The organism is Marinomonas sp. A3A, from assembly GCF_018336955.1.
Classification (GTDB): Bacteria; Pseudomonadota; Gammaproteobacteria; order Pseudomonadales; family Marinomonadaceae; genus Marinomonas; species Marinomonas lutimaris.
The window spans coordinates 3,303,580-3,361,250 of sequence record NZ_CP025532.1 but is presented as its reverse complement, the minus strand read 5'-3'; the positions used below and the strand labels follow the sequence as shown (position 1 = coordinate 3,361,250).

The window sequence follows — 57,671 nt, the reverse complement described above, 5'->3', positions numbered from 1 at the left end:
GCCTTTCCCATATTTAAGAGCCCTATGTTTAAGAGTTCAACGTTTAGAAGCTCAATGCTTGGATGCAAAAAAAGCTCACTGAAAGGTGGATTTCAGCGAGCCTTGTTATTGTGTTAGCGAGACAGTAAAAACTCAAGTAGTGCTTTTTGTGCGTGTAAGCGGTTTTCTGCTTCATCCCAAACAACGCAGTCTGGATGGTCGATTACTTCAGCAGAAACTTCTTCACCGCGGTGAGCGGGTAGGCAGTGCATGAATAGGGCATCTGGATTCGCTTTGGACATCAACTCTGTATTTACTTGGAAGCCATCAAAGTCTTTTAGGCGCTGTTCTTGCTCGTCTTCTTGGCCCATTGAGGCAAACACGTCAGTAACGATTAGATCGGCACCTTTGGCAGCGTCATGTGCATCGTGAAGTACTGTCACTCGATCGCTGTGTTCTGCAACCAAATCAGCGTTGGGTTCATAACCGACAGGACAAGCAACGACTAATTGGAAGTCGAGCATAGCTGCCGCGTTAATGTAAGAATTACACATGTTATTGCCATCACCAACCCATACGACTTTTTTGCCCTCGATAGAGCCGCGGTGTTCCTGATACGTTTGCATATCAGCAAGTAGTTGGCATGGGTGATAGTCATCAGTCAAAGCGTTAATAACAGGAACGGATGAGTATTTAGCAAAGGTTTCAACGGTTTTATGATCGAAGGTTCGGATCATTACGGCATCTACCATGCTTGAAATAACGCGTGCGCTGTCTTCGACTGGTTCGCCACGTCCCAATTGAGTGTCACGAGATGACAGAAACAGTGCGTGACCGCCAAATTGAGCCATACCTGCTTCAAAAGAAACTCGAGTTCGAGTCGATGACTTTTCAAATATCATCGCTAAAACTCTGTTTTTCAGCGGTTGAAATAGAGTGCCTTCGTGATGGATTTTCTTAAGCTCTGAAGCTCGTAGTAGTAACTGTTTTAACTCGTCAGAAGATAGATCCTTCAGAGTAAGAAAATGTCTAGGCGACACGCTAGGACTCCTTGTATGTCTTGAAAAAAGGGAATCGACCAATTTAATACACTCAGGTAGGCGAGTAAAGGGCAATTAACAAGAGAAAGTACAAAGGAAAGCATCTTTTTGGGGTTGTAAATACACCACGAGACCCAATAAACTGATGCAAGTTTAATGAATTTAATAGACTTAAGTTTGGTAAGGGCATTAATGATTTATTTGTTCTTACGAATAGACAGTTGCAGAGCGAGGTTTTTAGTATGAGTAATACAATCGAAACAATTAAAGAGCAGATTAGCAGTAACGATATTCTGCTATACATGAAAGGCAATCCTCGTGCTCCGCAGTGCGGGTTTTCATCTCAGGCAGTTCAAGCACTAATGTCCTGCGGCGAGCGTTTTGCTTTTGTTAATATCTTGGACAATCCAGATATTCGCGCTGAGCTACCAAAATTTGCTAACTGGCCAACATTCCCACAGCTTTGGGTGAAAGGTGAGTTAGTTGGTGGTTGCGATATTATCGTTGAAATGGCTGCAAACGGTGAGCTACAGACTTTGATCAAAGAAGCAGTCGGTTCATCTTCTGAAGAGTAAGTTTTTGTGTCGCTTATGATGATAAGTGACACTATTGAGTTAAACATTAGCCTTTAAATATTAAGCAATAAAAGGAGACGTTAAAGATGTCTATTTTAGTTGGTAAAAAAGCCCCAGATTTTACAGTTCCAGCCGTATTAGCGGATGGTCAAATCGTTGATTCTTTCAACCTTGCTGAAACTATCAAAGGCAAATACGCAATTGTGTTCTTCTACCCATTAGATTTCACATTTGTATGTCCTTCAGAAATCATCGCTATGTCTCACCGCATGGATAAATTCCGTGAAATGGGCGTAGAAGTCATTGGTGTTTCTATCGATTCTCATTTTACTCACAATGCTTGGCGTAATACTCCAGTTGAGCAAGGTGGTATCGGTGCAGTTGAATATACACTAGCCGCTGATATGGATCATGCGATTGCAAAAGCATACGGCATAGAGTCTGAAGGTGGCGATTCTTACTACCCTGCTGGTGTTGCGATGCGCGCGTCTTTTGTTATTGACCAAAAAGGTATCGTTCGTTCACAAGTAGTAAACGATGAGCCAATTGGCCGTAACATGGATGAGTTGGTTCGTGTTGTTGATGCGCTTCAATTCTTCGAAGAGAATGGTCAAGTTTGTCCAGCTGGCTGGAACAAAGGCGATAAAGGTATGAATACTTCACCTGAAGGCGTTGCATCTTACCTTGCAGAAAACTCTAAATCTCTATAAGACGTTTGTTTTATAGTAAAAGCAACACCCACTATTGAAAAATAGTGGGTGTTTTTTTTGACTTAAATTTCTGTATTTAAATTATGGTGTACAGGCTTTTGCGTTATAGCTCGTAAAGCTCAAGAGGTAAATCGTCTGGATCTGCGAAAAAGGCAAAACGCTTACCGGTTAGCTCATCCAATCGGATGTCTTCCGTGATCACGCCGTGCTGATTTAGATGTCTAATACAGGATTCTAAATCCTCTACTGCAAAGGCTAAGTGCCTTAAACCTTGCGCTTCAGGCCGAGAAGGACGTGCTGGTGGTGATGGAAATGAGAAAAGCTCAATTTGTTGTTGGTCATTAATGGCAAGGTCTAATTTATAAGACTGACGTTCTTCTCTATAAGTCTCTTCTAGTATGCGAAAGCCAAGAATCTCACTATAGAATCGTTTGGACACTAAATAGTCAGAGCAAATGATAGCGACGTGATGAACATGAGAAACGTTGAACATAGTTTTGTGTCTTCTGATAGTTCGTATTATTTTGATAGTTCGTATTATTTTGCTTGTGCTTTTAGCTCGTTTGCCACATCAATGACTTGTCTTCTGAACCAAATATGACTGGCATCGTGATGCAGTAGCGGACTCCAAATCATTTTTAGTTCAATTTGTGGGATATCGAATGGTGGATCAAGAATCACCAAGTCGGGATTCTTTTTATTGACCATGGCAACCTTTTTAGGAAGCGTGGCAATCAGGTCTTGCTCAAGAGCCAAGTGCATGGCGGTATGGTAGCTTCGAGTAAACACACGGATGCTGCGTTTATGGTCTAGGGCTTGTAGCGCTTCATCAACCCAGCCTAATTTCTGTACGTCATTTGGGTCCATGCCGACACCCACTCCGAAGCCTGTTTTACTTACCCAAATATGCTGGGCTTGTAGGTAAGCATCAATGTCAAAATGGTCTTTGATCGGGTTTTTTGAACTCATCATGCAAACGAAAGTATCAAACCAAACACTTTTTTGATGGAAGGACTGGGGTAATTCTTCGAAACGGTTAATAGCCATATCGATTTTACCTGCTTCAACGTCGTGAAAGGTGACGTCGCTCGGCGTCATGATGTCGAGTGTAATGCCCGGTGCAAATTCTCGTAGCCGGTTGAGTAATCGAGGAATAACGGTTGAAGCGGCATAGTCACTTGCCATGATACGAAATACGCGCGTACTGATACTTTCGTTAAAGTCGGCTTCTGGTTGCAGGGCTTCTTCGAGCTCAAGCAATACTTTGCGTACGATAGGTTGCAAGCGTAAGGCCTTCTCTGTTGGCTTCATGCCTTCACTAGTACGAACGAGCAGAGGATCGCTCAGCAAGTCTCTTAGTCGCTTTAAGCCATTGCTCATTGCCGGCTGTGTGATGTTTAGCTGATTGGCAGAGCGCGTGACGTTGCATTCTCTTAGCAAGACATCGAGGTAAATAAGAAGATTAAGGTCAATTTTATTAATATTCATACTTTTTATGTTTTTCGCATGGTTTATATTTTATATGAATTTATTGTATTGGCCTTTGCGCAAACTTCAACCGTAAATACTAAATATTCGAGCAATACGTTTAGTATTTAGAAAAATTTATACTCTAAATCTTTGATAAAACGGGTACGGCACAACATAGGTCGATAAAGCGTTGAGCGTTTTGGGTAAGCGCCGTATTTTTTGGAGTGACAATCAATAAATTCCGATTAAGTTCCAATGGCGTTTGATAAAGTCGTATTAGCCCAGAGTTAAGTTCTTGAGATATCGCCATCCTAGATAAGCAGCCAAGTCCCATCTGATGGATTACGGCTTGCTTAACTGCTTCCATGTGCGCAAGTGAAAGAACCACATTAAGCTGAGGGATCTGAGCGGCTGTCGCTTGTTCTAATATATTGCGAGTACCGGAGCCTGATTCGCGCATTACCCAGCTAGCTTCTTTTAAGTCTTCCCAAGATAAATTCTCAGGACGTTCTTCTTCAGCGGAACCAAATACTACGAGTTCGTCTTTTAGCCAGACTTGAGTCATTAATTCGGCGTGTTGGCAGTAGCCTTCGATAAAACCTACTTCGGCTTTACCAGTTAACAACTGTTGGATCACACTTTGTGTATTGCCGATGTCCAAGTTGAAACGAATATTGGGATGCTGACGTTTAAACAAAGACATTTGTTTCGGGAGCAGATAGTTACCCACACTCACGCTGGCGGCCAAATGCAAAGAGCCACTAAGCTCATCTTCACTTCCCATGCTTTCAATTTGTTCTATTTGACTAAGAACTGCGCGAGCCTGCGGAAGAAGGTGTCTAGCTTGAGGTGTTATTTGTAAGCGTTTGCCATGGCGACGAAAAAGAGGGCGGCCCAAAAGGGCTTCTAGCTCTCTTAATGCTTGGCTTGCAGCTGGTTGGCTAATAGAGACCATTTCTGCAGCCGCAGTCACAGATCCTGTATGAACAACCGCTTCAAATATTTGTAATTGTCTAAGTGTGATTCGCATTTGGCTATTGTAGCCTTGTTTCTGTTTTGATGAGTAGTGCTATTCGCTTCTCTGTGATAAATGATCAAATAGATAAGTAAAAATTCATAAGAGATTGTGAAATTATGGTATAGAATATGCTTTAGTTTGAGCTGAGAAACTCAGTACTGAATGTGGTCTGTGTTATCCGCTTCCACAAGAAGCGATTTTTACAAACCTTTGCTATTAACCAAAAGTTAATACGGCTCTTGTTAAGGACGTTTCATGAAAACCACTCATCGTTGGCTCTCTATCATTGAGGGCTGTCTGCTTGTTGCCTTAGGCTTGCATATTCTAAATTCTGCTGGATTGCTAATTAGTGGCACGGCGGGCGCTGGAATGATTTTGCTGCGTGTTACTGATCTATCTTTTGGTCAGCTATTTTTCTTACTCAATATTCCGTTTTATATCTTAGCTTGGTACACACTAGGTCGAGATTTTACCTTACGCACTTTTGCGAGTGTAAGTTTGCTGTCTCTGCTCTCTGAGCTAATGAAACAGTACGTTGTTCTTTCTATTCATCCTCTTCTATCTGGGGCTTTAGGCGGTCTATTGGTTGGCTTTGGATTGATTATTTTGTTCCGGCATAATGCTTCTCTAGGCGGGCTAAATATCCTATCTGTATTTTTAGAGCGCCGATTTGATATTCATGCGAGTAAAACAACATTGGTTGCCGATATTACTGTATTGATGGCTGCTGTGGTGTTTCTTGACTGGAGTCATTTGGGTTACTCATTACTTGCTTTCTTATTATTAAGTTCCGTAGTAGGTCGTTATCACCGTCCACCTAAGTGGGCGCAAATAGCTCTGCTGGATGCGAAAGCTTAAAATAAAAATCTTTTCCCTTCATTTATTTTTCGTGGGCACGCAGTAAAAGTGGACTATATGATCCACACTGGTGCGTGTTCCGTATCTTACTTTAGGTTTTTCGCTTTATTAGAAAAAGCTTATCTGTGTTTTATCTATACATTAGGTTGAGAGTTTTTAATTAAAGGTTTGAGGTTACAATTCTCTACAAGCCATCGTTTTGCTTCGTCTTATAATATGACTTTATTTTCACTTAAGATTTACATCAAATTTGTGCATTAGATTTTTTTATGGATAACTTAGATGGATATTCAGTAAGAAACAGAGGTAATATTTAGGCGTATTACTTAAGAATTGTTCGATCGTGGCGTTTTAATTACTTTATTCAAGTGATTGGTAAATCATAGAAAAGGCATAGCTAGGTATGAAGCAGTCTCCAACGGTGTTAATTGTCGATGATGTTCCAGAGAATTTACGCATTTTAAAGGAAGTAATGGATGCACTGGATTGCCAAATTTCTGTGGCGAACTCCGGTGAACGAGCTTTGGAGCTATTAGAAAGAACTCAGCCATGCTTAATTTTGTTAGATGTCATGATGGGAGGGATTGACGGATTTGAAACTTGTCGCCGAATTCGCTCTCATCCGTATCATAAAGATGTGCCTATTATTTTTGTTACTGCGTTAGCCGATGATATCAGTCGTGGATTTGACGCTGGCGGTAATGATTACATCAGCAAGCCTATTCGTATTGAAGAGGTTCGTTCTAGAGTCCAGCACCAATTAGAGAAATACCAACTTGTTAATGAGCTAAGAGAACTCACATCATCATTAGAAGAGAAGGTTCGTGAGCGCACGGCTGATCTGAATTTAGTAAATCGAAATCTTCGAAAAGAAGTGAACGAAAGACGTTATATGCAAGATCGACTAAAGTATCTTGCCCAGCACGACTTCGTAACCCAACTTTATAACCGCGATGCATTAGACGAACACATATCTCATCTCATTTCTGGAGTCCAAGCTAAAACCGCTGAGCATATACCGTATTTTATTTTAATCGACGTGAACGAATTTCGTTTGATAAACGATTCTTGCGGCTGCATCGCTGGCGATGAATTGTTGCATCAGTTGGCCATTATGATGAGTGAACTTGCTGATCCTCAACGAGATTTCTGTGCGCGTTTAAGTGGTGATAAATTTGCTATTGTTATTAGTAAAGGCGGTGACGAAGCGGTCGAATCTTTTTTCCGTTTACTACAACAAGGCTTCAAGGACTTTGCATTTGTCTGGGATGAGCGTCAGTTTCGAATGACGGTGACGCAAGTAGCGATTCCTATCACACTTGATATGGTGTCTTTTGAACAAGTTGTCATGCTAGCTGATGAGATTTGTTACTCAAGTAAAAAGTCGGGGATTCATTCTCGAATTATCAAAAACGCCAAAGACCTTGCTTATGATGAGCATAGAGGTAATTTAAATTGGGGGCTGAGAATTATCGATGGCCTCGATAAAGATTTATTCGAAGTTCATTTTCAGCAAGTTTGTTCATTGATCCATGATGAGCCAAAAAAGAAAATAGAAATTTTAGTTCGACTGAGAGACGAAGAAACGGGAAGTTTGATTTACCCTAATGACTTTATTCGCGCGGCTGAGCGTTTTGGTATTGTCTCCAAAATTGATCGCTGGGTGATTAGTAATACCATGCAGCAGTTGTCAGAACGTTATGATTTGTGGGACGAAATTGATCAAGTAGCTTTGAATGTATCTGCGCTGTCGGTAAGACAATCGAACTTTGCTGAGTTTATTGTTGGGCAGTTAAAGTACTATCAATTAGATGGCAGTAAATTCTGCTTTGAAATCACCGAAACGGAAGCGCTCAACAACTTTTCAGATACTCGGCGGTTCATGGCTTTGCTTCATGAGCATGGTTGCACCATTGCGTTAGATGACTTTGGCACTGGTTTTTCATCGTTTGCGTATCTGATGGATTTACCTTTTGATTTGATTAAGATTGATGGCATGTTTATTAAAGACATGCATGTAAACGAAATACACTACGGTATGGTTGATTCTATTGTGAAGTTAGCAAAAATGCTTAATAAACCTGTCGTTGCTGAGTTTGTAGAAAACCAAAGTATTGTGGATAAGCTTAAAACGCTGGGTGTCGAATGGGGACAGGGTTACTTTTTTCATAAGCCGGAAAAACTTTAGCGCGACGGCTGAGCTTGCATGATTTTATGCTGGTCTTTTAAAGTCAATAAAGTCACTTCTGGTGCTCTTAGGGATTAATCATGGATATAGAGTTTCCCATTTTACTTAAAGTATTTGTTGGTTTATTTTGCCTTACGGCTTTTGTCTTGGTTGCTTTGCAGCTCGCTTTTCTTTTTCGCTTTAAGTTGTTACAACGTCGCTATTCAAGAGCGATTTTGGCAACCAACGCTGGTGTTTGGGAGTGGTTTCCTGAAGCCGGGCGTATGTATGCTTCTTCTGAATTTTTTATGCAGCTCGGCTTTGAAGAACAAAAAACACCTAAGAGCCTTAGTGATTTACTAGCGTTTTTGTCACCAGAAGATCAAATTACTTTTAATAGATGGACAACCGAGTTACTTGAGCCTGAAACGGATCATGCCCACAAAGTTATACGCCTACAGATTAAAAATCACCTAAATAAACCTTTCTGGATAGAAATGCGCGGTAGCGTTACCCGTAGAGATAATAATCAGCGAGTTTTGAGTGCAGCAGGCATTTTCGAAGAAATAGGATACTGGGTCGAGACTGAAAATGCCCTGATTGTTGCTCGTGAAGAATCAAGACGGCGTGAACTTACCTTGTCCTCGTTACTCAATAATATTCCTGACATTGTCTGGTCTAAAGATGAGCAGGGGAACTATCTCGACTGTAATCAAGCGTTCTTAGATTTTAACCAACTTACTGCGCAAGAAATAAAAGGAAAAAGTGACTTAGAGTTAAATTTGGATGGAAAGGGGGCTTATTATCAAAATGCAGGTGAAGTTCCTTTGCAAACTGGCATAACATCCCATGAGCAAGGCTGGGGTTACCCAAAAGATGGCAGCGAGCCCTGTTTGTTTGAAGTTCATAGAGTTCCTGTCATTGAGCCTTCAATTAACTTTCGTGGCACCTTAGGCATTGCACGCGATATTACCGAACGTCACCGACTTTTTAGTCAACTAAAACTCTTTAAAAGCTTTGCCGATAATTCTGCGCAAGGCTTTGCAATGGCAACTTTAGAGGGAGATATTACTTACTTTAATAAAAAAATACGCATGCTTCTTGGTGTGGATGAAGAGGCCAGTGATGCGCCTTTGAGTGGATTTAACTATCTTGAATTTTACCCCGAAGCTAGCCAGAAATTTCTCAAAGAAACCGTAACTCCTTACGTTAGAGAGCATGGTGTTTGGGAGGGAGAATTGCAGGCTAAAAGCTTGGATGGGCGTATATTTTCCACTTATGAAACCTATTTTCTATTGCGCGATGAAAATGGGCATGCAACTTCTGTTGGTGACATCATGAGTGATATTACGGAGCAAAAACATGTTTCTATGCAGTTAGAGCAAGCAAAAGAAGCGGCTGAGCAAGCCAACCAGGCAAAAAGTCATTTCTTAGCCAATATGAGTCATGAAATTCGCACGCCGTTAAATGCCATCATTGGTTACGCGCAATTGATCAGTGAAGATAATCAATTAACCGGAGTCTCCAGAACAAGATTTCTATCCATTGCCAGTGCTGGGAATCGCTTATTAGGCTTGATTAACGATATTTTAGATATTGCTCGCATAGAATCTGGACGGCTGGTTCTACACGAGCAAAAAGTGAATCTTTGCCGTGAAGTGAGTCAGATAGGCAAGCTTTTCCAAGGTCAAGCTCAGGAGAAGGGGCTAGATCTTATTGTTGAGTGTGATATTGATGAGCGGCAGTTTGTCTGGATAGATCCCGTCAAATTTCAACAAATCATTACCAACCTTTTAGGTAATGCAGTGAAGTTTACCCTTCAAGGTTATGTGAAAACGGTCGTTCAGATTGTAGAAGAGCGTATTCATATCAGCATCGAAGATACTGGGCCAGGAATTGAGGCTGAACTGATGGAGCATCTGTTTACGCCATTTATGCAAGGTAAAGCGGGTGAAGCATCAGGCGGGACAGGGCTAGGTTTGGCGTTATCAACGACTCTCGTTAAATTGATGCAAGGCTCATTATCGGTAAAAAGCAGTGAAGGTGTTGGCACTCAAATTATTGTCGATTTACCATTGTCTAAAGTAGAAGGTGATGAAATGCTTGCTGGTGACGAGCAAGATTCACTTCTAAATATGAGATTAAATAATCCCATCAGAGTACTGGTGGCAGAAGATGATGAATGGTCGCGAGATATTCTCGTGTCTTTGTTAGAAAAAGCGGGTTGTCAGGTCATCGAAGCTGAAGACGGTGAACAAGCCATAAAAGCGTTTGCCTTGAATCCGCCAGATTTGGTGATGACAGACATTCGTATGCCCAATAAAACGGGTATCGATTTATTAAAATTCATTCAAAAAGAAGATAAAGAGCAAATTATTCCAGTCATTGCGGTAACGGCATCGACATTGGTGCATGAACAGCAAGCCCTCTTGGACGATGGTTTTTGGCAAGTCATCGCCAAGCCTTATCAAATAGAAGATATTTACAAAGCCTTAGTGGCACATCTTGATGTGAGGTTTGTGCCGATTATTGAAACTACGGCAAGACAAAACGATTCGCATGAATTGTCTGATGACGAAATTCAGCCTGCTGAACCAACAGAGCCATCACGACAGTTAACCATCGAAGATTGGCAGCCATTATTGCTAGCCGCCCAAAGTGGTGATGTGCAAACCACCGAAGAGATATTTCAGTTATTACGCAAGTTATTGCCGTCTAATCAGCAAAAAAACCTTCAGGCGGCGATCAATCAGTTTGATTTAGGCTTAGTAGAAGCATTGGTTGATAAGTATCAGACAGAGAAATAATAACCTACAGCGTTTATTCAAAGTCATGCGTTTCATTCACGGCATGCTGAAGGCTTTAGGTTTGACATGAATAGGTCACATAGATAAGGTCAAACAAGACAAATCATAGGGAAAACGCCTACAATAGACGACTTATGATTTTCTTTTTGACCTTAACGAACCGCAACAGGTAGCTCAATGACCCGTTTAGCCTCTAGTGACTTTCCTTTTACCGCAGTGGCGGGGCAAGAGCCGTTGAAACTGGCGTTGATTTTGTGTGCGATTAACCCACAAATTGGCGGTGTTTTGATAAGCGGTCCGCGTGGATCGGCAAAGTCTACCTTGGCTCGCGGTTTGTCTGGTGTCATGCCAGCGTTACAGGGTGAAGAACCGGTTCCTTTTGCCACTCTACCTCTTGGTACCAGCGAAGATCGGTTGCTTGGTGCGTTGGATTTAGAGCAAGTTTTGCAAGACAAACAAGTCGCTTTTAAGCCCGGCTTATTGAGTAAAGCCCATGGCGGCGTCTTGTATGTCGATGAAGTGAACTTGCTTGCCGACCATTTAGTTGACCAACTTTTGGACGTGTCCGCCAGCGGTGTAAACCGTGTTGAGCGTGATGGCATCAGCCATGAACATGCGGCTCGCTTTTTATTGGTTGGCACCATGAATCCAGACGAAGGTGAATTGCGTCCTCAGCTGAAAGATCGCTTTGGGTTAATGGTTGAATTAGTGAATCAATACAGCCTTGAAGAGCGCGTACAGATTGTTCGTCTGCGAGATGAATACGATCAAGACTCTCAAGCATTTTGCGATGCTTTTAAATACAAACAACGCAACTTAAAAAACAGCATTCGTTTAGCAAGACAAGCTTTAGCACAAGTGCGCTGTTCTGATGAATTACGTTTAGAAGTCGCGACTCGCTGTCAGTTAGCAAATATTGATGGCGTGCGTGGCGACATTGTTTGGATTCGAGCCGCGATGACTCATGCTGCTTGGCGTGGTGCAAAAGTCGTTGCTCTGGACGATATCCAAGCGGTGGAAGATTTGGTGTTGGTACATAGACGCCAAGCTAAAGCTCAGAACCAGTCACAGCCTCCAAGCCCACCGCCTTCTCGTCGTCCTGATAGTTCGCGTTCACAAAACAAAGGTAATCAGCTACAAGAACAAGAAAGCTTTCAAGACAATCTGACAAATGAGCAAAATAGCTCAGGTGAGTGGGGAAGTATGGAGCCACAAGCGCTTGCTAGTAGCGCGCCGATTCGTGTCGCCATTCATGATGAGTCGAACAAAAGAAGCTCAGCTAATGCTCGCATTGATGAGGTGACGCCGGGAAAGCGCAAAGGCAAGCAGCTGGGCGGTTATCGTCCTGATGCTGCGCAATCTGTTGATCTTAAATCAGCGGATGGCATTGATTGGTTTCGTAGTATTGTCAGTCAGCCGCAAGAATGGCCACCGAAAAATCTTACACATAAGCCTGCAAAAACTGGCCAATCTGTTTTGCACTTGGTGTTGTTGGATACCTCGGCGTCAACCTTGAGCCAAGGTGTTTTTGCTCAAGCTAAAGGTGTCATTTTAGACATTGCCAATCGTGTGTATTTAGCCAGAGAACAGATTGCTATTTTAGGTTTTGGGCAAGACGGTGTGTCGTCGATTTTGCCAAAAGTCCGTGCTCCCAAGGAAATCTCAGACTTACTAGATGATTTAGGTGCGGGTGGCGGTACCCCGTTTCGCATTGCCATAGAAAACGCCAGTCAGTATTTGGCGCAACAGCATAAAGCAACTGCGGGATTACATAGCCAAACTTACATATTGACCGATGGGCGCACTCAAGCCGATGTATCGGATCTGGTTTTACAGGGCAACACTGTATTGATCGATACTGAAAATGCGCCAGTTAAGCGTGGCCGAGGTCAGGATATTGCCCAGCATTTGGGCGCACAATACGTTTTATTGAGCTCTCTTTTAGAGAACTTTTAGACACTTTTAGAGACCGCTTTATGACCACTTCCGTTGTTCATTGTCCTGCGTTATTTTTGACGGCGCCTGCGTCGAATCAAGGAAAAACCACCATTACTGCCGCCTTGGCGCGTTATTTTACCAATCAAGGCAAAGTGGTTCGTGTGTTTAAAACCGGCCCCGATTACCTTGATCCGCAAATTTTAGCACAAGCGTCTAAGCAGCCTGTAGAGCAGTTGGATATTTGGATGGCAGGCGAAGATTATTGCCAGGACAAACTTTATCAAGCCGCGAAAGTGGCGGATTTAATCTTGGTGGAAGGTGCCATGGGCATGTTTGATGGGGAACCATCCAGTGCGGATTTAGCGGCGCGTTTTGGTATTCCCATGGCCATTGTGATGGACGTGAAAGGCATGGCGCAAACAGCCGCCGCAGTAGCTACTGGCTTGGCGAATTTTCGTGATGATGTGCAAGTAGCCGGTTTGATTGCCAACCGCTGTGGTAGCGAACGTCATGCGGAATTGATCCGCGATGCGCTGCCTGCAAGCTTGCCTTTGCTTGCAACCTTAAAGCGCGATGAAGAGATTACCTTGCCTGAGCGTCACTTAGGTTTGGTGCAAGCGGATGAGGTAAAAGACGAGCTAGAAGTGCGCTTTGAAGCCGCCGTTGAATGGCTAAAAGAAACGCAAGATACCGGATTGCTGGAATTACCTAGTGCAGTGCCTTTTTCTCCTGCCAGCCAAGTTGATGCGGAACACACCATTGAACAAAGTTTATTGGGAAAAACCATTGCTATTGCCAAGGATGCCGCATTTAGTTTTATCTATGATGCGAATCTTATCGCCCTTAAAAACTTAGGGGCGAATCTGGTGTTTTTCTCGCCCCTGAAGGATCAAACCTTGCCCGAGGCCGATGCGCTTTGGTTGCCGGGCGGTTATCCTGAATTACACACGAAAGCCTTGTCAGAAAATTCATCCATGCGTCAGGCGATCAAAGATTTTTACCAGACTGGCAAAGGCATTTTGGCAGAATGTGGCGGCATGCTTTATAGCTTGGACGATCTAACTGACTTAGAGGATAAATGTTATCCCATGGTGGGCATTTTATCGGGGCAAGGCGCGATGCGTGGTAAACGCGGTTGCCAAGGTATGCAAACCGCCGTGATTCCACAAGGTGAAATTCGTGGTCACGCTCATCATAGATCTCGCAGTGCCAATACGCCAGAACCTGTCGGCTATGGTCGTCGTCAGCGACATCCAGCCCCAGGGGAAGCGATTTATCAGCAAAAAGGGCTAACCGCCAGTTATCTGCATTTGTTCTTTCCTTCGAATCTTGGTGTCACCGCCAAGATTTTTTTAGGAAAAGGTAACTAAAAGAATGTGGCCCGAAAGTGCTGAATCGCCCGCGCCACTGCGTACTGGTTTAACCACCGGAACTTGTGCGACGGCCTGTTGTGTCGCCGCGGCACAAGCACTTTTTGCCCAAAAACAAGATTCAAGCGTAAGCGTCACCTTACCAAAAGGCAAGGTGGTCGATTTACCTATTATCGAGTATCAAACCATTGATGCAGGTATGAAGACATCGACTATCAAAGACGCCGGTGATGACCCAGACGCGACCCACGGTGCGACTTTATTTGTTGAGCTAAGATTGTCCCCAGAACAAGGTGTGCGTTTCCATGCCGCGCAAGGAGTGGGAATCGTGACTCGAACAGGGTTGCTGCTTGATGTGGGCGAACCAGCGATTAACCCTGTACCGCGCAAAATGATGACCGAGCATTTAGAGGGCTTTGCGCAAACGTATCATTACCAAGGGGGATTTGATGTCTCTGTTGGCGTGATTAATGGCGAGCAGATTGCACAAAAAACCATGAACCCACGTTTGGGAATTTTGGGCGGACTCTCGATTCTCGGCACAACGGGCATTGTGCGTCCTTTTTCTTGTGCGGCTTACATTGCGTCTATTCATCAAGGTATCGATGTGGCTCGGGCGAATGGCTTGACCCACATTGCTGCAACCACAGGCAACGCCAGCGAAGACGCCATAAAAAGCCATTATCTGCTTGATGATATGGCCTTGATCGAAATGGGCGACTTTGTTGGTGCTGTGTTGAAACACATTAAAAAAGTCGAGCAAGCCGACTCTGCCAAGCTAAACAGTTCGACACAATTACAGAAACTCAGTATTTGTGGCGGCTTTGGTAAGATCAGCAAGCTTGCTCAGCATCATATGGATTTGAACAGTCGAGCGTCTAGTATCGACCTTGGCGCTTTGGCAAAGCTGGCGGCCAGTTTAGGAGCCGATAATGCTTTGCAGGAGCGCATGATAAACGCCAACACCAGCGTGGAAGCTTTGTCGTTTGCCATGTCTGACGGTTTGCCACTGGCCGATGCCATCTGTCAACAAGCATTAGACTTTGCACGACAGTACATTCCCGCTCACATAGCGTTAGAAGTCTGGGCGATTGATCGCAAAGGGCAATTTGTTGGCAAAGCCTTGGATGCTGATAACTCAAAACGAGACAAGTCATGAAGATTTTATTATTGGGCGGTACCGCCGATGCTCGGCACCTGTCTGACGCGTTACACAAAGAGGGTTTAAGCGTCATCTACAGTTTGGCTGGCTTGGTTCGAGTACCAAAAGTCGATTGTCAGTTAGTGGTCGGCGGCTTTACCCAATTTGGTGGATTAGCTCAGTATTTAAAAGGCAATAATATCGGCGCGATTTTGGATGTTACCCATCCTTATGCGCAAACCATGAGCAGCAAAGCGGTCATGGCCGCCAAAGAAGTCGGTATTCCCTGCTGGCGTTTTCATCGTCCTGCTTGGCAACAAGAAGCGGGCGATAACTGGGAAGATTACCAAGACGACGCCGATTTACTAGCTAAGCTCGATGGATTCCGCGTGCCGCTATTAAGTGCTGGGCAGATGAGCGAAGCGTTATTAAAAGGTATTTTACAACTGCCAAGCATTGAGCGCATCGTATGGCGAACAGCAGTGGCGCCCAAGTTTGCTCTCTCTGACAAGGTCCATTGGATAAAAGCCATTGGGCCGTTTGCTTTAGACGACGAGCGTCAATTGTTAGTGGATCACGGCATTGATGTGATCGTTAGTAAAAACAGCGGCGGCATGGCGACGTATTCAAAGCTTGTTGCCGCCAGAGAATTATCTGTTCCCGTTTTATTGCATGCTCGGCCATTGTTGCCAGCGGCCGAACGTGAATTTCATGACACAGAAGATTGTTTGCAAGCTTGTATAGCGGCTTGGGGCAAGAACTCTATCCATAGTAAGAATCAACCAAAAGACAGCCAACAGTGACTTTTTCGAACGACTCTCAATACGAAAAAAAATACGAAAACAACCCTCAAGCCATTGAGCAAGACAGCTTTCGCCAAATTCGCGAGTTAACCGATTTATCTGGCTTAAGCCAAGATCAGCAGCAAGTGGTAATGCGCGTGGTGCACAGCCTTGGCTTGCCAGATGTGGCGGAGCAAGTACGATTCAGTGCCAATGCCACCCAAGCAGGGCGCGAGGCATTAGCCAACAATGGCGCGATTTTGTGCGATGTGGAAATGGTCAAGCAAGGGGTGACCAAGCGCATGATAACCCAGGAACCCTTGTGCTTTTTGAACGACCCTCGTACCGCAGAGTTGGCCAAAAGCAAAGGCGAAACTCGTTCTATGGCGGCGCTGAGTTTATGGCAAGAAGCACTGGCTGGCAGTGTGGTATTAATTGGTAATGCGCCAACCGCCTTGTTTCGTTTATTGGAAATGATAGAACAAGGTGCCCCTAAACCCGCTTTGACTATTGGTATGCCGGTGGGCTTTGTCGGCGCGGCGGAATCGAAGGAGGCACTGTGGGAAGCCCATGAGAAATTGGGCATTGAATGCATCACCTTGCTAGGGCGAATGGGTGGCAGCGCCGTGACATCGGCCAGTTGTAATGCATTGTTGCGCTGCAATATTGGCGAGTATTATTAATGCATTCCATGAGCCTTGGTATTCAGTTCTTAAAATAAAAAATACTTGCGCCTGTTTCGCAAGCTCAACGCGTCAGCGTGAATCAAATACCAAGGTTCTTGTTATCCGTTTTTTATTTTTGTTAATCCACCTAGCTTAATTTAATGGCATTGAATGGAAGTAGGTTTATGAAACACACACAAATGCCAATCCATGTAATCGGTTTGGGCGTTAATCAAGTGGCATATTTGGAGGAGGCGGCGCAGGCGGTTTTGGCGAGCTTGTCGGCGCATGATGTGGTCTTAGGTGCTCCGCGTCAGCATGACACCATCACACACTATGCCCATCTGGCTCGTCGTGAAGATCTGCCCAAACTCAGCATGTTGAAAGAGGCCTTTGCCAATTGGCAATCCGAAGGGGCGAAGCAGGTGGTGGTGTTAGCTTCTGGCGATCCGCTGTATTACGGCATTGGCGCTTGGTTGATGCGTACTTTTTCGCTTGAAAATCTACGCTTTTATCCGAATGTTTCCAGTATTCAAGCGGCCTGTCATCGTCTTGGTTTGTCCCTGCAAGAGGTGCAAGCGGTGAGTTTGCACGGTCGTCCATTGGCTTCGTTACGTCGTTATTTGCAGTCGAATAAGACCTTAGTTTTGCTGACGGATCAATATAGTCAACCCCAACACATTGCGCAAGAATGCGTGCAAGCTGGCCTTGATCAAAGTGAGATCACAGTGTGTGAGGCCTTGGGTTATGAACAAGAAAAAGTCCGTAATTTTGTTGCCAAGTCTTTATTAGATACAGAAATAGATTGGGATCCGCTTAATGTGGTTGTGCTGAAAACCAGCCAGCAAGCCTCTTTTTATCCTAGCTCAGTTGGTATCCCGGATACGGCTTTTGTTACGGACAAGGGAGATGGCAAAGGCATGATTACCAAGCGAGAAGTGCGTTTGGCGATTTTGTCTTACATGGACATTCAGCAAGGTGACACGGTTTGGGATATTGGCGCTGGCTGTGGTGGTGTGAGTGTGGAAATGGCCTATTGGCATCCACGCAGCCAGATTATTGCCATTGAACATCATCCAGATAGATTAGCCTGTTTAACCGCCAACCAAGAAGGTTTTGGCGTCATGCAGAATTTATCTATTGTGGCTGGTCGTGCACCAGAGGTGCTGGTGGATTTGCTTGCCGACAGCAAGAAATATAATGGCAAACCCAATAAAGTCTTTATTGGTGGCAGTGATGGTGAATTGGTGGCGTTAATGTCGCAAATGTGGGATTTGTTGCCTGATGATGGTTGTTTGATGGTCTGTGCTGTTACTGAAGAGACAAAATATCAGGTTATGCAATTTGCCCAACAGCGAGATGAAGCGCAAGACGCAGACGAACAAAGCTTACAAGTGTCGATTGGCAAAGGTGAGCGATTGGCAGGGCAGCGTTTATTTCGTCCTAGTCTGCCTGTGACGCTTTATCATTTTAGAAAATATACGGCCTCAACATCGGCTATCAATACAAATCATAAGGAAAACGCACAATGAGTGCCTCGGAAACCTCACAAAAAACAGGCCGATTCATTGGTGTTGGCGTTGGGCCAGGGGATCCAGAATTGATCACCTTAAAAGCCTTACGTTTGATTCAGCGCGCCAGCGTGGTGAGTTACCTTGCCAACGACGAAGGTGGTTCCCAAGCGAAAACCATCGCCAGTGAAGCGTTCGCTGGTGTGACCCATGCGCAAAATGAAATTGCCATTGTCATGCCGATGTCCACAGATCGTTCATTGGCAAATGAAGCTTACGACAATGGCGCAAAAGCCATTGCTGACGAATTATCACAAGGCAAAGACGTGGTTTTCTTGTGCGAAGGTGACCCGTTGTTTTTTGGTTCTTTCGCTTATTTATTGGAGCGTCTAGAAGGCGATTTCCAATGCCAAGTTGTCCCTGGTGTGTCGTCAATTAATGCCGCATCGTCTGCCTTGAATCATCCGTTAACCGTGTTGAAAGAGTCCTTCGCTGTGGTTAGCGGTCGTCATACGGCACAGCAAATTGATACGGCGTTAGAACAGCACGACAGTGTGGTTATCATGAAGGCTGGGCGCGCGCGTCCGCGTATTCTCATGGCACTGCGTAAAACCAATCGTATGCAAGACGCGAAATACCTTGAATACATAGGTCGTGAGAACGAACGCATCGTGCGGGATGTGTCGACCTTGGAAGACAAAGCTGGGCCGTATTTTTCCTTGTTTGTGGTGACCAAAAGTGAGCGAGGTACTCGGTGATTCGTTTTATTGCGTTAACCGCAGCGGGGGAGCGATTGGCCAACAAACTTTTGTCTCAAGGTCTGCAGAATCATTGGCCAGAGGCCGTGGTGGACTACAAACCAAAACCTTTTGCCGAGTTCGTACAGACGGCCTTTCAAAACGGCGATTGGTTGGTATTCATTTGTGCCACAGGGATCGTGATGCGAACTCTTGCTCCTGTGATTCAAGACAAATACCAAGATCCACCAGTTTTGGTATTGGATGAAGAAGGGAAATTTGTCATTCCTTTATTGTCTGGCCATGAAGGTGGTGCGAATGAATGGGGCGCGCAAGTGGCCAAATCTCTTGATGCGCAACTGGTTATGACCACAGCCAAACCTTACCTTAATCCTGTTTACATCTTGGGAATGGGCTGCGAACGCAACTGCCCATTGGAATTCCTTGAAAGTCTGATGCTGGATGCCCTTAATCAAAAAGGCTTAACGCCAAGCGACATCCACTCCTTAAACAGCATCGACATCAAAGCCGATGAGACCAACCTTATCGCCCTCGCAAAAAAGTATGGCTGGGATTTCAACACCTACAGTGCCCAACAACTCGCCCCAATGGAACCTCTTCTAAGTACCAAATCTGACTACACCTTCAAAACCGTCGGTGTTTATGGCGTTGCCGAATCCGCCGCACTGTTAGCCGTTCAAATGGAAACAGGTACAGAGCCAGAGCTTATCTTGAATAAAATCAAAAACGCCAAAGCGACCTGCGCTTTGGCGAGAGGGTTTTGTACTGCGGATAATTAAAGTGTATTTATTTAACCTATGGTCTTTCTGCAAAAGACTGTCATTTATGTGAGTCAGAATGAAAAATCAATGATTCTGTCCCCTCAATCCCTTTGAACCCCTTAGTAAATATCATTAATCTATCTGTTTATCACCATATGACGTTCGTATGGGCATAGAGTTTACTGAGTTGGCATGGCGGAAGATACGTTCATTCATTTCATGGCGTAGTGTATTCTCAGTTGTTATAGGCCACTCTGGCTCGGAACCATCGGGTTTTCCTACGGTGGCTACTTCTTCCTTATCGATGCCTGACTTTGCCACTCCTGAAGCGGTTAGCCCTTGAGCGGCGCGAGCTGCGTGGATCAGCTCATGACCTAGTACTATGGCGTCACTTTGGCTTGGCATTCTGATCCCCATATTCTCCTGTAGTAGATGTTGAGCGAAATCAGTATGGTGACTAATTGTACTCCCTGAACCTTTACCAGGTTGGGCTTTTCCTTCTTTCGATATTTGTAATTCGGCAGCGGCTATATTATCAAAAGTGGCCCACTCTCTAATGCCGGGCTGTCGACCTGAATCTTGTATACTGACATGGTGTTTAGAAGGGCTACCATTCAGAGTGTAGTCTAATGTTTTTAATAACCTTTGTCCTGCTGGCACTTCTGCCAGCTCGGTTAGGTGTTGTCTGACGCCGATAGCAAAATCGGTAAACTCTGCGCCATTTTTATGATTGGTATATTCACCGTCGCGAATGATGCTTAGATTGTTTACTAAAGGGCTCCTTTGTTCGGTGACCTTATTTAACTGAGATTTTTGCAGCTGCAATTCTGCAGGAGTGATCGTATTAGAGTTTGTAGCATGTGCATCGCTGGCACCTACTTTCGTTAGTGTGTCTTGAGATGCATTAGGCAGTTGGGCCGGAAAGGTGCGAGCAGGAGTGACAGATTGTGGAGAGGGGGGAATATCAATGGCAATATGATCCCTTGGTATATCAATAGCAATATGATTTTGTGCAGCGATGCTGTTTGTCATGATGGTGTTTACTCCGACATGAGTGAGTGGGTTGAGTGAGTGGTTGGAATAGCGTTATAGGGTAATAAGCGATTCCCATGCCGTGTTTTTTCAAAGCTTTCAAGTAGAGTTTGGCAATTATGGATAAAATCATTCAGGGCGCTACGGAATTGCATTTCGTGCATATTGTTATTGTAATGTCGTTCATCTAAAACAAAGGTGTATACAAGTTGTTCTGATGTATTATCGTATCCCAGTACGCCTTGTATTGAGGGATCTTTGTAGAGATTAAGAGTCAATGCGCTCAATGCCAATTGGTGACAGGAAGGACTGTCGAGGACCATTAACGGGCAATAAAGATGCACTGTGTTTGCGTTAAAGGAAGACATAAGCAGTATTTGAAGCTGCGAGTTCACGGTTAGGTAGCAAGTACCATCAGCATTAAGTGTTAAGTCTCTATGGTAATGTTGTAACCAGTGCTGGAGTTTTTTGGATAAGTTATTAGTCATATTTAAGTCCAATTTAAGTATCACTCTATAGAGTGGCTTATGTGCTTAATTGGTTCCTATCAATCTAACCTACTCGTTTTCAATATTATTAAAAACTCAGTTGAAAACCTTGGCTGAATTTTTGCTTGTAGTATTGTTTCTTGATCTATCTTTAAGTTTTTAGTAGCTGGGTCTAAACTTCAACGCAATATATCAACCACCATTAAGTGAGGCACAAAGATATGAAAAGCGCTTTATTCCATTTATTGAGATGTACTATGCCTCAGTTGGCATTAATGGCTGCTGTTGCGACGCCTGTTGCAGGTTTTGCTGAGGAAGAAGTGAAATTCTATAACTGGTCTGATTATATTGGTGAGCAGACGATAGATAACTTTGAAGCGAAAACTGGTATTAAAGTTAAGGCTGATGTTTTTGATAGTAATGAAGTGCTAGAGGCGAAATTGTTATCCGGGAACTCTGGGTATGATGTGGTGGTTCCGACCGCGAACTTTATGGGGCGTCAGATTCAAGCTGGTGTCTTTCAGAAGTTAGATAAATCCAAACTTCCTAATTTGAAAAATATTGATCCTGAGTTGCTAGCTTATTTGCAAAATGCCGATCTAGGTAACCAATATGGTGTGCCTTATTTATGGGGCACAACTGGGATTGGCTATAACAAGGCAAAAGTAGAAGAAGTGCTAGGCATCGATGCGCCAGTTGATAGCTGGGACTTGGTTTTTAAGCCTGAGAATATGAAGAAATTACAGCAATGCGGTGTGATGTTTTTGGACTCGGCTGATGAGCTTTATCCACTGGTGTTGAATTATCTTGGTAAAGATCCAAATAGCCGTGATACAAAAGATTATGCGTTAGATAGTGCTGGCGTAAAACTATTGGACTCTGTCCGTCCTTATGTTCGCCAGTTTCATTCTTCTGCTTATGTGAGTGGATTAGCGAATGGTGATGTTTGTGTGGCGATTGGCTGGTCAGGTGATATTTTACAAGCTAAAGATCGTGCCGAAGAAGCGGGTAATGGCGTTGAGATTGCTTACAGCATTCCAAAAGAAGGTACGCAGATTTGGTTTGATATGTTAGTTATTCCTAAAGGCGCGAAGAATGTTGATTCAGCTCTGACATTTATGAATTATTTGATGGAGCCTGAAGTGATTGCGGACATTACTAATTATGTTGCTTACGCTAATCCCAATATGGAAGCAACAGCGCTGCAAGACCAAGAAATATCGAATAATCCTGGTATTTATCCATCAGCAGAGGTGAGAAAGCGTCTTTATACTCAGAAATTACGCGGCCCTAAAATAGACCGCTTAATGACGCGCTTGTGGACAGAAGTGAAAACAGGGCGTTAAGTTATATACTTTCTAAGATGAGAAACTTGGCCGAATCATGAGAGTGATTCGGCCAAGTTTTTTATTGCTTAGACCATAAAGAAGGGTTATTAAATTCTTGGTCTAGGGCATCGCTAAACCAGCGTCCATTTAACACATGTTTAATCATTTGTGTTTTGGCTTGCTCTGGTAGTCGATGGTCATTCTTTATCGCTTCAAGAAGGTTTGATTCATCGTATGACTTTGATGACATTTGTATGAGGGCTTTGTACTTGTTGGCATTTAGGATAAGTAATGATTGACCTTGTTGTTCATGTTCAGGCGACCAGGTTAACCAGTTGACTAGGTCTGGATCATTTGGGTTACCTGTACGAATAAAACGTTTTAAATAAGCTTGAAAGTGTTTGGCTAGATCCCGCGTTCCAGCTTTCTGAAATGTCTCCCCTAAAAGTGCTTGTTGCCAATTTTGATCTAGGAGTGGCATAAAGACACCATGGAATGATCCGATCAATTCCATTTGTGAGTTTTGTGCGACAAAAGGATTGGTTCCGAAGGCAATTTCAGCACCATAAATAGGTGACTGATAATGTTCAAACATCTGTTCTGCTGATTTTTGAACATTAAATAGGCTGTAAAGTTTGCTACCGTAGTTTGAGGTAAATTGGTATTGGTTCAGTAGTATTGGATCCTTGCTTAATGTTCCAGAATGCCATGCTTTAACAAAGTAGGGATCACTTAATGCAAAGAAAGAGAATTCGGTTTGCCCAGATAGCATGATGACTGGGACGCTGTTGTATTGGGTGGTTGCAAAGCCCTCTTTAGGTATGACTACGCCATCCCTATATAAATGTGGGAAGTGGCTCATTCGTATACCAGCGCCTTTCATGAGTGGTGCAAGGCGTTCGGTGGATTGCTTTTGTAGGTAGTTCAGAACATTGTCACCACCTTTTTCTAACCATTTCTTCGCATCCATCAGATTTGGTTTAATCTTGTCCTCTACAATAAGTGGAGCAAACGCTTGGCGGAAAACTTCTTGGCTTGGTACGACGGGGGCTGTTGTCATGCCGCCACTGAAGACAATAGCTTGCTGGAATAGGTCTTTAAATAGGGGAGAGATTAACATTGCCATGACATCTCGCCCGCCGGCGGAAAAGCCAGCTACCGTGATTTGATCGGCGCGCCCTCCAAAATATTTGATGTTCTTTTGTATCCATTGCAGTGCGACGTGTTGATCTAACAGTCCAAAATTACCAGAAGCTTGGATTGGGTCTTTGGTTTTGATGGCTTTGAGTGGATTAAACCCTAATACACCGAGGCGATAGTTCACTTGTACTATGATGGCATCTAATGATTTGGCCAGTGCTCTAGGGTCAAACTCGTGAGCTTCGCCAGTTTGGTTATTGCCGCCATGAATGTAAATCAGAATGGGTAGGTTATTTTTATTATGGTCTGGTCGATAAATGTCTAGGTTTAGGCAATCTTCTTGGCCTTGAAATTTACCCTTTTGCCATTGGGGGCAAATCGCGCCTTTTTGTGTGGCTTGCAAAGTGCTTTGTATAGGATCTGCTGGTTGAGGCGATTGCCAGCGCAACGAGCCAATCGGAGCTTTTGCATAAGGGATGCCTAAAAAATAATCGACGCCTTGGCTATTATTGCCTTCTATCTTAGCTGTGTCCGATAAAGCCACTATAGGATTGGAATAAGCCGTTACAGTAAAAATAATAGCTAGTCCGCTGATTAGCCACTGTTGAATTGAATGTCTGATTCGCATACTCATCTCTCCATTTATTTTTAGAATTTTGTTTGATGATGTCCATTGCTTGTTTACTTACTGCGACAGTAAGTCCGCTTCTCTTCTAGTGCTACACCTCTTTGGCTAGCAGTATTTAAATATTTATTCTCCAATACTTTTTATTTCGAAGCAAAATGACACCTCGACGAGGTAGGCGATAGTTTCGAGGAAGGTTGTCATTTTGCTTTGACCATAGAAGAGTTCGACGACTATTGCTCATAGTTTTTCTTAGCTTTGGTGACTTTCTCTAAGTAATTACGAGATTCGGTTCTAGGGTGGTTGTATCTAAGTTTCTTATACACATTGCTGGTGGATGTTTGGTTTATTTTGTTCATTGCGCGTGTTCGGTCGGTATCAAATGTTTTTAATACATTACCAGTGCCACCGTTGTAAGCGGAAATCATTGAGTATTCTTGGCTTAGTTTATTGGTAACTTTCACTAAATAGCGCGTCTGTAAAATATGTAAGTAAGCGCTGCCGATATCGATGTTATTTTCTGGAGAGAAAAGTACTTCTTTGCTTGGTTCGCCTGATTTCTTTTTCACTAGGTTATAAACATCTCGACCAGCAGTGGCTGGTACCACTTGCATCAAACCATAAGCGTTCGCTGGGCTGACGGCGTAAGGGTTAAAAGAGCTTTCGGTTTCAATAATGCCGTAGATGAGTGCTGGTGATAAGTTGTAGCGCTTGGCGGCGGCGATCACATATTGGCTGTATTTTTCTTGGCGTAGGTGTTCGTGCTGGGCAACAAGGTTGAATTCAACCGCGTAAACTGTGCTGCCGTTAGAACTGGATTTTTTCAGTTTATTTGAGACAAGATAATTAGCGTAACGTTCTGCTCGCCAACGATATTGTACTAGTTTGCCATCGTGATCCATGACTTGCGGATACAAAAAAGGTACGCCTTCGGTATCTGGTGCGTCGCTAGAGAAAATATCGGTTTTGGTTGGATCTGCTGTGGTGAGGAGTGTGGTTGTAACCGCTTGTTTTAGGGTATCAAGTGGCGAGCTGGTGGTGAGTGTTTCGACGCGTACCGTGCCTTTGTCAAAATCGACAATGGTTCTTGCTTGGTAGTCGTTAGTATATTTTACATACTTTTTCTTCTCGGGCAGTTCGCTATTATTTTTGCCCCATTTTTTATTCACTTTTTGATCAAGCTCTGCATATAAGGCTTTAATCGCTTTAATATCTGCCCTTACTTGGTTTCTAGTAACTTTCGCTTGTTTGGCGATGGCTTTTACATCTTCGATACTATCGGCTTCTTTTATCTGTTTTGATAACTGCTTTACCGAATCTGCTGAGTCAAAAGATAACGGAATGGATTCGCAGCCACTTAATGTTAGTAATACAAGGCCAATTGATACAAAGGTGGATTGGCGAACGATATTATTAAACATTCAGTTGTCACTCATATAAATAAAAGATATTGAAGAACGGCAGTTTGCCGTTAAAGCATTTTAAGCTAAATAGTTAGAATTAAAATTATATCAGAATCGTCTCCTTTGGTGGAAAACCAGTAAATACTATTTTCATTACATAATACAAATAAAAAAGCGAACCCGAAGGTTCGCTTTTTATCGCTTAAGTTAAATCCATTTAACTTATTAGGTGACCCGATTATTTGGCTGCGTTGGCTTTACGAGCTTGATGCAGTTTTTTGTAGCTTTCGATCAAGCGCAAATGTGGTTCGATACCTTCAAGCTGCATACTGGTTTTAGTGAGACCATAAAAACGCACATCGCCGGTGACAGAACCAACGACGTTTTCAATAACGTCTTTGCCAAACATACGGCTGAAGTTATGGATAAAGTCGTCCAGCTCTAATTCTTCGTCTAGGGTCACTTCCAGTACACAGTTCATGGCTTGATAGAACAAACTGCGTTTGGCGGTATTGTCGTTAAACTGTAGGAATTCACCGACTAGTTCTAACGCCTCTTCGTGAGCACCAAGGGCCAAATAGATTAGGATTTTCAGTTCCATGATGGTCAGCTGACCCCAGACAGTATTTTCATCAAATACGATACCAATCAAGGTAGGAATGTCTGTGTAGTTATCGAGCTGGCTGTCTTCTAAACGATTTACTAGGTTGGTTAGTTGCTTATCGCTTAAAGAATGTAGGTTCAAGATATCTTCACGATAATCCAGCGCCTTGTTGGTGTTGTCCCACACCAAGTCTTCCACTGGATACACTTCGGAATAATCTGGTACCAAAATACGACAAGCTGATGCGCCTAAATCTGTCAGCTCGGCCACATACACTTCTTTGCCTAGTTCTTCTAAAATACCAAACATGGCGTTGGCTTCTTCTTCATTGGAGCCTGAAAAGTCCCACTCGCAGAAGTCGTAGTCGTTTTTATCGCTGAAGAAGCGCCAAGAAATGACACCGGTTGAGTCAATAAAGTGTTCAACAAAGTTTTCTGGCTCTGTGACGGCCATGCTGTTGAACGTCGGCTTTGGTACATCGTTTAAGCCTTCGAAGCTACGGCCTTGCATTAGCTCGGTCAAGCTGCGTTCTAACGCCACTTCAAGACTTGGATGCGCACCAAAAGAAGCAAATACACCGCCGGTTTTCGGATTCATTAATGTGACGTTCATTACGGGGAATTGACCGCCAAGAGAGGCGTCTTTTACTACGATAGGAAAGCCTTGTTCTTCCAATGCCTTGATGCCAGCAAGGATGCTTGGGTATTTTTCCAAGACTTCCATTGGTACATCTGGCAAGACAATTTCGTTTTCGATGATTTGGCGTTTAACTGCGCGTTCTAGAATTTCCGACAAACATTGCACTTGCGCTTCTTGCTGGTTATTGCCTGCGCTCATGCCGTTACTTAGGAACAAGTTTTCGATCAGGTTCGACGGGAAGTAAACCGTTTCACCATCGGATTTTCGGGTATAAGGAATCGTACAAATGCCGCGTGCTTTATTGCCTGAGTTAGTATCAATCAAGTGCGAGCCAAACAACTCACCGTCTGGGTTATAAATCTCTAGGCAGTAATCATCTAAGATGCCTTCTGGCAGAGAATCGTCCTCGGTTAACGCAAACCATTTTTCATTTGGGTAATGGACAAATTCGCTGTTGGCGATTTCAGTACCAAAGAATTGGTCGTTGTAAAAAAAGTTGTTGTTCAAGCGTTCGATAAACTCACCAAGAGCGGAACACAGCGCGCTTTCTTTGGATGCGCCTTTACCGTTGGTGAAACACATAGGCGACGCTGCGTCACGAATATGCAGTGACCAAACGTTCGGTACTATGTTGCGCCATGAAGAGATCTCAATTTTCATTCCAAGATCCGCTAGCATGGCCGTCATGTTGGCAATGGTTTGCTCTAGTGGTAAGTCTTTACCAAGAATCACGGTACTCGTCGCGCTATCAGGTTGGCCCATCAACATGGCGTTAGCGTCTGCGTCTAGGTTTTCAACGGTTTCAATTTTGAATTCAGGCCCTGTTTGCACCACTTTCTTAACAGTACAGCGGTCAATAGAACGCAAAATGCCTTCGCGGTCTTTGTCAGAAATATCGTCTGGTAATTCGACTTGAATTTGGAAAATCTGGTTGTAGCGATCTTCTGGATCGACAATGTTGTTCTGCGACAAACGGATGTTGTCTGTGGAGATATCGCGAGCCTTGCAGTAGACCTTGACAAAATACGCCGCACACAAAGCAGAAGACGCCAAAAAGTAATCAAATGGACTTGGTGCAGAACCATCGCCTTTGTAGCGGATCGGCTGATCGGTGATAACGGTAAAATCGTCAAACTTGGCTTCAAGTCTCAGATTGTCGAGAAAATTAACTTTGATTTCCATTGAATAGGGTTTCCACTTTTGTATGCGAGTTGCTCTACCAAAACCTTTCATCGGCTGGGGTGAGTCATTAGCCGGAATTATCGGTGATAGAGGGGGGCTGAGTAAAATCAAATCGGTGTTTCTGAAAAACTAAATGCCATAGCGCTGTTTTTTCTCTTTGATTCTTTAGACCTATATCAGTGTTGTTTGAAATTTAAACAGCTATCACGGTGGAAAGGTCTATGATGCTAGAAGAGTGAATACACTGATGGAAGTGATGCAGTATGGAATTTAAAGATTATTATAAGATTCTGGGTGTCGCTGAAAATGCCGATGCTTCCGCAATAAAAGCGAGCTACCGAAAGCTCGCTAGAAAATATCATCCTGATGTCAGCAAAGAAACCAACGCTGAGCAGCAATTCAAAGAGGTAGGCGAAGCCTATACAGTTTTAAAAGACCCAGAAAAGCGCGCTGAGTACGATGTATTGCGTAAGCAAGGCTCTCGTCGAGCAGATGGCGGCTTTCAGCCACCGCCTGATTGGCAATCTGCTCATGCGGGTCAAAGGTCACATAGTCAAAGTAGTAACGCTGATTATAGTGATTTTTTTGATTCTATTTTTGGGGCGAGTGGCGGCGGATTTCGTCACGCGGATGATTTTCAGCGTTCGGCCAATCAGCGAGGCCGCGATATACATCATAAAATCGCTTTGTTTTTGGAAGAAGCACATCTTGGCTGTCAACGACAGTTATCTTTGCGAGTGTCCGAGCCAGATCAAAATGGTTTTATAAGGCCGCGGGATAAAACCCTAAATGTGAAGATTCCTGCTGGTGTTATACAGGGACAACATATTCGTTTGGCCGGACAAGGCGAAGCGGGTGTTGGTGGTGGAAAAGCTGGGGATTTGTTACTTGAGATTGAATTCGCACCGCATCCTTACTTTGCGGTTGATGGAAAGAATATTTTACTAACTTTACCCATTACCTGTTGGGAAGCAGCTTTGGGAACCAGTGTAGAAGCACCAACGCTTAGCGGTAAAGTGAAGTTAAAAATTCCGAAAGGCGCGAGTAGTGGTAATAAACTTCGCATAAAAGGTAAGGGCTTGGTTGGTAAAGCAAGTGAAGTCTCTGGTGATCAGATCGTAACTTTACAAATTAGCTTGCCAAAAGTGCACAGCAGTGAAGCCGAAGCGCTTTATCAGCAATTAGCTGAGTGTGAGTCTGAATTTAACCCACGCCACGTTTTTGAGAGGTAGAAGGTGTCTAAGTCAGAGATAGTAATAATCGAATCTCAACATGAACATATGTTATTCACTCTTGAAGAGATTTGCGAGCGATGTGGTACGCACGTTGACATCATAATCGAAATGATCGAATACGGTATTGTGGAACCGGTCGAACCAATTGAGCAACCAACGGAATCTGTTTGGTACTTTGATAGTCATGCGTTAGTTCGACTGCAGCGAGCACAACGCTTGATGAATGGTTTGGAGTTGAATTTATCTGGTGTGGCATTGAGCCTTGAGCTGATGGATGAAATAGATCTATTGCAAAAGCATATTGACGTATTAAAGAATCAGCTGCCTTCCGATTGATAAGTAGAACCAGATCAAAAATAACGCTATTTTTGATCTGGTTCTACGCTATTGGACTATTTTCTAACGCAAGCTCATCACTTTTTTAGGATATTAAGGGCTATGTTCGATAATAATTAGAAAGGACTAATCAAGTTTGTATCGAGTTTTATTCCGTTCATTTTTTCTTTGAAAAATAGTGCTTTAAAGCTTTCTGTCGCGAATAATGTTTGTGTCCCAAAAAGCTTAGATTTAAAGACCTGTTTGTCTTTTAGATCATTTTTTTCAAAGGCTAACGATTTGAATCCTATAGGATAGCCATCCTCATAAGAACGAATACATTGAGTTTCCTCTTCATCCACAAAAGTAAGGCAATTGTATATATACAGCTGATTGCCATCTGCTAGCAATGGTAGAAACTCTCCAAATGGTTTGAGACTATTTACAAACACATCGTGCGCTACTTGAGTGAAAATAAGATAACTTCCCCAATAGGATATAGCTGGTAAAGTCTTATTCTTCCATTCCTCTGCTATATTGCATTCGACATTACCCCAGCGTGATGCTAGTGGCTCATTCGTTCTTGGCTGGCTTCGTACTAATGTTAAATCTTCATCTCCAAGAATTTCAGCAAATGCAAACATATCAAGATCAATTACCTCAAAACTGTCTTCAGGATACTTTATTCTATAAACGGTCATAGGTATTACTTCTCTAATTTTATGTATTTAAAATATTTGATGGATGAGTACCATTTTTAAGATCTCGTTTTACCTTACTTAGTCGCTTCGTAAATACGCTTTCTGGTAAATTATCGTTTGAGAAAAAGTCAGCAATCCATTGTTCATATTTGTGTGTGTGTAGCGGTCTATGAGATGGGGAATCTGGAGTAGCCCAATCACTAGGTTTATTTTTTGCGAAGTTACGTAGCCAAATACCATTAGTAGGATCGTTAATTCCAATACCGTAAGCATGCAGATTCAATCGACACTGTACCATCAGCATTTTTAGGTGTCGGCCTTTTCCTGGAATAATATGATGAGGCTCGTGAATTGTCGTTGGTTTAGGCTCTCCGACCGCTAAGAGATTCTTTGCTAGTTTTTTGGTTGGATGGTGTGCCTCTTGGGATAGTTCTTTTATTGATTTTTCTCGGTTTTCTGAGCGATATTTCTCTAATTGCTCTTGCTGTCTAGCTTGTATTGCTATTTTTCTGCGCTCTAATTTTAAGTGGTTCCAATCTTGATCTCTTTGTAAAAGCCGTTTAGCTTTGTCTTCAGTTGTTTCATCTAAAGAAACTTCTGCGTTTTTAGTATTGTGGAACTCACGAGCTTTTAATTCATAGTTATAAATTGCCATCTCAAGTGGTGTAGGGTCACTAGGTCTTGTTGGCATTGGGATTTCTGCATATTGTCTTATCATGTTACTTTCCTTGTATCGTTCAGATGCGAAAAATACTAAGTAGCTTTCACTAGGAAGTCAATTTAATGCAAGTTTAGCTAATAACTTTGAATTACCTGCAAGCCTAGTGAAGCATTAACGCAAGCTAATCACTTTCCAGCTACGTTCGTTAGCGGTTTTTTCTAGGATCTGATCTGGGTCCACGGCAATAGGGAAGCGTGCTTTTTCTAACAGTGGCAAATCATTGTGAGAGTCGCTATAAAAATAGGTGTCGTCCATAGTGTGACCGTTTGCTTTGGCCCATTGTTGTGCTCGGATAACTTTGCCTTCACGGAAGGTCGGTGTGCCAACCAGCTTGCCTGTGATGAAGCCTTCTTTGTATTCGATGTCCACACCTAGCGCATGTTTTACGCCAAGATAAGCGGCTATAGGGGCGACTAAGTGTGTGCCCGTTGCGGAGATAATGATGAGTTCGTCGCCTGCTTTTTTGTGCTGTTTGAGCAGGTCGAAGGCTTTAGGCAATGTCATGCCTTTGACGACTTTGTTGATGAACTCGTCGATGAATGCGGCGCGTTGTGTTTCGCCCAAAGTAAATAATGGCGATAAGGTGTAATGCATGTACTCGTCTAACTTGAGCGTACCTGCATCGTAGTCTTCCATGTAGGCTAGGTTGACGGCGAGAAAGTCGTCAGGAGTAGGCAGGGCGCTCGCTACCATGTATTCAGAAAATGCTTGAGCGGTATCGCCAGCGACAAGGGTGTTATCAAGATCGAAAAAGGCCAGTGCCATGGTTGTTCCTTATAGTAAAACAGATAAAAAATTAGCCTAATGCCACAGCAATAAGGCCAATAAAAGTAATGAAAACTCCAACAACTTTAGGAAGCCTGAGTGATTCACCAAGGCCAATGACGGCAAGAAGCACACCCAAAGGAATGCTTAGTTGGCGAAAGGCGACCACATAGCTGACATTAGTTACAAACGCCATACTTAGGATCACTAATGAATAGGTTCCCAACATCAAGGCGCCGGTTAGTAAGCCCACACGCCATTGTTTGATAAACATCTGGCGAAAGGTTAAACGTTGCTTTTGTGTGGACAAAATAAACCAGACCATCCAAATAACTGCGAAAGCACTTTGCAACGCCACATAAACCAGAGACACCTGCCAAGGGCTAGCTAATGGTGTTCCCGAGGCGTCGCTTAAGTCGCGCATTAGTTCTGTTGCATGGCTATCGACAAGGGAATAGCCGGCTGTCGCAAAAGCTGCCAGTAGGGCAAAAGCTGTGGTGCGGTTTTGATAGTTCGCTAGTTTGAAATCTCTAAAGCTTGTTAATGGAATGAATAAACAACCGACAACAATCATGATAATGCCGATGACCGCTTGTGAGGAAATCGTACTTTGTTGGCCTAATAATGTGCTGGAAATCGCGACAATGATTAATGGCGAAGAGCGAGCAATAGGGTAGGCGATAGACATATCGCCAGCTCGATAAGCTTCTGCTAAGCCCCACAAATAGATCGATTGAAAAAAGCCAGTCGCAAGTAACAAAATTAAAATTTTGCTATTAAAAGCCTTAATCAAATCCCACTGCCAGAAAACAAATGGCGAGAAAAATACCGCACCCGCCACCATGGTTAAGAAGAAAAAGCCCAGAGTTGGGCTTGTCTTTTTACCAAAGAAGTTCCATCCAGCGTGCATAAAGGTGGAAATTAAAACCAGCACAATGGCGGTGATTGTCATCGATCAATTGCTCCTAGCGTGTGCGCCAATGCTGTGTATGTTTGAGGACCACATTGCCTAGCAACCAATGAATAAGGCGAGCAACCATGCAAGTCAGCATGATCATCACCGCCATGGCGGCCGCAGGAGCAATATCGCCGGCGTCATCCATATTTAATACCGCGACAGACGCCAAGTTGGTGTCGTAGGAGTATAAAAATACCACAGCAGAAACCGTTGTCATCGCATTCACAAATAAGTAGCTGGCGATGTCTAATACAGCCGGCATACAGACGGGTAAAGACACGCGCCAGAAGGTCAATATCTGTGGAACTTTAAGTGAGGCCGAGACGGATTCAAATTCTGGATCAATCTGCTTTAACGCTGTGGTTGCCGTTAGATGACACACAGTATAAAAGTGGCTGATGGTACAAACGACGAGAATCGCCATGGTGCCATAAATTCCGTTAAGCGGATTGTTTGGCGCATTAAAGAAGAAAATATAGGCTAAGCCTAGTACCAAGCCAGGTACCGCCAATGGCAGAATCGAGAATAAATGGAAAAACCATTTTAACAGCTTAAAACCAGCTAATTTGGCGACCAAATAGGATTGGAAAAAGATAAACCCAGTGCCGATGACAGCTGTATAAATACCCAATTGAATCGAATTCCAATAAGACTCCCAACCGCCGCCATCCATTAGGTCAAAGTTATAGTTCTTCAGTGATAAAGAGAGATTGTAAGGCCAGAAGGTAACCAAAGAGGCGTAAACGGCCATAGCAATCACGCCCAAAATAATTGTGGAAACCATTAGCATTAAAGCGAAAAAAGCCTTGTCAATAATGCTACGAGTAGGTGGTGTCCAAGGCACGGCTTTCGATGTTAATAACGCAGACTGACGACGTTGTAACCAACGGTCTGTTATGAAGGTCAAAATAGCTGGCAATAAAAGAATCACACTGACAGCCGCACCCATTTCAAAATTCTGTTGACCGATGACTTGTTTGTAAATGTCTGTCGCGAGCACATTAAACTGCCCACCGATAACTTTTGGTACGCCAAAATCTGTGATCACTAATGTAAACACCACAAAGGCGACGCTGATAATGCCATATTTAGCCGCAGGTAAAGTCACCGTGAAAAAGGTGCGCATAGGCGATGCGCCGAGCGCTTCGGCGGATTCATACAATCGTGCATCTGTATTTGCTAGTGCGGTTAGCATGATCATTAAGGCGTGAGGGAAAGTCCAGAAACATGAGCCGATAACTATACCAATTGGGCCGTAAATGCTTTCGCCCATTAAGACTTCTTTCAAAATACCTTGATTGCCAAATAGATACACCAAGCTGATAGCTGGCAACAAAGATGGCGCCAAAATCGGTAAGACCAAGACAATGCGAAAAAAGCCTTTTAATGGAATGCGAGTGCGACTGATGGCGTAAGCGGTTAAAAACGCTAAGCTGGTGACGATCACCATAGACAACAGGGCAATGAATAAAGAGTTGCTGACTGAGCTATACAAACTTGGTGTATCGATAAATTTTGCGAAGTTGGCTAAGCCAATAAACTCTCCCTCTCTATTTTCCACGCTTTTTGATAGCAAAGAATACAGAGGTAAGACTACGCAAATAAACAGAGCTAGTACGCCAATGATTAAAATGCCACCCAATGACCATTCATCTAGGCTGCGGCGTTGATGCTGATGAGAAAAGTATTTTTTAGAAGAGTACCAAGGTTGCTCTTTCGCTATGGTGCTAGATTGTTGTGTTACTGAATGCATTATGCAGCGCCTCCAAAAATATGCAGACGATCATGGGGGAACTGACACACGATATTTTGCCCAAGGACTAAATTGAGGCGAGACATTTCGTTCATGGAAATATCGGCAATAATTGGACGTTCATGGTCCTCTAACTTCAATGAGGAACGAACCCTAGAGCCCAAAAATTCTAAGTTTAGTACTCGAGCATTAAGGATATTGCCTGCTGAATTATCAGCTTGAAAGCGCACATCTTCTGGGCGAATCGCTAGTTGCGCGGCCTGACCAATAGGTAATGTTGATGAAGAATCGCAATGCAGTGTTAAGTTGCCAGACTGCATCTGACCTACGCCGCTAACTTTAGCGCTTAAGAAATTCATTTCGCCAACAAACTCGGCCACGAAAGGTGATATTGGATTGGCATAAATCTCTTGCGGTGTGCCGATTTGTTCGATCACACCTTGGTTCATCACGACGATTTGATCCGCCATGGTTAAGGCTTCTTCTTGGTCGTGAGTTACCATGATGGTGGTCACGCCAAGCTTTTCTTGAAGCTGTTTGATTTCTTGGCGCAAGTGGGCGCGAACCCGTGCATCCAGTGCAGATAATGGCTCATCGAGTAATAATAAACCGGGTGACGTTGCTAGAGCGCGAGCTAAGGCGACACGTTGCTGCTGTCCACCTGATAGTTGCGCTGGATACTTGCCTTCGCTACCAGACAGGCCAACGGTTGCCAATAATTCTGTTACACGAGCGCGTCGTTCGTTGGTAGATACTTTTTGGGATACCAAGCCATAAGCAATATTGTCAGCGACGCTTAAATTCGGAAACAGAGCATAAGATTGAAAGACAATACCAAAGTCTCGGTGGTTGACTGGAGCGTGAGTGATGTCGCGTCCAGCTTGAAAAATACGTCCTGACGTCGGTGTATCCAATCCCGCCACTATGCGTAATAAGCTGGTTTTACCACAGCCAGAAGGCCCAAGAAAACAGACAAATTCTCCTTCGGCAATGTTCAATGACACGTTTTTTAACGCTTGGTGTGTGCCAAACATTTGATCAATATTATGCAATTCCAAGTAGGTTTGGTTGGACATGATAGGTCCTCTTTCAGTCGTGAGCGTTTAATTAATCAAGATGGATGCTTGCTCTGAAATAAAACAATTGAACCGCGATGTTCGCGCGGTTCAATTGACGATGATCGCAGGGGAAAAGAGATTCTTACGATCATAATTTTCTTATTTCGGTTCGCTTTTGCTGTCGTAGCGAGTTTGCCATTGGGTCAGAATCGCATCGCGGTTTTTGGCAGACCATTCAAAGTCGTTATCGATCATCAAAGACTCTGCATCCTCTGGGAAGTAATCAATAGGCTTAGCAATGCCTGGCATGGCAACAACAGCATAGCCTTCGCTGTACATTTCATTGGCCTTTTTAGAAATCGTCCAATCGACAAGTTTTCTTGCTGCTTCGAGCTTTTTAGTACCTTTGATAATAGAGGTTGCTTCCATGTCCCAGCCTAGGCCTTCTGTTGGAAAGACTATGTCCAACGGCGCACCTTGTTTTTTCGATTTTGCGGCACGAAAGGCAAAAGAAATACCGATTGGAATTTCACCAGATGCCGCTAATTTACAAGGTTTAGAGCCGGAGTGGGTATAGCGACTAACATTGCTGTGTAATGCATCCATGTAATCCCAGCCTTTGTCCTCTCCGAACATTTGCAACCAGCTGCTTACGTCAAGGAAACCTGTGCCAGATGAGTTAGGGTTAGGCATGATGATGTGATCTTTGTAAACAGGCTTAGTCAGATCTTGCCAAGATGCTGGTTTAGGTAGACCTAATTTTTCTGCTTCTACTGTGTTGAAGCAGATTGCCGCCATCCAAGCATCCATTCCGACCCAAACGGGTTCTTTGTAGAGATCTTTGAATTTAGGCGAGATTTTGTCGTAACCGTTTGGCTTATAAACGTCGAGTATGCCGTCGTTTTTCAATAGCATTAGGCTGGTGGCCGCAAGTCCCCAAACTACATCAGCTTGAGGGTTGTCTTTCTCTGCCAACAATTTAGCCGTGATGATGCCAGTAGAATCGCGCACCCAGTTGATTTTGATGTCTGGGTTGTCTTCGTTAAAGCGTGCCGCGTATTTTTTAAGATCTTCTGCTTCAATAGCGGTGTAGACCGTTAATTCGGTTTTCGCTGCATGTGCAGAAATGGAAACCAATGCGATACCAGCCGTGGCGGCAAGACGTTTAAAAAGGGCTCTCTGTGTCATCTTCACTTCTCCATCGTTTGTATTGAATGAGAGGTGATGAATATTTTGGTGAGCAGAGACATGACCCTTTGCACCAAAAAAGCATCAACTCGTTAATCTGGTCTATACCAGATTTGTTAATGCAAAATAGCAGCCAAAAATGTCATTTATATGACAAGGAGGAAATTAAGAGAGAGAAAAGTTGGCAGATTTATCAGATAAACTGGTGTTTTTTTTTTGTCGATAGGAAAAGCAAAAGCTGAGTGAAAAGTGCTTAATCACGAATAGATATATTAATAGTGACAGCATCATGTCGCCAAAATTCGTAATCTATTTCAAGTACTTGCTTGTTATTCTCATCGTTGGTTAGGTAATTTATTCGCTCGATATGAAGGCCAGGTTGGCCAGCTGAAATCTCCAAATCGTTTGCCGCGTGAGCAGGAAGAGAGGTGGACTTAAAAAATAAATCCATATTGTGATATTCAAGCTGATATTTATTTTTCAATAGCTGACTTAATGATTGAGTTAGGTCTTCGTTTTCAATGCCAGGTAATAGTGCAATATTAATGTACATTTTCTCGATCAATACTGGGCGTTGATCAATATAACGTCGGCGATGCAAGAACAGCACTGGCGTTTTTTCTGGAATTCCCATCAGAGTGGCAATATGGGCGTTTGCTGGTTCTAATTGTTGAGCCAGTTTTTGTGTAGATGGCTGACAGCCTTGCTCAGATACATACAAGTTGAAACTAAGGTAACTGGCTGGGTCGTATACCACAGCAGGAGGCGTGACAAACCAGCCACGCCTATTTTGTCGATAGATGAGGCCTTCAGCCTCTAGGTTTTGCAGTGCTTGTCGTACCGTGATGCGAGTTAGTTTAAATTGCTCGCCTATCTCTCTTTCAGAAGGGAGCTTTGAACCTGCTAGTAAGGCTTTATTTGCAATCAATTCACTAAAGTAACGTTGTATTTGTTGATAATGGCTGCTGGACATGGAGTGCCTGAAAATAAAGAGAGTGAAAAATTTATCTCAATATACTCTTTTTTGTTTTTGACTCAAAAATCAAAAATGAATTTCAGTACTTTTTGAATTAATGAGCTAACCAATTGAGTTAAAACTGAGCAGTATGATGGAAAAGTGTTCAATTTTGATGCGTTAAACTTTTTTGATTATGCATGTAAAGTGCAAGCAGAGGCATGTTATCATGCCTAAAATACGCAGTTTACTTTTTACCTAATGACAGGTTTACACGCTATTTTACCTAATGACAGGTTTACACGCTATTTTACCTAATGACAGGTTTACACGCTATGCTAAGAGGTTTCAATACTTTTAGAAAACGCATTACTCTCTTGTCTGGAGGCTTACTGCTCTCCCTAAGCTTGGTGCTTGTTACCTCTTTTTATCAACTGGCTTCTACTCGTCTATCCGAGGCCAGTGGTGAGTCTTTAGTAAATATTAGTCAATCTATTTCTAATATATTGTCAGCAAATCTTATGGAACGTGAGCGTGAGATTCTTCTGCTAAGTAAGCGCTCTTCTTTGTATGCTAACCAAGACTTAAGCGAATTACAGCACGACATAGATCAAATTAAGAACTCATATAAGAATTATGCTTGGATCGGCTTTGCTAATCTTGATGGCTTGGTGCTAGCGTCAAGCAATGGTGTTTTGAAGGGGGCTGATGTCAGTCAGCGTCCTTGGTTTATTCATGGTCGTACAGGTCCTTTTGTTGGTGATGTACATAAGGCTTTATTGCTCGAAAAATTACTTCCTAAACCGAAAGATGGCGCACCAATTCGCTTTGTCGATTTTGCGGCTCCAGTAATAGGGGAAAATGGTGCGCTTAAAGGTGTGGTAGCGACGCATGCTGACTGGAGCTGGGTTCGAGAGGTTTTATTGTCTTCATTGGCTGAAGCGTCAAGGCAGAAAGGTATCGACATCTTTATTATTGATAAAGAGCACAATATTTTATATCCAGATAATCATCTTAGTGATTTTAGGGTACCAGAAGTATTACCAAGTAATGGCCAATTTAAAACATTGATGTGGCAAGATGATAAGGAGTATCTGACCAGTTTAGTATCTGTGCGATCTCCTGAGTCAACAAACCTAGGGTGGAAAATTGTGGTGCGTCAGCCATTGTCTATTGCTATGTCTGTCGTTAATGAAGTTCATAAGTTGTTGCTTTTTTTAGGTGTGTTTTCAACCTTACTTTGTATGCTGCTGGCTTATCAATTTGCTGGCACATTAAGTCGTCCGATAGAGCGTCTGGCTCAAACTGCAAAAAGCATTCAACAAGGTAATCGTCATCTTACTTTCCAAGATGATAGTCAGTTAAATGAAATTACTAGTTTAAGTCGCTCTTTACAGGAAATGATGTCTTCATTATTGGATAGAGAGCAATCTTTATTAAAAATGAACCTGACTCTAGAAGAAAAAGTACGCACCAGAACCGCTGAGTTGGAGGCGATTGTTAGGCAAGATTCGCTTACTAATAGCTTCAATCGCTTGGCTTTAGATGAGGCGTTATTAAAACAGTTTGCCTCTGCTCAAGCATCCGATAGTACGTTTTCTATCATCATGGTAGATGCAGATCACTTTAAAAAAGTGAATGATCAATATGGACATACTGTGGGTGATACTGTGCTTAAGAAAACGGCCAAATTACTTGCTAATAGAGTTGCAGATAAAGGCATGGTTGCACGGTTTGGTGGTGAAGAGTTTACTATCTTATTGCCAACAATATCTGCTCAGGAAGCCCTGAATATTGCCGAAGTCCTGCGCCAAGAACTTGAAACGGAAGAAATGAGTGCTGGATTGTATATTACTGCGAGCTTTGGCGTGGCTATGTATAACGTAGAAGATCGTCATCATGAGCAGGTACTTAATCGCGCGGATTCAGCCCTTTATAAAGCGAAAGAGCAAGGTCGAAATAGAGTCATTGTTAACGACTAGTGTGTTAGAGGTTCTTGATATGCCGCGCACTAATGTTGGGCATAGAAATGTGTGAGATATTTATATATTCGCTACTTTTTTGCTGTTAAGCCTGCTCTTTCTGGTTTTTCGTTATATTCCCTTTTGGTGCAATAAATCCCTCAATTTATCCATTTCTGTGCAATTTAATTTAATTTAAATATAGTTTTAAATTAAATTGCGTCTCCTTAAAAAAACTGTAATATGCATGTTTCTGACCATTTGGTCACATTTTATTCACATTAATCACACAGTATTGATTGAGGGGAAACTGATGCGTAAAGCACTTTTGGGTCTTTCTACTTTGGTTCTTGCTAGCACAGGGTTTGCTGCAGATTATTCCGATGACATTCATAAAAACGATTATTCTTGGCGTCAGTTCAATATGATGTATACCTTTGATGAGCTTCCTGGCGAGTCGAGTCATGATTACCTTGAGCTAGAATTTGGCGGCCGTTCTGGCATCGTTGATCTATATGGATACCTTGATGTATTCAATGTGACATCTACCGACGCCAATGATAAATCTGATAGCGATAAGATGTTTCTTAAGTTAGCACCGCGTTTCTCATTAGATGGTATGACAGGTAAAGATCTGTCATTTGGTGCGGTGCAAGAGCTTTATGTATCGACTCTATTTAGCTTAGATGGCGGTCAAAACGGTACTAACAATTCCTTTATTGGTTTGGGTGCAGACGTCGATATGCCTTGGTTGGGTAAAGTCGGTATGAACCTGTATGCTTTGTACGATCAGAGTTTTGGCAACAGAAATGGTTGGAATGGCTATCAGTTTTCCGCAAACTGGTTTAAACCTATTATGAATTTTGAAAATGGTTCATTCTTAGCGTATCAAGGCTATGTAGATTATCAGTTTGGTATGGACAGTGATTATGTGACATCTACTGATGGTGGCGCGACGTTCCAAGGTTTGTATTGGCACTCTAAGCGTTATGCATTGGGCTACGGTCTGAAAATATTCAAAGATGTTTATGGTATTGATGATACTCCAGGATTCAAATCTTCAGGGTTCTCTCACTACATCTCGGCGACTTATAAGTTCTAAAATTTATAGGCCCTAAAAAGCAAGCGTTTCCCTTTTAAAAGCCAGCGATCAGTTTTGATCGTTGGCTTTTGCTTTTCTAGATTTATTTTGATTGTTTTTTGATCTTTTTTATATCGTGTTTTTACTATGAAACGATAGCGTTTCATCTATTAAATTCTAATAAATACTTACAAAATTGCATTTAAAATCTTTTAACTTGCTCATAAATGCCTTTTCTTGTCACAAATTCGTCACTTATGATTTCTATACTTCGCAGCATCTTATGGTTGTAGAAGAGGGTAATCATGAACATCAAAGATGTAGCAGCATTAGCGGGAGTTTCACCTGCGACTGTCTCTCGATGCTTAAACAATACTGGCCCGTTAAATAAAGTAACGCGTGCTCGTATTGAAAAAGTAGTGGGGTTGACCGGCTACGATGTTAATCAGACCTCTAAGCAGGTGGATTGGAATCACAATCCTACAATCGGGGTAATGATTCCAAGCTTACTTAATCCAGTATTTTCTGAAATTGTGTCGGGGATACAGAAGCGAGCTCGCCATTTCGGCTATTCCGTTATTGTTGTTGATACCCAATATGAACGTAGTCTTGAAAAGCAGGCGATTATCGACTTGATTCGCCAGCGTGTTGCAGGCGTGATTTTGACCACCACCTCGGTAGAAGATAACGAAGCGTTGTCTTTATTACGTGAGTTCAACTTTCCTTTTTGTCTCGTCCATAACCAATCGTCAGATGAGCCTTGTGTGTATGTCGATAACTATCAAGCAGGCAGCGAAGTCGCAGAACAATTCTTGGCGCTCGGACACAAGCGAATTGGCATGGTGGCAGGGTGTTTTCAATCTTCTGATAGAGCCAAACAGCGATATTTGGGCTTTACCGAGCGTTTGAAAAAAGATTTATCTTTATCTTCTGTGCAGTTAATAGAAGTCGATCAATACGCCTTAACACCATTTGATCAAACCCAATCGTCTTTTTTTGATTCCTCAAGCGCCCCAACCGCCTGGTTTTGCAGCAATGATTTGTTGGCTTTGAAGCTAGTAAATCACCTCAAGACAAAAGGCGTTCTTGTGCCAGAAACCGTCTCAGTCGTTGGTTTTGATGGTATGGCTTTGGGGCAAATTCTGTATCCGCCATTGGCCACGATTCAGGTGCCGCATCATGACATGGGGATATGTGCAGTGGATTTGTTATTTAACGCTAAGCATAAATCAGCGTTGTCTTTAGCAAGAAAGTTAGATTACCAAACCCACTTTGTGGGAACCGTGGCTGAATGTCAGCCGTCCGTAATGCGAAGCGTTATTTAAATAGCAGGAGAAAGTTCAATGAGTATCTTTAAAAAGGTTTCTAAACTGGCGGTTCTATCGTTAGGACTAACCGCTGGAGCGTCTTATGCAGCGGATGCAATTTGTTATAACTGTCCACCAGAATGGGCGAATTGGGGTGGACAGCTTGAACTGATCAAAAAGGATTTAGGTATTTCCATTCCAATGGATAACAAAAACTCGGGTCAGTCTTTATCGCAATTAGTAGCGGAAGAAAATAGCCCAGTGGCCGATGTGGTTTATTACGGTGTGTCTTTTGGGATCAAAGCGGCAGAAAAGGGCGTTGTTGCATCCTATAAACCGAAAAACTGGGAAAAAATTCCTCAAGACTTGAGAGATCCTCAAGGTCGCTGGTTCGCGATCCATTCTGGCACTATTGGTTTTTTTGTTAATAAAGACGCGTTAGATGGTAGACCCGTTCCACAATCATGGAACGACCTTTTAAAACCAGAATATAAGGGAATGGTCGCTTATCTTGATCCTACCAGTGCTTTTGTTGGTTATGCCAGCGCGGTGGCAATTAACCAATCGTTTGGCGGCGATATGAGCAACTTTACCCCAGCAATTGATTACTTCAAAAAGTTGGCGAAGAACCAACCTATTGTTCCGAAGCAAACCGCTTACGCTCGTGTCATATCTGGTGAAATCCCGATTCTTCTAGATTATGACTTCAACGCATACCGCGCCAAATACAAAGACAGTGCGAATGTGCAGTTTGTTATTCCTCAAGAAGGTTCTGTGGTTGTGCCTTATGTGATGAGTGCGGTGAAGAACTCGCCACACCCAGAAAATGGCCACAAAGTATTAGATTTTGTTTTATCTGATAAGGGTCAACAAGTATGGGCTGAAGCCTACCTTCGTCCAGTTATTACTACTGCAATGACGCCTGAGATTGAAGCAAAATTCTTACCTGAGTCGGATTATAAACGCGCCAAAACCGTGGACTTTGCCAAGATGGCAGAAGCTCAAAGTGGTTTTGCTCAGCGTTATTTAAACGAAGTTCGTTAATGGAATGATGAAAAGAGCGGGAAGTATGCCGCTCTTTTATTTACTCGCTCGTATTTAAGAAATCATGTAAAGAAATATTTTTATGAAGCAAGACAGGCAATATTCTCTATTAATTATTCCCGCGCTGATTGTTAGTCTGGCATTTTTTCTATTGCCAATGGTGAAGCTGGTATGGCTTTCATTGGCTGAGCAGCATGGCATTAGCTATTGGTATATTTTGACCAAGCCGATGTATTTAAAAAGCCTTTGGTCGACCTTTTTACTGTCTGCCGTGGTGACCATCGCTAGTTTGGTTATTGCTACTATTGTGGGGCTGTTTTTGACTCGCTATGAATTCAAAGGCAAATCGATATTGGTCGCCATGTTGAGTTTTCCGTTAGTGTTTCCTGGTGTGGTGATTGGTTTTTTTGTCATTATGTTGGCGGGGCGACAAGGTTTATTTGCTGAGCTTGGCCTTGCTCTGACGGGGGAGCGCTGGACGCTTGCCTATTCTATTTCAGGTCTCTTTATTGGCTATTTGTACTTCTCCATTCCTCGTGTCGTGCTTACCGTAATGGGTGCGGCAGAGAAATTGGATCATAACTTGATCGAAGCGGGTCGCTCGTTAGGCGCTAATCGCTGGCAGTTATTACGAGATGTAACTCTGCCTGCGTTAACACCGGGTTTGATTTCCTCTGGCTCTATTTGTTTTGCCACTTCTATGGGGGCGTTTGGTACGGCGTTTACTTTGGCAACCAACCTGAATGTTTTGCCTATGACGATTTATACCGAATTTACTCTAAACGCGAACTTTGCTATGGCAGCTGCATTGAGCTTGATTCTTGGGTTTATTACTTGGTTGTGTTTGACCATCGCGCGTCGCCAAGGTGGTTCGTCATTAGGAATGGGAGGCTGATATGAAAAAGGGTGTGTATTTTTATCTGCAGCTTGCTTTCACCTTGCTCGTTTGTGCTTTTTTGATTATACCGATTTTTATGTCGATCACCGCAGGCCTAACCAATAACTATTTTGTCGGTATTAAGAGTGGCTTGACTCTTCGTTGGGTCGATCAGGTGTGGAATATGTATTCCGATACCATTTGGTTAACCATGGGAATTGCCTTGGTGACCACGTTAGTGAATCTCTGCGTAGGCGTGCCTTGTGCGTATTATTTGGCCCGAACACGCAGCAAATTATCAGCATTTTTGGATGAGTGTTTGACGCTACCCATCGCCATTCCCGGTATGGCGATTGCGCTGGGTCTGATTTCTGTCTATGGCGGCATTAGTGAATTTCGCATGAGTTGGCTGTTTATCTTAGTTGGGCATGTGATCTTCACTTTGCCTTTCATGGTGAAGTCGGTATTGGCGGTTTTACAAAGTATCAATTTTCGCGTGTTGGAAGAAGGCGCCGCCAGTTTGGGGGCGAGTTTTTGGCAGCGCTTTTTTCATGTCATCGTGCCCAATTGCAAAACAGGGATTGTCAGCGGCATGTTGATGACACTGACTTTGTCAGCAGGGGAATTTAACCTGACGTGGATGTTGCACACACCACTGACTAAGACTTTGCCGGTTGGTTTGGCGGATTCATATGCCTCCATGCGTTTGGAAGTCAGCTCAGCCTATACGTTGATTTTTCTAGGTATGATTTTGCCTTTATTGATCGCGGCGCAATGGTTGAATCGCAAACCCAAACGCACGACTTAATCCGAAGTTAACCGTATTCATGAATGAATAGAGACCCTTGCACGAAGTTGTGCAAAGGTCTCCAACAATATGAGTAACATAATGAAAAATACAGTAACAAGTGTGGCGATTACTTTAAAGCAGGTGCAGAAAACTTTTTCAGACGGGACATTGGCTTTAAAGCCTTTAGACCTGCATATTGAGAAGGGCGAAATTTTAGTTTTACTGGGGCCTTCTGGTTGTGGCAAAACCACGACGTTACGCCTTATCGCTGGCTTAGAGTTTTGTGATCAAGGCGGCCAAATTTTGTTTGGTGAAAGAGATGTGACCAAGGTTGCTATTGAACAACGTCGAGTCGGCATGGTGTTTCAATCCTATGCATTGTTTCCCAATATGAACGTGAGCGAGAACATTGCTTATGGATTGCGAGTACGTGGTGAAAGCAAAGAGATAAAAGAGAAAAAAGTCCAAGAAATGCTTGAGCTATTTGATCTAGAACCTTACGCCCACCGTGGCATTGATCAGTTGTCTGGGGGGCAGCGTCAGCGAGTCGCTTTGGCGCGTGCCATTATAACCGAACCTGAGGTGCTCTTGCTCGATGAGCCTTTGTCTGCCTTGGATGCCTTACTGAAAAAGCGCTTGCGAACCGACATTAATACCTTGTTGAAACGTTTAGGTATTACAGCCGTCTATGTAACTCATGATCAAGAAGAGGCTATGGCAATGGGGGATCGTATTGCTATTTTGGATCGTGGTGAAATTGCGCAAATTGGTACGGCAGAAGAGGTTTATTTATCGCCTCAAAGCGAGTTTGTTGCGAATTTTATTGGTCAGATGAACCACTTTGATGGCCTGCTCAATGGTCAAGCCCTGTCTTTTAGATCGAATTTTATTCCGTTACCTGAAACCTTTTATTCCACCTACAAAGAGAACGAGCGAATCCGTTGTATGACTCGTCCTGAGGATATGCGATTAACTTCGTTTGAAGACGCCACGCTAAAAGGCGCTGTTTCACATAGCGTGTTTTTAGGAGACAGAACACGAGTATTAGTTAGTGTCGAAGGGGTGAATGAGTTGGTACATGTGGATTGTTTTGAGCGAAAGCGCTACAGCAAAGGTGATCGGGTTGGCTTAGTGATTCCACCTTCACGCCTTGTGTTATTACCTAATTTTGGATCAGAGGAAGTAGTATGCTAATTGCTCAGTTAACCGATTTACACATCAAAAAAAATGGCAAAATCGCTTATCAAAAAGTGGATACTTTGCAGTGCTTAAAAAATGCAGTGAGTCATATCAATGCTTTATCGCCTCAACCTGATTGGGTGGTAGTAACCGGTGACTTAGGCGATTTTGGTACGTCTGAAGAATACGATGTCCTAGTGCCTGAGCTAAAAAAACTTAAGGCGCCTGTCAAAGTGATCCCTGGTAATCATGATCACAGGGATCACCTTCGTGCAGCCTTCGATGGATTTGTGAGTTTTGATCACTCTGAATATTGCCATTTTTCCCAATTAGTCGATGGCTACCATTTAATTGGTCTGGACTCCTCCGTCTTGGGTAAACCTTATGGAAGACTAACGCCAGAATCGTTAGCTTGGTTGGATGCTAAGCTTTGTGAACAAAACGCCTTGCCGACAATGATCTTTCTTCATCATCCGCCGATGAAGGTAGGCATTGATCATATGGATGTGCAAAAACTTCTCAGTGACGATGATCTATGGCAAGTGCTTCAACATCATGAGCAAGTCAAAGGTTTGGTAGCAGGACATTTACATCGTGCTATATACGCCACATGGAATGGCTTGCCGGTTTGGGTTGGACCATCTCATAGTCATGCTGTGACCTTGGATTTAAATCCTAATGCGCCATCGAGGTTTTCCTTGGAGCCGCCAGCCATTCAGTTATTTAAACTTGAACCAGATAGTGTTGTGAGTCATATCAGTTACATTGAATCAGGAGGAACATCAGCAGGACCGTTTCCCTTTTTCGACGAGAACAACAAGCTGATTGATTGAGATTTTATCAGTCTCTATTAGTCTGAGAGCCTGTCACATTGCATGACAGGCTCTTGCTTTGTTATAGGTGAGTTTTTGTATTAGATATTATCTTCTCCCCACGCTGGGTAATCACTGTATCCTATCTCAGAACCGCTAAACAGCGTCGATCCGTCGAAGGAGGCAAGAGGTAAGTTTTGCTCTAAACGTCTCGGTAAATCTGGATTCGCTATAAAGTCTCTCCCAAAAGCAACTAGGTCAGCATAGCCATTTGAGATGACCCATTCCGCGCTAGGAAGGTCGTATTTACCAGCAACTATTATTAGACCACTGAAATTTTGGCGTATTGTTTGTCTAAATGACTCGGTGAACGTTGGTGCATCGTCCCAATCAGCCTCGACAAGGTGTAGATAGGCAATGCCTAGACAATTTAAGAACTCAGTGGCGTCGGTAATTGTTGGTAAAATATCTGGGCAGCTCATACCTCGTGCGGTTAAAAACGGCGCTAAGCGGATGGCTGTGCGCTGTGGACCTATTTGGTCGGCCACTGCAATAACTACTTCTTTTAGGAGACGCAGACGGTTTTCTCGTGAGCCGCCATATTCGTCGTGTCGAATGTTGGAGGTGGTGCGAAGAAATTGATCGATCAAATAACCGTTTGCTCCGTGAATTTCAACACCGTCGAAACCTGCGTCTATTGCATTTTGTGCCGCATGTCGAAAATCCTTGATGATGGCTGCAATTTCTTTTTTGCTTAATGCTCTAGGAGTTGGGCAATCGACCATGATTCCTCTATTGGTGGTAGGGTCTACTTTCCATATTTGTCCTTCAAATGGCACCGCGGAAGGGGCTACAGGCAAATCTCCTTGGTGAAAATCTGGGTGAGACATACGGCCAACGTGCCAAAGTTGTAGAAATATTTTACCGCCTTTGGCATGAACCGCTTTCGTCACTAAGCGCCATCCTTCCACTTGTTCTGCACTGTGAATTCCGGGGGTAAAAGAGTAGCCTTTTCCTTGCGGTGATATTTGTGTTGCTTCGCTAATAATAAGCGCTGCTGATGCACGTTGTGCGTAATAGATCGCATTCATTTGATTCGGTACATCTCCAGGTTGAGTGCTTCTAGCGCGAGTCATTGGCGCCATAACAACACGATGTGGTCGTTCTTGTCCTAAAAATGTTAGCGGTGAAAAAAGTGTTGTCTGAGTGGTATTGTTCGTTGGCATTTTGGTTATCTCCTAATGAATAAATGACTATCTAAGGGAATATTATTCATCTGTTTTATCTTTTTAATAATTGGTCTATTGTTTGAGCTATTATCAAATTATTTGGAATAATGATGCAGAATATTGGTGATATTAGACTGTTTGTCGAAGCGGCAAACTTAGGAGTTATCTCGGCGGCGGGTCGCAAGTTGGGATTGTCGCCAGCCGCTGCGAGTGCGCGGCTTAACAATCTTGAAACGCAATTAAAGTCTCGATTGTTTGAGCGGACAACGCGCAGCCTTCGTCTTACTGATGAAGGCAAAGCTTTTCTGTTGTATTGCCAACAAGGCTTGCAGGCGCTTGATGATGGTTTTGCTTTTCTAGAAAATCGCACTCAGGCTGTTAGTGGTCGAATTCGTATATCAGCCACATCAGACTTTGGCCGACATATGCTTACTGGCTGGCTGGATGAATTTAATGCGATTTATCCTGATGTGCAGTTCACTTTGTTACTGTCTGATTCTTTATCCAGCTTGCATCGAGAGGATATTGATTTAGCCATTCGTTTTGGCGAGCCTCAGGATAGTTTGTTTATTGCCCGTAAATTAGCGAAAAATAGACGTGTATTGTGTGCCTCTCCTGATTACCTTAAAAGATTTGGCTATCCCCAATCCCCTGAGGAGCTTGTTCGGTTCCCTTGTATTGTCTTAAGTTCGAATAATGGTCCGATCATTGATTGGCGCTTCACTAGCGCAGAGGAAGTTGAAAGTGTCCGGGTTTCGATGGACAATGCACGAGAAACGAATGACGGCGCGGTAGCTCGTCAGTGGGCGATGGATGGTCATGGAATTGCCCTAAAATCTATTTGGGATGTGGCGAAGGATATTCATGAAAAACGTCTGGAAATAGTATTACCAGAATGGACCTCTGCTGAGGTTCCTGCTCATGCTTTGTATCATCGTAATCGCTATATGCCAGCGAGAGTCCGAGCGTTTCTTGATTTTCTACTTAAGCGTTTTGATGAAGAATCACAGCGTTTATTGCCTATTTAATCGTGGTGGTGCTCATGGCGAACATCGTTTGTATTAGATTCTAGCGCTTCGAGTATGGTGCAATGCTCGGCACTTTCTTCTCCGCCGCAACAAGCATCAGATAGGCGTTTGAGTGAGGTTTGAAAACGAGTAAGTTCTGCAAGTTTCCTTTCGACATCTGAGAGTTTGGTGTCGACAAGTTCTTTAACGTCAGCGCAGGCGTTGTTAGCTTTATTGACTTCAATAGAAAGCAACTCTCGAATTTCAGCAAGAGTGAATCCGACCCCTTTTGCGCGCAAGATAAATAGCAAAATGTCTTTGTCTTTTTCTGTGTAAAGACGATAGCCAGACTCAGATCGACTTGAAGGGCTGAGTAGGGCGTTTTTTTCGTAAAAGCGCAATGTGTCATTGTTGATGTTGCATGCTTTTGCCAGTTCACCAATGCGATACATGTTTATTTCTCCTCCGTTCAATTCCTTAGTATAAACCTTAGATATAGATCCTAGGTCAAGATTTCTTGTTGATCATTTTTTATTTTTCTTTCACCTAAAATGTTTTACATTGCTGGCGCAGTTTTTTATGCACTCGATTTTATCGTGTTGTTAGTTGTCGTAAATAGTGGAAGGTAGGTTGTAATGGATGTATTTCATAGTGTCATTCTCGGTTTGGTAGAGGGAGCGACAGAGTTTTTACCTATCTCTTCAACTGGGCATTTGATTGTTGTGAGTCAATGGCTTGGAATGGAACAAACAGAAGGCAATAAAGCGTTTGAGGTGATCATTCAACTGGCGGCGATTTTGGCTGTTATCGCCAATTATAAAGCGCGTTTTACACTTCGGCATTTTCGTTTATGGTGCCAAGTGTTTGTGGCTTTTTTACCTGTTGCCATAGTTGGTTTTTTGTTTCGTCATCAAATAAAAGCTATGTTTTCGGTGTCTGTTGTGGCGATAATGTTTATTGTCGGCGGTGTGATTTTTTTACTGACCGAGAGGTGGATCAAACATAAGTCTCCTAGGGTTGAAAGTTTAGAAAATCTGACTTTTAAGCAGGCCTTATGGGTTGGGATTGCGCAAATATTTGCTCTGATTCCGGGTACAAGCCGTGCTGGCTCAACCATTGTTGGTGCTTTGTTAGTGGGCTTAAGCCGAAAGGCCAGTGCGGAGTTTTCCTTCTTATTGGCCTTGCCAGTGATGATGGCGGCTTCGGGTTATGATTTGCTTTCTAATTATAAAGAGTTTTCGGGTGAGCAGTGGATGCCTTTGGCAATCGGTTTTGTGGTGGCCTTTCTAAGTGCTTTTGTAGTAATGAAGTTATTTATGGTGTTTTTGCAGCGGTTTACTTTTGTCGCCTTTGGTTGGTATCGCATTGTGTTTGGTGGGCTTTTGTTGTTCTTAGCATAACCAATGAGCCCTTCGCAGGGCTCAACTCATGATTTACATTGAATAGTGGTTTACACATAGGGAGGGATGTTTTGTAATGTTCCTTTCTGTTTACCTCATTTAATGTATTTTAGTGGGATGTTTGTCATGCGTTGTTGTTTTCCTTTCGCCATTTTGGCTTCTTTGTTAGCGGGTGGTTGCGCCTCTTCTGATAACACGCCAGCAAATCGCTCTTTGGATTCCTTTAAAGGCACATCTGCCTGTTATGATCGAGAAACAGAGCCTTATACTGCCGTTGTGGATACACATTTGCATTACCGACCTTTTGATGGTCGGGCGATTCCTTTTAATGAAGTAAATGAGTATTTGTCTCGTACTACTGTGCGTTTTGCCAATGTTTATGGCATTGGACAAATGTTGCCAGCGAACTCTTCTTGTTCTAACTATTTGAAATGTCCTGGTACTCCAGTATCGCCTACGACACGGAATGATTTTGTTAATGCTGCGAACATGATCGAATACAAGCCAGATGATCTTCACCTTACTTTGTCGATGACCTTTACTGATTTATCGAACCCTGAGCCAACAATTGAGCTGATGAAGCTTTATGAAAAGGAATACCCTGGTTTGTTCCATTGGATGGGGGAAGTGAATTTGGTGAAACAAGCTCAATTTAATAATCGTCATCAGCCAGCAACACCGAAAGACATTACTAAATGGGCGGATTTTATGGCGGAATTAAGGGCTAGAGATTACCCAATCACGATTCACTCAGATATAGGTAATGATATATCTCCGACCTTGTATTTGCCTTTAATGGAGCAGGCGTTAGCACTTTACCCAGATAATAAAATTGTCTGGGCTCACATGGGGTTGTCTTATGAGCAAACATCTATGAAGGCATCAGATCATATTGCGATCTTGTCGCGTTTGTTAGATCAGTATCCTAATTTGATGTTAGATATTTCATGGCGCATTTTGGAGGATTATTATTTTAGTAAGTCTGCCTATCGTCCTCAATACGTTGCTTTTATGAATCAATACTCTGAACGTATTTTGCCCGGGTCTGATTTTGTCGCCTTTAGAGGCAATAGCTTTAAGGTGTACGAGCAGGAGCTAGAAGTGACGAGTCGGATTCATCAATACCTCGATGATAATGCCTTTCGCAATATTGCTTTGGGGGAAAATTACTTTAGGTTGTTAAATCTTGATTATCATGCTCCGCAGATATGTACCAAGTCATGACATTTGATATGTTCTTGCAGTTTGCATAGTTTATTCGCTGTCTTACATTGTTAAATTGCTCCACTTGTTCCATGCTTTTATACAGTACATTTAGGAGTACTTGAGTATGGGAAAGTTTATTTCGGCAGCACACAATCGAGGACAATCATTAGGTGAAGAAGTGGCAAATAGTATCAGTCACGGCTTGGGGCTGGTGGCTGCGATTGTTGGTACACCATTTCTTATTCTGAGCGCAATCGACTACGCTGATGTGAGTTTTGTCGTCGGGGTCAGTATTTTCTCCGGGACCATGATTTTATTGTATTTAGCTTCGACACTTTATCATGCAATGCCAAGAGGCAAGGCCAAATACGTATTTCGGGTGATTGACCATTCCGCGGTATATTTGTTGATCGCGGGGACTTATACGCCTTTTATGTTGGGAGTGTTAGAGGGCGCATGGGGTTGGTCTTTGTTAGCGGCAGTTTGGACGTTAGCTCTTATTGGCGTCGGTCTTAAAGCGTTTGGTAAGGCTTCACATCCAGCAATTTCTACCACACTATATGTCGTATTGGGTTGGCTGATTCTTATTGTGATTAAACCGTTAGTTTCACTAATGGAACCAAACGGCTTGCTACTGCTGGTGTTAGGTGGTGTGCTTTACACGCTTGGTGTGGTGTTTTTTGTAATTGATTCACGCTTGCGCTATGGGCATTTGGTTTGGCATTTGTTTGTTGTGGGTGGGACGGTTTGCCATTATTTTTCAATTTTCTATTATGGCGCTTAGCTTAGGCTGAATTATTACTTTTATTATTTTTGCTTATGCCATCAGCGTCCAATTTCGTTTGCCATCTATGCAAGGCTTTAAGTTGCTCTATAAATAATGACTTATTATTTGGCGTTAGTTCGCTAAATAATTTTAGTACATTATGAGTGTCTGGATTGAGCAATAGATGGTCAATGCTTCCTTCGTTTTCTTCGTTCTCTTCTTGTCTTAAAAAATCAGAAATATCGTTTATCGGCTGCTCACTTGCAGCATATAGCACCGAAGGTTTTGTATCTAATGCTTTAGCCAATTTTAGTAACACTTTTTGTGAAGGTTGCCTTAAGCCTTTTTCAATACGTGAGACATTACTGGTAGCCATGTCAGCTTCCAGTGCAATCTGTTCTTGTGTCATCTTGCGCTGAATACGCAAAATTTTAATAACGTGGCCAATATTCATGGCAAGATTATCTGTTTAGTTTTGCCTATATGGCAAAACCTGTCAGGCAATTTGCTTGACACTATTTGCCATATAGGCAATATTGACGAACCTTTGTGTCTAAAAGACAAATAAGCAATGGTGATTTGTGTTAATAGAAGCATGCAGTAGAAGGATTTTTTTGTGAAAACGGATGGTTTGAATACTGGGCGCGATTGGCTGGAGTTACAAGAAACGAATAGTCGCTTTATTGTGTTAGACAGTAATGATCTGATTGTTTCTTGTAACGATAGAGTTAAACATGCTCAGTTCGACTTAAAAATGCACACAAACCTTCCATTGGATTGCTTCTGGTTAGATGCTGATCAACGTACATTTCATCTCAGTGAGTTCAAACAAATTGTCGGAAAAGAAATCAAACTTTTGTTTATGCCTAGTGATCGCGAGGCCTATAGAGTGAAAGTGATGGTTGAGGCATTTCAATTATTGGATCGGCCATATTACAGTCTGCTTATTCAAGATGATCAAACAGAATTTAGTTTTAATAATACACATCCTTCTTATCAAATGGCTCAGGTGTTAAGTGCTGACCTGAAAAATAATGTGTTAGAGCTGAACTACCAACCTCAGATCAATATTGTAGATAAAAGCCTTTATGGGGTTGAAGTCCTAGCAAGATGGACAAGTAAAGAGTTTGGTAGGGTTGCTCCAGATAATTTTGTTGCTCTTGCGGAAGAGTTTGGGCTTATCGCTGAATTAGATTTATGGGTGTTGCGTCAAGCCTGTAAACAATTGGCTATGTGGCGAGAGCAAAATATCCATGTTCCCATGATTGCCGTTAACTTCTCCCCACTTAGCTTTAGTTATCCTAGTCTAAAAAACGAGATTCAATCCATTTTGGACCAAAATGACCTCTTAGCTACTTGTTTAGTGATGGAAGTGACGGAGAGTAAAAAAATAAAGCCATCAGACCCTTTTATTGATGCTGTTAACGAGCTTCACTCGATCGGCGTGACTATTTCATTAGATGATTTTGGTACAGGGTACTCAAATTTAAAAAGATTGCTAAAGTTTCCTGTGTCTCAGTTGAAGCTAGATAGGGTTTTTGTTGATGAATTACCAAACAAACTCTCTAAAGAGCTAAGTGAGGTGGTGTTATCTATTAGTAAGAAAATAAACGCGGTAGCGATAGCGGAAGGCGTAGAGACTCAGCTGCAATTGTCTTACTTAGCGGATATAGGTTATCGAGTCATCCAAGGGTATTTCTTCTCCCGTCCGTTATCTGCTTTGGAATTTGAAACTTGGCTTTTAAAGATGCCAATGCTTTTCAATAAGTAAAAATAATAAGAAATACAGCGACTATTACATTTTTGTGCTCTTTAAAAAAACCTGAGAATACAGCCTATGTTGTTTCTTTATGGTCATCATGTTCTAAAAAATTTTTATTAATAAGGAAAGGAAATGTTAAGGAATATAAATATAAGGTCACGCTTGCTGATGGCTTTTTCTATCATTATATTTTTGCTTATATGCCTTGGTGGCGTGGCTATGTCAGCGATGAAAGATATCCGAGCAAATTCAGAGATGGTTGAAACGAATATCTTGCCAGCAATTGCTAGCCTAGGTGATGTTAACAGTAACTTGATGAGGGTAAGGATTTTCACCCTAAGGTTATTGAGCACGACAAGTGAAGACGCTAAAAAAGAAACTCTGGCCGCTCTGGAGCGTATAAAGAAAGACGTATCTGTGGCTCGTGCTGAGTATGAAAAAACAATTTATTCGGATAGTGAAAAGCGATTATTTGAGCAGTTCACTAAACAAGAGAGTAATTATTATAGGTTGCAAACTCAAGTTGCTGCATTAGCTATGAAAGGAGAACAATCAAGCATTGATAAGTTGGTACCAGGCATGAACAATGCAGCAGATGACATGGTGCGTTTACTGAGAGAGCTTGTTACAGCCAACCAAGAAGGCGCTAAGGAAGCCAGTGCGGATTCTGTAGAGCAATACGATACTAGTTTTAGTTTGATTATTATCATAATAGTCGCAGCCACATCGATAGCCATAGGTATTGCGATGGTGTTATCTAAGAGTATTAATTCGCCGTTGCAGAATGCTGTTGCCTCAGCAGAAATCATTGCTAGCGGCGACTTGACTCAAGTCATGAGTGTAGAGGGCGATGATGAATTAACTCGTTTAACGAATGCTTTGAAGGCAATGCAGAAGAATCTACGAGAAGCCATTATTCACATTGGCGATTCATCAAGCCAGCTAGCGTCAGCAGCAGAAGAATTAAATACAGTTACGGAAAGTTCATCTAATGGATTGATGTTACAAAACAATGAAATTCAGCAAGCTGCAGCGGCCATTACTCAAATGAGTTCTGCGGTAGATGAAGTTGCTCGAACAGCTCAGCAAACGTCTGAAGAGTCTGCTGAATCTGCTAAATTAGCAGCCGAAGGTAAAGCCCGAGTCGGCGAAACGACAGCCGTTATCCTAGATATGAATAAAGAAATGACGACCAGCACTCGAGTGATTAATCAGTTGGCGGAACAAGTTGCTTCGATTGGCCAGATCCTAGACGTGATTCGTGCGGTTGCAGAGCAGACAAACTTGTTAGCTCTAAACGCAGCTATTGAAGCGGCGCGTGCTGGTGAAGCGGGTCGAGGTTTTGCGGTAGTGGCTGATGAAGTGAGAAGCCTTGCACATCGAACTCAAGAATCTACTGGCGAAATTGAAACCATGGTGCGTCAGGTTCAGCTTTCTGCCAATGAAGCGGTTTCGTCAATGGAAAGTAGCAGTGAAAAAACCAATCAAGCTCAAACAGTTGCCGCTGAAGCTTCGAAGGCGTTGGAGCAAATTACCGCCCGTATTATTGCGATTAGTGACAGTAACCATATAATTGCGAGTGCAGCAGAGGAACAGTCTAATGTTGCGAAAGAAATTGATGGCAATATTACGACCATTAGTGATTTGGCTGCGCAAACGGTAGTTGGTGCCAACCAAACTAGCGCAAGCACAGCCGAATTGACTCGACTGGCAATTGAATTAAATGAATTAGTAATTAAATTTAAGGTGTAGCCGTTTGGTTGCATTAGTCTCTAGTTTTTAAGCTCTTTATCGATCTAGTTTGGTAGTTTTGTTTTTCATCAATATCTTCCAAGCTAGATCGCATGTATATTGTTTTCTTCGCTGTTTGCTTTTCTCGTTAGTGCAAAGTTCTAAACACCACAACCTTCTCGTCTTGGTAATTCGTCGTTATTTATGAATATCGCTCTTAAAAACATTGCTGAATCTGATGTGACTTGCTCTAACTGCCAAGCTTGTTGTTGTCGTATGGAAGTCATGATCATTAGTGATACTGGTGTGCCAGACAAGCATGTATCGGTAGATGAGTGGGGCGGAGAAACCATGCTTAGATTAGATGATGGTTGGTGCTCTGCGGTCGATAGAAATACTTTCCTTTGTACTATATACGAAAACCGCCCTTGGATTTGTCGTGAGTTCGAAATGGGGTCTGATGAATGCCGAGAAGAATTTAATGTCATCAAGTAGAGGCGAATCATAGTCACAAGGAGTTTTTATGCACGCAACGCAGTTAGGATTTAATCCAGAATACGCAGAAGAAGCGCCAAGTCTTGATGAGCTAAATAGCCTGAAAGGTGCGGCTGTTTTAGAGTTCGGTACGCCCTGGTGTGGTCACTGTCAGGCTTCCCGTGATGCGGTTGAAGAAGTCATGATGTCATATTCTGAGCTGGCTCACATTAAGGTATTTGATGGAAAAGGAAAACGCTTAGGGCGGCAGTTTGGCGTAAAATTGTGGCCTACTTTGATTTTATTGAAAGATGGGCAAGAAGTTGCTCGTGCTGTGCGTTTTACATCTGTTGATGATGTTCGCGAATTGCTGGGCTCTGCTATTTAAGCTTGAAAATTAAACGGCTTACTTAGACTGTTATGTCTATCAGTCGACCAATGGTTTTATCAGACGAATCGATTACTCTGGCATTGGCTTGAGCTTCTAATACACTGCTTTTGGCTTCGATTAAACCATCTTGAATAGGTGAGCCGTAAAGGCCTTTGTTTTTAGAAGAAGGCTGGCTCAAGGTTTGAGTCGATGCATCGGCTACTTTTTGGCTTGCTTGGCCTAGCTTGTCTTGGCTATGCTGTAGGCCTTGTTGGCCATAGAGAAATGACGAGTTATTTATTTGCATGGTCGCGCCTTTATTTCAAATTATCTGTTGAGTCTAGCACAATAGAGAGTTTGTTTTTTAAGCAATGATTGTTTTTTTATGTTGCAAATTGAAAGCTGTACTAAATGGAAAGAGCCCTATGAAACGTTTTATCAAAAAAATCGTTGTTTCTGGTTTGTCTGTGCTTTTTATATCTCCTGTGATGGCTTTGAATTCACTTGATACTGCAAATAAAGCACTTTTTTATCAGGCAATAAATGAGAGCTCGATTCAGTCGAACGACGAGAGAATGGACACCTTAAGTCGTACCTTACTTGGTTCTGCGTATGTCGGTGGAAATGTGGGGGAAGGCGAACAAGGGCAATATGATAAGGACCCTCTTACGCGTTTTGATGCGTTTGATTGCACTACCTATGTTGAAACCGTATTGGCTGGCGTTATGTCATCCACTTCCAACGATTTTGAAGCCAACCTAATGCGTTTACGTTACAAAGATGCTCAAGTGTCTTTTGTGACACGTAATCATTTTCCTAGTTTAGATTGGTTTCATAATAATCAAGCCATTCTGCAGGATATAACGCCAGATGTTGCTAATGGTGGTGCTCGTGTGGCATCGACGATTATCGACAAAGCCGCTTGGTATCAGCATATTAGCAGTGATGTGATCCATTGTGATGCGGAATCCTCTGATAATTGTCGAGCGCTATTGAATCAACTACATGCTGAGGGTAAGAGGTTTGTGCCTGAGG

General features: G+C 42.9%; 54 protein-coding genes (1 of these 54 running past the window's edge). 33 read left to right on the top strand and 21 right to left on the bottom strand.

What is annotated here, in order from left to right; translation table 11 throughout:
* Positions 1-113: 113 nt before the first annotated feature.
* Entirely contained in the window at positions 114-1,019 is a 906-nt protein-coding gene (gene argF, locus CYL31_RS15685) for an ornithine carbamoyltransferase (protein WP_212916120.1), read from the bottom strand.
* Positions 1,020-1,261: 242 nt separating this feature from the next.
* Between argF and grxD the strand changes: the two genes are divergently transcribed.
* Together grxD and CYL31_RS15675 are read left to right on the top strand one after the other, a co-directional pair.
* Positions 1,262-1,594, top strand: a complete 333-nt coding sequence (gene grxD / locus CYL31_RS15680; RefSeq protein ID WP_212916119.1) for a Grx4 family monothiol glutaredoxin — start codon at positions 1,262-1,264, stop codon at positions 1,592-1,594.
* 86 nt (positions 1,595-1,680) lie between these two features.
* On the top strand, positions 1,681-2,304 hold the full coding sequence (locus tag CYL31_RS15675) for a peroxiredoxin (protein ID WP_212916118.1): 624 nt from the start codon (positions 1,681-1,683) through the stop codon (positions 2,302-2,304).
* A gap of 103 nt (positions 2,305-2,407) precedes the next feature.
* Here the strand turns inward: CYL31_RS15675 and gloA2 are convergent, their stop codons facing one another.
* From gloA2 to CYL31_RS15660, 3 genes are all read right to left on the bottom strand, one after another.
* A complete protein-coding gene (gloA2, locus tag CYL31_RS15670) occupies positions 2,408-2,797 on the bottom strand; it encodes an SMU1112c/YaeR family gloxylase I-like metalloprotein (protein ID WP_212916117.1) in 390 nt (129 codons plus the stop codon).
* Between the two features lie 44 nt (positions 2,798-2,841).
* Positions 2,842-3,792, bottom strand: a complete 951-nt coding sequence (locus tag CYL31_RS15665) for a LysR family transcriptional regulator (RefSeq protein WP_212916116.1) — start codon at positions 3,790-3,792, stop codon at positions 2,842-2,844.
* Positions 3,793-3,916: 124 nt separating this feature from the next.
* A complete protein-coding gene (locus tag CYL31_RS15660) occupies positions 3,917-4,804 on the bottom strand; it encodes a LysR substrate-binding domain-containing protein (protein ID WP_212916115.1) in 888 nt (295 codons plus the stop codon).
* Positions 4,805-5,047: 243 nt separating this feature from the next.
* Here CYL31_RS15660 and CYL31_RS15655 point away from each other — a divergent pair, with 243 nt between their 5' ends.
* The 11 genes from CYL31_RS15655 (at position 5,048) to CYL31_RS15605 (ending at position 19,568) form a co-directional block, all read left to right on the top strand.
* Positions 5,048-5,650: a DUF6198 family protein gene (locus CYL31_RS15655; protein ID WP_212916114.1), complete on the top strand. Its 603-nt coding sequence runs from the start codon at positions 5,048-5,050 to the stop codon at positions 5,648-5,650.
* A gap of 403 nt (positions 5,651-6,053) precedes the next feature.
* Complete coding sequence (locus CYL31_RS15650; RefSeq protein WP_212916113.1) at positions 6,054-7,838, top strand: two-component system response regulator; 1,785 nt, start codon at positions 6,054-6,056, stop codon at positions 7,836-7,838.
* Between the two features lie 80 nt (positions 7,839-7,918).
* On the top strand, positions 7,919-10,624 hold the full coding sequence (locus tag CYL31_RS15645) for a PAS domain-containing hybrid sensor histidine kinase/response regulator (protein WP_212916112.1): 2,706 nt from the start codon (positions 7,919-7,921) through the stop codon (positions 10,622-10,624).
* Positions 10,625-10,801: 177 nt separating this feature from the next.
* Positions 10,802-12,580, top strand: a complete 1,779-nt coding sequence (locus CYL31_RS15640; RefSeq protein WP_212916111.1) for an ATP-binding protein — start codon at positions 10,802-10,804, stop codon at positions 12,578-12,580.
* Between the two features lie 20 nt (positions 12,581-12,600).
* The gene (locus tag CYL31_RS15635) at positions 12,601-13,932 is read left to right on the top strand and encodes a cobyrinic acid a,c-diamide synthase CobB (protein WP_212916110.1); all 1,332 of its coding nucleotides are present in this window, start codon (positions 12,601-12,603) and stop codon (positions 13,930-13,932) included.
* A 4-nt stretch (positions 13,933-13,936) separates the two neighbouring features.
* The gene (locus tag CYL31_RS15630; protein ID WP_212916109.1) at positions 13,937-15,091 is read left to right on the top strand and encodes a cobalt-precorrin-5B (C(1))-methyltransferase; all 1,155 of its coding nucleotides are present in this window, start codon (positions 13,937-13,939) and stop codon (positions 15,089-15,091) included.
* Positions 15,088-15,876: a precorrin-6A/cobalt-precorrin-6A reductase gene (locus tag CYL31_RS15625; RefSeq protein ID WP_212916108.1), complete on the top strand. Its 789-nt coding sequence runs from the start codon at positions 15,088-15,090 to the stop codon at positions 15,874-15,876. Before CYL31_RS15630 ends, CYL31_RS15625 begins: the two co-directional genes overlap by 4 nt.
* Positions 15,873-16,538: a precorrin-8X methylmutase gene (locus tag CYL31_RS15620; protein ID WP_212916107.1), complete on the top strand. Its 666-nt coding sequence runs from the start codon at positions 15,873-15,875 to the stop codon at positions 16,536-16,538. Before CYL31_RS15625 ends, CYL31_RS15620 begins: the two co-directional genes overlap by 4 nt.
* A gap of 167 nt (positions 16,539-16,705) precedes the next feature.
* Positions 16,706-18,052, top strand: a complete 1,347-nt coding sequence (gene cbiE / locus CYL31_RS15615; RefSeq protein ID WP_249411605.1) for a precorrin-6y C5,15-methyltransferase (decarboxylating) subunit CbiE — start codon at positions 16,706-16,708, stop codon at positions 18,050-18,052.
* A complete protein-coding gene (gene cobI, locus CYL31_RS15610; protein ID WP_212916105.1) occupies positions 18,049-18,789 on the top strand; it encodes a precorrin-2 C(20)-methyltransferase in 741 nt (246 codons plus the stop codon). Before cbiE ends, cobI begins: the two co-directional genes overlap by 4 nt.
* Positions 18,786-19,568 carry a cobalt-precorrin 5A hydrolase gene (locus CYL31_RS15605; protein ID WP_212916104.1) on the top strand — a complete coding sequence of 261 codons (783 nt, stop codon included), beginning with the start codon at positions 18,786-18,788 and terminating at the stop codon, positions 19,566-19,568. Before cobI ends, CYL31_RS15605 begins: the two co-directional genes overlap by 4 nt.
* Before the next feature lie 114 nt (positions 19,569-19,682).
* Here CYL31_RS15605 and CYL31_RS15600 read toward each other — a convergent pair whose 3' ends face one another.
* Together CYL31_RS15600 and CYL31_RS15595 are read right to left on the bottom strand one after the other, a co-directional pair.
* Positions 19,683-20,582, bottom strand: coding sequence for a M91 family zinc metallopeptidase (locus CYL31_RS15600; RefSeq protein ID WP_212916103.1), 900 nt, complete (start codon positions 20,580-20,582; stop codon positions 19,683-19,685).
* Positions 20,583-20,590: 8 nt separating this feature from the next.
* Positions 20,591-21,070, bottom strand: coding sequence for a CesT family type III secretion system chaperone (locus tag CYL31_RS15595; RefSeq protein ID WP_212916102.1), 480 nt, complete (start codon positions 21,068-21,070; stop codon positions 20,591-20,593).
* Positions 21,071-21,327: 257 nt separating this feature from the next.
* Between CYL31_RS15595 and CYL31_RS15590 the strand changes: the two genes are divergently transcribed.
* A complete protein-coding gene (locus CYL31_RS15590) occupies positions 21,328-22,416 on the top strand; it encodes an extracellular solute-binding protein (protein ID WP_212916101.1) in 1,089 nt (362 codons plus the stop codon).
* Between the two features lie 61 nt (positions 22,417-22,477).
* Here the strand turns inward: CYL31_RS15590 and CYL31_RS15585 are convergent, their stop codons facing one another.
* The 3 genes from CYL31_RS15585 to CYL31_RS15575 all read right to left on the bottom strand — a co-directional run bounded on the left by CYL31_RS15585 (position 22,478) and on the right by CYL31_RS15575 (position 27,991).
* Positions 22,478-24,166 carry a carboxylesterase family protein gene (locus tag CYL31_RS15585; RefSeq protein WP_212916100.1) on the bottom strand — a complete coding sequence of 563 codons (1,689 nt, stop codon included), beginning with the start codon at positions 24,164-24,166 and terminating at the stop codon, positions 22,478-22,480.
* A 230-nt stretch (positions 24,167-24,396) separates the two neighbouring features.
* A complete protein-coding gene (locus CYL31_RS15580; protein ID WP_212916099.1) occupies positions 24,397-25,584 on the bottom strand; it encodes a murein transglycosylase domain-containing protein in 1,188 nt (395 codons plus the stop codon).
* 220 nt (positions 25,585-25,804) lie between these two features.
* Entirely contained in the window at positions 25,805-27,991 is a 2,187-nt protein-coding gene (locus tag CYL31_RS15575) for an OsmC domain/YcaO domain-containing protein (protein WP_212916098.1), read from the bottom strand.
* A gap of 263 nt (positions 27,992-28,254) precedes the next feature.
* Here CYL31_RS15575 and CYL31_RS15570 point away from each other — a divergent pair, with 263 nt between their 5' ends.
* Together CYL31_RS15570 and CYL31_RS15565 are read left to right on the top strand one after the other, a co-directional pair.
* On the top strand, positions 28,255-29,223 hold the full coding sequence (locus CYL31_RS15570) for a DnaJ C-terminal domain-containing protein (protein ID WP_212916097.1): 969 nt from the start codon (positions 28,255-28,257) through the stop codon (positions 29,221-29,223).
* Between the two features lie 3 nt (positions 29,224-29,226).
* Positions 29,227-29,562 carry a chaperone modulator CbpM gene (locus CYL31_RS15565; protein WP_212916096.1) on the top strand — a complete coding sequence of 112 codons (336 nt, stop codon included), beginning with the start codon at positions 29,227-29,229 and terminating at the stop codon, positions 29,560-29,562.
* Positions 29,563-29,678: 116 nt separating this feature from the next.
* Here the strand turns inward: CYL31_RS15565 and CYL31_RS15560 are convergent, their stop codons facing one another.
* The 8 genes from CYL31_RS15560 to CYL31_RS15525 form a co-directional block, all read right to left on the bottom strand.
* Positions 29,679-30,242: a hypothetical protein gene (locus CYL31_RS15560; RefSeq protein WP_212916095.1), complete on the bottom strand. Its 564-nt coding sequence runs from the start codon at positions 30,240-30,242 to the stop codon at positions 29,679-29,681.
* Between the two features lie 19 nt (positions 30,243-30,261).
* Positions 30,262-30,960, bottom strand: a complete 699-nt coding sequence (locus CYL31_RS15555; protein WP_212916094.1) for an AHH domain-containing protein — start codon at positions 30,958-30,960, stop codon at positions 30,262-30,264.
* A gap of 114 nt (positions 30,961-31,074) precedes the next feature.
* On the bottom strand, positions 31,075-31,728 hold the full coding sequence (locus tag CYL31_RS15550) for an HAD family hydrolase (protein WP_212916093.1): 654 nt from the start codon (positions 31,726-31,728) through the stop codon (positions 31,075-31,077).
* A gap of 31 nt (positions 31,729-31,759) precedes the next feature.
* Entirely contained in the window at positions 31,760-32,680 is a 921-nt protein-coding gene (locus tag CYL31_RS15545; RefSeq protein ID WP_212916092.1) for an EamA family transporter, read from the bottom strand.
* A 13-nt stretch (positions 32,681-32,693) separates the two neighbouring features.
* Positions 32,694-34,439, bottom strand: coding sequence for a putative 2-aminoethylphosphonate ABC transporter permease subunit (locus CYL31_RS15540; RefSeq protein ID WP_212916091.1), 1,746 nt, complete (start codon positions 34,437-34,439; stop codon positions 32,694-32,696).
* Positions 34,439-35,515 (bottom strand): putative 2-aminoethylphosphonate ABC transporter ATP-binding protein, encoded by a 1,077-nt coding sequence (locus tag CYL31_RS15535; protein WP_212916090.1) that lies wholly within the window; start codon positions 35,513-35,515, stop codon positions 34,439-34,441. The genes CYL31_RS15540 and CYL31_RS15535 overlap by 1 nt, the downstream gene beginning before the upstream one ends.
* 141 nt (positions 35,516-35,656) lie before the next feature.
* Positions 35,657-36,685 (bottom strand): putative 2-aminoethylphosphonate ABC transporter substrate-binding protein, encoded by a 1,029-nt coding sequence (locus CYL31_RS15530; protein ID WP_212916089.1) that lies wholly within the window; start codon positions 36,683-36,685, stop codon positions 35,657-35,659.
* 253 nt (positions 36,686-36,938) lie between these two features.
* Positions 36,939-37,658, bottom strand: a complete 720-nt coding sequence (locus tag CYL31_RS15525; RefSeq protein ID WP_212916088.1) for a UTRA domain-containing protein — start codon at positions 37,656-37,658, stop codon at positions 36,939-36,941.
* Between the two features lie 317 nt (positions 37,659-37,975).
* On the opposite strand from CYL31_RS15525, the gene CYL31_RS15520 reads away from it, so the two are divergent.
* The 8 genes from CYL31_RS15520 (at position 37,976) to CYL31_RS15485 (ending at position 46,712) form a co-directional block, all read left to right on the top strand.
* Positions 37,976-39,622 (top strand): GGDEF domain-containing protein, encoded by a 1,647-nt coding sequence (locus CYL31_RS15520; RefSeq protein ID WP_212916087.1) that lies wholly within the window; start codon positions 37,976-37,978, stop codon positions 39,620-39,622.
* 292 nt (positions 39,623-39,914) lie between these two features.
* Positions 39,915-40,703, top strand: coding sequence for a nucleoside-specific channel-forming Tsx family protein (locus CYL31_RS15515; RefSeq protein WP_249411604.1), 789 nt, complete (start codon positions 39,915-39,917; stop codon positions 40,701-40,703).
* A gap of 284 nt (positions 40,704-40,987) precedes the next feature.
* The gene (locus CYL31_RS15510) at positions 40,988-42,007 is read left to right on the top strand and encodes a substrate-binding domain-containing protein (protein WP_212916085.1); all 1,020 of its coding nucleotides are present in this window, start codon (positions 40,988-40,990) and stop codon (positions 42,005-42,007) included.
* Positions 42,008-42,025: 18 nt separating this feature from the next.
* Positions 42,026-43,033, top strand: a complete 1,008-nt coding sequence (locus CYL31_RS15505) for an ABC transporter substrate-binding protein (RefSeq protein WP_212916084.1) — start codon at positions 42,026-42,028, stop codon at positions 43,031-43,033.
* Between the two features lie 82 nt (positions 43,034-43,115).
* Positions 43,116-43,928, top strand: coding sequence for an ABC transporter permease (locus CYL31_RS15500; RefSeq protein WP_212916083.1), 813 nt, complete (start codon positions 43,116-43,118; stop codon positions 43,926-43,928).
* Position 43,929: 1 nt separating this feature from the next.
* Positions 43,930-44,718, top strand: a complete 789-nt coding sequence (locus CYL31_RS15495) for an ABC transporter permease (protein WP_212916082.1) — start codon at positions 43,930-43,932, stop codon at positions 44,716-44,718.
* A gap of 81 nt (positions 44,719-44,799) precedes the next feature.
* Positions 44,800-45,894, top strand: a complete 1,095-nt coding sequence (locus CYL31_RS15490; RefSeq protein ID WP_212916081.1) for an ABC transporter ATP-binding protein — start codon at positions 44,800-44,802, stop codon at positions 45,892-45,894.
* A complete protein-coding gene (locus tag CYL31_RS15485; protein ID WP_212916080.1) occupies positions 45,888-46,712 on the top strand; it encodes a phosphodiesterase in 825 nt (274 codons plus the stop codon). The genes CYL31_RS15490 and CYL31_RS15485 overlap by 7 nt, the downstream gene beginning before the upstream one ends.
* Before the next feature lie 80 nt (positions 46,713-46,792).
* On the opposite strand, the gene CYL31_RS15480 is transcribed toward CYL31_RS15485, so the two are convergent.
* On the bottom strand, positions 46,793-47,917 hold the full coding sequence (locus tag CYL31_RS15480; protein ID WP_212916079.1) for an alkene reductase: 1,125 nt from the start codon (positions 47,915-47,917) through the stop codon (positions 46,793-46,795).
* Positions 47,918-48,030: 113 nt separating this feature from the next.
* Here CYL31_RS15480 and CYL31_RS15475 point away from each other — a divergent pair, with 113 nt between their 5' ends.
* Positions 48,031-48,948 carry a LysR family transcriptional regulator gene (locus tag CYL31_RS15475; RefSeq protein ID WP_212916078.1) on the top strand — a complete coding sequence of 306 codons (918 nt, stop codon included), beginning with the start codon at positions 48,031-48,033 and terminating at the stop codon, positions 48,946-48,948.
* Here CYL31_RS15475 and zntR read toward each other — a convergent pair.
* Positions 48,945-49,379 (bottom strand): Zn(2+)-responsive transcriptional regulator, encoded by a 435-nt coding sequence (gene zntR, locus CYL31_RS15470; protein WP_212916077.1) that lies wholly within the window; start codon positions 49,377-49,379, stop codon positions 48,945-48,947. The two genes, CYL31_RS15475 and zntR, sit on opposite strands and share 4 nt — an antisense overlap.
* Positions 49,380-49,562: 183 nt before the next feature.
* On the opposite strand from zntR, the gene CYL31_RS15465 reads away from it, so the two are divergent.
* The 3 genes from CYL31_RS15465 (at position 49,563) to trhA (ending at position 52,317) form a co-directional block, all read left to right on the top strand.
* A complete protein-coding gene (locus CYL31_RS15465; RefSeq protein WP_212916076.1) occupies positions 49,563-50,327 on the top strand; it encodes an undecaprenyl-diphosphate phosphatase in 765 nt (254 codons plus the stop codon).
* A 126-nt stretch (positions 50,328-50,453) separates the two neighbouring features.
* The gene (locus tag CYL31_RS15460) at positions 50,454-51,551 is read left to right on the top strand and encodes an amidohydrolase family protein (protein ID WP_212916075.1); all 1,098 of its coding nucleotides are present in this window, start codon (positions 50,454-50,456) and stop codon (positions 51,549-51,551) included.
* A gap of 106 nt (positions 51,552-51,657) precedes the next feature.
* A complete protein-coding gene (gene trhA, locus CYL31_RS15455) occupies positions 51,658-52,317 on the top strand; it encodes a PAQR family membrane homeostasis protein TrhA (RefSeq protein ID WP_212916074.1) in 660 nt (219 codons plus the stop codon).
* 1 nt (position 52,318) lies between these two features.
* Here trhA and CYL31_RS15450 read toward each other — a convergent pair whose 3' ends face one another.
* Complete coding sequence (locus CYL31_RS15450) at positions 52,319-52,753, bottom strand: helix-turn-helix domain-containing protein (RefSeq protein WP_212916073.1); 435 nt, start codon at positions 52,751-52,753, stop codon at positions 52,319-52,321.
* A 162-nt stretch (positions 52,754-52,915) separates the two neighbouring features.
* On the opposite strand from CYL31_RS15450, the gene CYL31_RS15445 reads away from it, so the two are divergent.
* From CYL31_RS15445 to CYL31_RS15430, 4 genes are all read left to right on the top strand, one after another.
* Positions 52,916-54,070: an EAL domain-containing protein gene (locus CYL31_RS15445; protein ID WP_212916072.1), complete on the top strand. Its 1,155-nt coding sequence runs from the start codon at positions 52,916-52,918 to the stop codon at positions 54,068-54,070.
* A gap of 123 nt (positions 54,071-54,193) precedes the next feature.
* Positions 54,194-55,813 carry a methyl-accepting chemotaxis protein gene (locus CYL31_RS15440; RefSeq protein ID WP_212916071.1) on the top strand — a complete coding sequence of 540 codons (1,620 nt, stop codon included), beginning with the start codon at positions 54,194-54,196 and terminating at the stop codon, positions 55,811-55,813.
* A 183-nt stretch (positions 55,814-55,996) separates the two neighbouring features.
* Complete coding sequence (locus tag CYL31_RS15435; RefSeq protein ID WP_212916070.1) at positions 55,997-56,287, top strand: YkgJ family cysteine cluster protein; 291 nt, start codon at positions 55,997-55,999, stop codon at positions 56,285-56,287.
* A 28-nt stretch (positions 56,288-56,315) separates the two neighbouring features.
* Positions 56,316-56,654, top strand: coding sequence for a thioredoxin family protein (locus tag CYL31_RS15430; protein WP_212916069.1), 339 nt, complete (start codon positions 56,316-56,318; stop codon positions 56,652-56,654).
* A gap of 22 nt (positions 56,655-56,676) precedes the next feature.
* On the opposite strand, the gene CYL31_RS15425 is transcribed toward CYL31_RS15430, so the two are convergent.
* Positions 56,677-56,943: a hypothetical protein gene (locus tag CYL31_RS15425; RefSeq protein ID WP_212916068.1), complete on the bottom strand. Its 267-nt coding sequence runs from the start codon at positions 56,941-56,943 to the stop codon at positions 56,677-56,679.
* A gap of 118 nt (positions 56,944-57,061) precedes the next feature.
* On the opposite strand from CYL31_RS15425, the gene CYL31_RS15420 reads away from it, so the two are divergent.
* Positions 57,062-57,671, top strand: partial view of an N-acetylmuramoyl-L-alanine amidase-like domain-containing protein gene (locus CYL31_RS15420; RefSeq protein WP_212916067.1) — the 5' portion only. Its footprint extends 320 nt past the window's final position; 610 of the gene's 930 nt are visible here — the first part of the coding sequence; the start codon lies at positions 57,062-57,064; the stop codon falls past the right edge of the window.

Coding starts and splice junctions, on each gene's coding strand:
- CYL31_RS15425 (WP_212916068.1), bottom strand. CDS start 56,943: ATGCAAATAAATAACTCGTCATTTCTCTATGGCCAACAAGGCCTACAG.
- CYL31_RS15655 (WP_212916114.1), top strand. CDS start 5,048: ATGAAAACCACTCATCGTTGGCTCTCTATCATTGAGGGCTGTCTGCTT.
- CYL31_RS15515 (WP_249411604.1), top strand. CDS start 39,915: ATGCGTAAAGCACTTTTGGGTCTTTCTACTTTGGTTCTTGCTAGCACA.
- CYL31_RS15550 (WP_212916093.1), bottom strand. CDS start 31,728: ATGGCACTGGCCTTTTTCGATCTTGATAACACCCTTGTCGCTGGCGAT.
- CYL31_RS15555 (WP_212916094.1), bottom strand. CDS start 30,960: ATGATAAGACAATATGCAGAAATCCCAATGCCAACAAGACCTAGTGAC.
- CYL31_RS15540 (WP_212916091.1), bottom strand. CDS start 34,439: ATGCATTCAGTAACACAACAATCTAGCACCATAGCGAAAGAGCAACCT.
- CYL31_RS15575 (WP_212916098.1), bottom strand. CDS start 27,991: ATGGAAATCAAAGTTAATTTTCTCGACAATCTGAGACTTGAAGCCAAG.
- CYL31_RS15465 (WP_212916076.1), top strand. CDS start 49,563: ATGGATGTATTTCATAGTGTCATTCTCGGTTTGGTAGAGGGAGCGACA.
- CYL31_RS15570 (WP_212916097.1), top strand. CDS start 28,255: ATGGAATTTAAAGATTATTATAAGATTCTGGGTGTCGCTGAAAATGCC.
- CYL31_RS15485 (WP_212916080.1), top strand. CDS start 45,888: ATGCTAATTGCTCAGTTAACCGATTTACACATCAAAAAAAATGGCAAA.
- CYL31_RS15585 (WP_212916100.1), bottom strand. CDS start 24,166: ATGCGAATCAGACATTCAATTCAACAGTGGCTAATCAGCGGACTAGCT.
- CYL31_RS15630 (WP_212916109.1), top strand. CDS start 13,937: ATGTGGCCCGAAAGTGCTGAATCGCCCGCGCCACTGCGTACTGGTTTA.
- CYL31_RS15580 (WP_212916099.1), bottom strand. CDS start 25,584: ATGTTTAATAATATCGTTCGCCAATCCACCTTTGTATCAATTGGCCTT.
- CYL31_RS15530 (WP_212916089.1), bottom strand. CDS start 36,685: ATGACACAGAGAGCCCTTTTTAAACGTCTTGCCGCCACGGCTGGTATC.
- CYL31_RS15440 (WP_212916071.1), top strand. CDS start 54,194: ATGTTAAGGAATATAAATATAAGGTCACGCTTGCTGATGGCTTTTTCT.
- CYL31_RS15450 (WP_212916073.1), bottom strand. CDS start 52,753: ATGAATATTGGCCACGTTATTAAAATTTTGCGTATTCAGCGCAAGATG.
- CYL31_RS15625 (WP_212916108.1), top strand. CDS start 15,088: ATGAAGATTTTATTATTGGGCGGTACCGCCGATGCTCGGCACCTGTCT.
- cbiE (WP_249411605.1), top strand. CDS start 16,706: ATGAAACACACACAAATGCCAATCCATGTAATCGGTTTGGGCGTTAAT.
- grxD (WP_212916119.1), top strand. CDS start 1,262: ATGAGTAATACAATCGAAACAATTAAAGAGCAGATTAGCAGTAACGAT.
- CYL31_RS15660 (WP_212916115.1), bottom strand. CDS start 4,804: ATGCGAATCACACTTAGACAATTACAAATATTTGAAGCGGTTGTTCAT.
- CYL31_RS15635 (WP_212916110.1), top strand. CDS start 12,601: ATGACCACTTCCGTTGTTCATTGTCCTGCGTTATTTTTGACGGCGCCT.
- cobI (WP_212916105.1), top strand. CDS start 18,049: ATGAGTGCCTCGGAAACCTCACAAAAAACAGGCCGATTCATTGGTGTT.
- CYL31_RS15490 (WP_212916081.1), top strand. CDS start 44,800: ATGAAAAATACAGTAACAAGTGTGGCGATTACTTTAAAGCAGGTGCAG.
- CYL31_RS15430 (WP_212916069.1), top strand. CDS start 56,316: ATGCACGCAACGCAGTTAGGATTTAATCCAGAATACGCAGAAGAAGCG.
- CYL31_RS15510 (WP_212916085.1), top strand. CDS start 40,988: ATGAACATCAAAGATGTAGCAGCATTAGCGGGAGTTTCACCTGCGACT.
- CYL31_RS15435 (WP_212916070.1), top strand. CDS start 55,997: ATGAATATCGCTCTTAAAAACATTGCTGAATCTGATGTGACTTGCTCT.
- CYL31_RS15500 (WP_212916083.1), top strand. CDS start 43,116: ATGAAGCAAGACAGGCAATATTCTCTATTAATTATTCCCGCGCTGATT.
- CYL31_RS15525 (WP_212916088.1), bottom strand. CDS start 37,658: ATGTCCAGCAGCCATTATCAACAAATACAACGTTACTTTAGTGAATTG.
- CYL31_RS15665 (WP_212916116.1), bottom strand. CDS start 3,792: ATGAATATTAATAAAATTGACCTTAATCTTCTTATTTACCTCGATGTC.
- CYL31_RS15590 (WP_212916101.1), top strand. CDS start 21,328: ATGCCTCAGTTGGCATTAATGGCTGCTGTTGCGACGCCTGTTGCAGGT.
- CYL31_RS15480 (WP_212916079.1), bottom strand. CDS start 47,917: ATGCCAACGAACAATACCACTCAGACAACACTTTTTTCACCGCTAACA.
- CYL31_RS15535 (WP_212916090.1), bottom strand. CDS start 35,515: ATGTCCAACCAAACCTACTTGGAATTGCATAATATTGATCAAATGTTT.
- trhA (WP_212916074.1), top strand. CDS start 51,658: ATGGGAAAGTTTATTTCGGCAGCACACAATCGAGGACAATCATTAGGT.
- gloA2 (WP_212916117.1), bottom strand. CDS start 2,797: ATGTTCAACGTTTCTCATGTTCATCACGTCGCTATCATTTGCTCTGAC.
- CYL31_RS15460 (WP_212916075.1), top strand. CDS start 50,454: ATGCGTTGTTGTTTTCCTTTCGCCATTTTGGCTTCTTTGTTAGCGGGT.
- CYL31_RS15495 (WP_212916082.1), top strand. CDS start 43,930: ATGAAAAAGGGTGTGTATTTTTATCTGCAGCTTGCTTTCACCTTGCTC.
- CYL31_RS15520 (WP_212916087.1), top strand. CDS start 37,976: ATGCTAAGAGGTTTCAATACTTTTAGAAAACGCATTACTCTCTTGTCT.
- CYL31_RS15600 (WP_212916103.1), bottom strand. CDS start 20,582: ATGACAAACAGCATCGCTGCACAAAATCATATTGCTATTGATATACCA.
- CYL31_RS15675 (WP_212916118.1), top strand. CDS start 1,681: ATGTCTATTTTAGTTGGTAAAAAAGCCCCAGATTTTACAGTTCCAGCC.
- CYL31_RS15545 (WP_212916092.1), bottom strand. CDS start 32,680: ATGACAATCACCGCCATTGTGCTGGTTTTAATTTCCACCTTTATGCAC.
- CYL31_RS15595 (WP_212916102.1), bottom strand. CDS start 21,070: ATGACTAATAACTTATCCAAAAAACTCCAGCACTGGTTACAACATTAC.
- CYL31_RS15505 (WP_212916084.1), top strand. CDS start 42,026: ATGAGTATCTTTAAAAAGGTTTCTAAACTGGCGGTTCTATCGTTAGGA.
- CYL31_RS15475 (WP_212916078.1), top strand. CDS start 48,031: ATGCAGAATATTGGTGATATTAGACTGTTTGTCGAAGCGGCAAACTTA.
- CYL31_RS15560 (WP_212916095.1), bottom strand. CDS start 30,242: ATGACCGTTTATAGAATAAAGTATCCTGAAGACAGTTTTGAGGTAATT.
- CYL31_RS15645 (WP_212916112.1), top strand. CDS start 7,919: ATGGATATAGAGTTTCCCATTTTACTTAAAGTATTTGTTGGTTTATTT.
- CYL31_RS15640 (WP_212916111.1), top strand. CDS start 10,802: ATGACCCGTTTAGCCTCTAGTGACTTTCCTTTTACCGCAGTGGCGGGG.
- CYL31_RS15650 (WP_212916113.1), top strand. CDS start 6,054: ATGAAGCAGTCTCCAACGGTGTTAATTGTCGATGATGTTCCAGAGAAT.
- zntR (WP_212916077.1), bottom strand. CDS start 49,379: ATGTATCGCATTGGTGAACTGGCAAAAGCATGCAACATCAACAATGAC.